Source organism: Virgisporangium aurantiacum (assembly GCF_016863635.1).
Lineage (GTDB): Bacteria > Actinomycetota > Actinomycetes > Mycobacteriales > Micromonosporaceae > Virgisporangium > Virgisporangium aurantiacum.
In genome coordinates this window covers 1-41,169 of the sequence record NZ_BOPG01000093.1, presented here as the reverse complement: position 1 = coordinate 41,169, position 41,169 = coordinate 1, and the positions used below count along the sequence as shown (strand labels likewise).

Annotated in this window: 39 protein-coding genes and 1 pseudogene; 21 read left to right on the top strand and 19 right to left on the bottom strand. The window is 70.9% G+C overall.

From position 1 onward, the window contains the following. On the bottom strand, positions 1 to 289 hold a 289-nt coding region (locus Vau01_RS54535; RefSeq protein WP_204009836.1), incomplete at its 3' end, for a LysR family transcriptional regulator. A 74-nt stretch (positions 290 to 363) separates the two neighbouring features. Here Vau01_RS54535 and Vau01_RS54530 point away from each other — a divergent pair. Further along, a complete protein-coding gene (locus tag Vau01_RS54530) occupies positions 364 to 984 on the top strand; it encodes a LysE family translocator (RefSeq protein WP_204009820.1) in 621 nt (206 codons plus the stop codon). Here Vau01_RS54530 and Vau01_RS54525 read toward each other — a convergent pair. The 4 genes from Vau01_RS54525 to Vau01_RS54510 are packed head-to-tail and all read right to left on the bottom strand — an operon-like array spanning position 968 to position 5,291. Then, on the bottom strand, positions 968 to 1,966 hold the full coding sequence (locus tag Vau01_RS54525; protein ID WP_204009817.1) for an NAD-dependent epimerase/dehydratase family protein: 999 nt from the start codon (positions 1,964 to 1,966) through the stop codon (positions 968 to 970). The genes Vau01_RS54530 and Vau01_RS54525 overlap by 17 nt on opposite strands. 10 nt (positions 1,967 to 1,976) lie before the next feature. Then, positions 1,977 to 3,419, bottom strand: a complete 1,443-nt coding sequence (locus tag Vau01_RS54520) for an APC family permease (RefSeq protein ID WP_204009814.1) — start codon at positions 3,417 to 3,419, stop codon at positions 1,977 to 1,979. Positions 3,420 to 3,463: 44 nt separating this feature from the next. Beyond that, positions 3,464 to 4,144 carry a response regulator gene (locus Vau01_RS54515; protein WP_204009811.1) on the bottom strand — a complete coding sequence of 227 codons (681 nt, stop codon included), beginning with the start codon at positions 4,142 to 4,144 and terminating at the stop codon, positions 3,464 to 3,466. Then, positions 4,137 to 5,291, bottom strand: a complete 1,155-nt coding sequence (locus Vau01_RS54510) for a sensor histidine kinase (protein WP_204009808.1) — start codon at positions 5,289 to 5,291, stop codon at positions 4,137 to 4,139. Before Vau01_RS54510 ends, Vau01_RS54515 begins: the two co-directional genes overlap by 8 nt. Positions 5,292 to 5,422: 131 nt before the next feature. Here Vau01_RS54510 and Vau01_RS54505 point away from each other — a divergent pair, with 131 nt between their 5' ends. Continuing rightward, on the top strand, positions 5,423 to 5,929 hold the full coding sequence (locus Vau01_RS54505) for a hypothetical protein (protein WP_204009806.1): 507 nt from the start codon (positions 5,423 to 5,425) through the stop codon (positions 5,927 to 5,929). On the opposite strand, the gene Vau01_RS54500 is transcribed toward Vau01_RS54505, so the two are convergent. Next, complete coding sequence (locus tag Vau01_RS54500) at positions 5,926 to 6,570, bottom strand: response regulator transcription factor (RefSeq protein WP_239152762.1); 645 nt, start codon at positions 6,568 to 6,570, stop codon at positions 5,926 to 5,928. The two genes, Vau01_RS54505 and Vau01_RS54500, sit on opposite strands and share 4 nt — an antisense overlap. A gap of 110 nt (positions 6,571 to 6,680) precedes the next feature. Between Vau01_RS54500 and Vau01_RS54495 the strand changes: the two genes are divergently transcribed. Further along, positions 6,681 to 7,205 (top strand): hypothetical protein, encoded by a 525-nt coding sequence (locus tag Vau01_RS54495; RefSeq protein ID WP_204009804.1) that lies wholly within the window; start codon positions 6,681 to 6,683, stop codon positions 7,203 to 7,205. Positions 7,206 to 7,218: 13 nt separating this feature from the next. Here Vau01_RS54495 and Vau01_RS54490 read toward each other — a convergent pair whose 3' ends face one another. Beyond that, on the bottom strand, positions 7,219 to 8,115 hold the full coding sequence (locus tag Vau01_RS54490; RefSeq protein ID WP_204009802.1) for a hypothetical protein: 897 nt from the start codon (positions 8,113 to 8,115) through the stop codon (positions 7,219 to 7,221). Then, a complete protein-coding gene (locus tag Vau01_RS54485) occupies positions 8,115 to 8,630 on the bottom strand; it encodes a SigE family RNA polymerase sigma factor (protein ID WP_204009800.1) in 516 nt (171 codons plus the stop codon). Before Vau01_RS54485 ends, Vau01_RS54490 begins: the two co-directional genes overlap by 1 nt. 85 nt (positions 8,631 to 8,715) lie before the next feature. On the opposite strand from Vau01_RS54485, the gene Vau01_RS54480 reads away from it, so the two are divergent. The 3 genes and pseudogenes from Vau01_RS54480 to Vau01_RS54470 all read left to right on the top strand — a co-directional run bounded on the left by Vau01_RS54480 (position 8,716) and on the right by Vau01_RS54470 (position 10,913). Next, positions 8,716 to 9,372, top strand: a complete 657-nt coding sequence (locus tag Vau01_RS54480) for a class I SAM-dependent methyltransferase (RefSeq protein ID WP_204009798.1) — start codon at positions 8,716 to 8,718, stop codon at positions 9,370 to 9,372. A 48-nt stretch (positions 9,373 to 9,420) separates the two neighbouring features. Beyond that, positions 9,421 to 9,720, top strand: a pseudogene (locus Vau01_RS54475) (LexA family protein); the annotation flags it as partial. Positions 9,721 to 9,767: 47 nt separating this feature from the next. Continuing rightward, entirely contained in the window at positions 9,768 to 10,913 is a 1,146-nt protein-coding gene (locus Vau01_RS54470; protein ID WP_239152764.1) for an NAD(P)/FAD-dependent oxidoreductase, read from the top strand. Here Vau01_RS54470 and Vau01_RS54465 read toward each other — a convergent pair. After that, positions 10,907 to 11,530: an aggregation-promoting factor C-terminal-like domain-containing protein gene (locus Vau01_RS54465; protein WP_204009793.1), complete on the bottom strand. Its 624-nt coding sequence runs from the start codon at positions 11,528 to 11,530 to the stop codon at positions 10,907 to 10,909. The two genes, Vau01_RS54470 and Vau01_RS54465, sit on opposite strands and share 7 nt — an antisense overlap. A gap of 74 nt (positions 11,531 to 11,604) precedes the next feature. Between Vau01_RS54465 and Vau01_RS54460 the strand changes: the two genes are divergently transcribed. Genes Vau01_RS54460 through dapB form a run of 3 tightly spaced genes read left to right on the top strand, consistent with a single transcriptional unit; the run spans position 11,605 to position 13,895 of the window. Next, positions 11,605 to 12,528: a helix-turn-helix domain-containing protein gene (locus Vau01_RS54460; protein WP_204009790.1), complete on the top strand. Its 924-nt coding sequence runs from the start codon at positions 11,605 to 11,607 to the stop codon at positions 12,526 to 12,528. After that, complete coding sequence (locus Vau01_RS54455) at positions 12,525 to 13,070, top strand: dihydrofolate reductase family protein (protein WP_204009787.1); 546 nt, start codon at positions 12,525 to 12,527, stop codon at positions 13,068 to 13,070. Before Vau01_RS54460 ends, Vau01_RS54455 begins: the two co-directional genes overlap by 4 nt. A 21-nt stretch (positions 13,071 to 13,091) precedes the next feature. Then, positions 13,092 to 13,895 (top strand): 4-hydroxy-tetrahydrodipicolinate reductase, encoded by an 804-nt coding sequence (gene dapB, locus Vau01_RS54450; RefSeq protein WP_204009784.1) that lies wholly within the window; start codon positions 13,092 to 13,094, stop codon positions 13,893 to 13,895. On the opposite strand, the gene Vau01_RS54445 is transcribed toward dapB, so the two are convergent. Next, a complete protein-coding gene (locus Vau01_RS54445; RefSeq protein WP_204009782.1) occupies positions 13,892 to 14,938 on the bottom strand; it encodes an aldo/keto reductase in 1,047 nt (348 codons plus the stop codon). The genes dapB and Vau01_RS54445 overlap by 4 nt on opposite strands. Before the next feature lie 68 nt (positions 14,939 to 15,006). On the opposite strand from Vau01_RS54445, the gene Vau01_RS54440 reads away from it, so the two are divergent. Next, positions 15,007 to 15,645 (top strand): TetR/AcrR family transcriptional regulator, encoded by a 639-nt coding sequence (locus tag Vau01_RS54440; RefSeq protein WP_204009780.1) that lies wholly within the window; start codon positions 15,007 to 15,009, stop codon positions 15,643 to 15,645. On the opposite strand, the gene Vau01_RS54435 is transcribed toward Vau01_RS54440, so the two are convergent. After that, a complete protein-coding gene (locus Vau01_RS54435; RefSeq protein ID WP_204009779.1) occupies positions 15,616 to 17,034 on the bottom strand; it encodes a DHA2 family efflux MFS transporter permease subunit in 1,419 nt (472 codons plus the stop codon). The genes Vau01_RS54440 and Vau01_RS54435 overlap by 30 nt on opposite strands. 77 nt (positions 17,035 to 17,111) lie before the next feature. On the opposite strand from Vau01_RS54435, the gene Vau01_RS54430 reads away from it, so the two are divergent. Together Vau01_RS54430 and Vau01_RS54425 are read left to right on the top strand one after the other, a co-directional pair. Then, a complete protein-coding gene (locus tag Vau01_RS54430; protein WP_204009767.1) occupies positions 17,112 to 17,675 on the top strand; it encodes a TetR/AcrR family transcriptional regulator in 564 nt (187 codons plus the stop codon). Between the two features lie 33 nt (positions 17,676 to 17,708). Next, positions 17,709 to 19,151 carry a sensor domain-containing diguanylate cyclase gene (locus Vau01_RS54425; RefSeq protein ID WP_204009765.1) on the top strand — a complete coding sequence of 481 codons (1,443 nt, stop codon included), beginning with the start codon at positions 17,709 to 17,711 and terminating at the stop codon, positions 19,149 to 19,151. Between the two features lie 7 nt (positions 19,152 to 19,158). Here Vau01_RS54425 and Vau01_RS54420 read toward each other — a convergent pair whose 3' ends face one another. After that, positions 19,159 to 20,853, bottom strand: a complete 1,695-nt coding sequence (locus tag Vau01_RS54420; RefSeq protein ID WP_204009763.1) for an ADP-ribosyltransferase domain-containing protein — start codon at positions 20,851 to 20,853, stop codon at positions 19,159 to 19,161. Positions 20,854 to 20,865: 12 nt separating this feature from the next. Between Vau01_RS54420 and Vau01_RS54415 the strand changes: the two genes are divergently transcribed. Beyond that, the gene (locus tag Vau01_RS54415) at positions 20,866 to 21,552 is read left to right on the top strand and encodes a macro domain-containing protein (protein ID WP_204009761.1); all 687 of its coding nucleotides are present in this window, start codon (positions 20,866 to 20,868) and stop codon (positions 21,550 to 21,552) included. 125 nt (positions 21,553 to 21,677) lie between these two features. Then, positions 21,678 to 22,871: a pyridoxal phosphate-dependent aminotransferase gene (locus tag Vau01_RS54410; RefSeq protein WP_204009753.1), complete on the top strand. Its 1,194-nt coding sequence runs from the start codon at positions 21,678 to 21,680 to the stop codon at positions 22,869 to 22,871. On the opposite strand, the gene Vau01_RS54405 is transcribed toward Vau01_RS54410, so the two are convergent. Continuing rightward, a complete protein-coding gene (locus Vau01_RS54405) occupies positions 22,848 to 24,140 on the bottom strand; it encodes an aminotransferase-like domain-containing protein (protein ID WP_204009751.1) in 1,293 nt (430 codons plus the stop codon). The genes Vau01_RS54410 and Vau01_RS54405 overlap by 24 nt on opposite strands. A gap of 83 nt (positions 24,141 to 24,223) precedes the next feature. Between Vau01_RS54405 and Vau01_RS54400 the strand changes: the two genes are divergently transcribed. The 3 genes from Vau01_RS54400 to Vau01_RS54390 all read left to right on the top strand — a co-directional run bounded on the left by Vau01_RS54400 (position 24,224) and on the right by Vau01_RS54390 (position 28,907). Then, positions 24,224 to 24,973, top strand: coding sequence for an alpha/beta fold hydrolase (locus Vau01_RS54400; protein ID WP_204009748.1), 750 nt, complete (start codon positions 24,224 to 24,226; stop codon positions 24,971 to 24,973). A gap of 39 nt (positions 24,974 to 25,012) precedes the next feature. Continuing rightward, entirely contained in the window at positions 25,013 to 27,784 is a 2,772-nt protein-coding gene (locus Vau01_RS54395) for an AfsR/SARP family transcriptional regulator (RefSeq protein ID WP_204009746.1), read from the top strand. 91 nt (positions 27,785 to 27,875) lie between these two features. Beyond that, positions 27,876 to 28,907, top strand: coding sequence for a hypothetical protein (locus Vau01_RS54390; protein WP_204009744.1), 1,032 nt, complete (start codon positions 27,876 to 27,878; stop codon positions 28,905 to 28,907). 48 nt (positions 28,908 to 28,955) lie between these two features. Here Vau01_RS54390 and Vau01_RS54385 read toward each other — a convergent pair whose 3' ends face one another. Further along, entirely contained in the window at positions 28,956 to 29,315 is a 360-nt protein-coding gene (locus tag Vau01_RS54385; protein WP_239152760.1) for a winged helix-turn-helix transcriptional regulator, read from the bottom strand. 64 nt (positions 29,316 to 29,379) lie between these two features. Between Vau01_RS54385 and Vau01_RS54380 the strand changes: the two genes are divergently transcribed. After that, positions 29,380 to 29,991 carry an NADPH-dependent F420 reductase gene (locus Vau01_RS54380; RefSeq protein WP_204009740.1) on the top strand — a complete coding sequence of 204 codons (612 nt, stop codon included), beginning with the start codon at positions 29,380 to 29,382 and terminating at the stop codon, positions 29,989 to 29,991. Here Vau01_RS54380 and Vau01_RS54375 read toward each other — a convergent pair. The 4 genes from Vau01_RS54375 to Vau01_RS54360 all read right to left on the bottom strand — a co-directional run bounded on the left by Vau01_RS54375 (position 29,988) and on the right by Vau01_RS54360 (position 33,903). Continuing rightward, entirely contained in the window at positions 29,988 to 30,887 is a 900-nt protein-coding gene (locus Vau01_RS54375) for an RNA polymerase sigma-70 factor (protein WP_204009738.1), read from the bottom strand. The two genes, Vau01_RS54380 and Vau01_RS54375, sit on opposite strands and share 4 nt — an antisense overlap. Beyond that, positions 30,884 to 32,038 carry an NAD(P)/FAD-dependent oxidoreductase gene (locus Vau01_RS54370; RefSeq protein ID WP_204009737.1) on the bottom strand — a complete coding sequence of 385 codons (1,155 nt, stop codon included), beginning with the start codon at positions 32,036 to 32,038 and terminating at the stop codon, positions 30,884 to 30,886. Before Vau01_RS54370 ends, Vau01_RS54375 begins: the two co-directional genes overlap by 4 nt. Positions 32,039 to 32,114: 76 nt before the next feature. Beyond that, a complete protein-coding gene (locus tag Vau01_RS54365; RefSeq protein ID WP_204009735.1) occupies positions 32,115 to 33,038 on the bottom strand; it encodes an endonuclease/exonuclease/phosphatase family protein in 924 nt (307 codons plus the stop codon). Further along, positions 33,031 to 33,903 (bottom strand): aminoglycoside phosphotransferase family protein, encoded by an 873-nt coding sequence (locus Vau01_RS54360; protein WP_204009732.1) that lies wholly within the window; start codon positions 33,901 to 33,903, stop codon positions 33,031 to 33,033. Before Vau01_RS54360 ends, Vau01_RS54365 begins: the two co-directional genes overlap by 8 nt. Positions 33,904 to 33,941: 38 nt before the next feature. Between Vau01_RS54360 and Vau01_RS54355 the strand changes: the two genes are divergently transcribed. The 3 genes from Vau01_RS54355 (at position 33,942) to fxsT (ending at position 40,395) form a co-directional block, all read left to right on the top strand. Beyond that, positions 33,942 to 34,286 carry a winged helix-turn-helix transcriptional regulator gene (locus Vau01_RS54355; RefSeq protein WP_204009730.1) on the top strand — a complete coding sequence of 115 codons (345 nt, stop codon included), beginning with the start codon at positions 33,942 to 33,944 and terminating at the stop codon, positions 34,284 to 34,286. Between the two features lie 45 nt (positions 34,287 to 34,331). After that, the gene (locus Vau01_RS54350) at positions 34,332 to 36,584 is read left to right on the top strand and encodes an LLM class flavin-dependent oxidoreductase (protein ID WP_204009727.1); all 2,253 of its coding nucleotides are present in this window, start codon (positions 34,332 to 34,334) and stop codon (positions 36,582 to 36,584) included. Positions 36,585 to 37,056: 472 nt separating this feature from the next. Further along, positions 37,057 to 40,395, top strand: a complete 3,339-nt coding sequence (gene fxsT / locus Vau01_RS54345; protein ID WP_204009724.1) for an FxSxx-COOH system tetratricopeptide repeat protein — start codon at positions 37,057 to 37,059, stop codon at positions 40,393 to 40,395. Between the two features lie 15 nt (positions 40,396 to 40,410). Here the strand turns inward: fxsT and Vau01_RS54340 are convergent. Further along, on the bottom strand, positions 40,411 to 41,169 hold a 759-nt coding region (locus tag Vau01_RS54340; RefSeq protein WP_204009721.1), incomplete at its 5' end, for a hypothetical protein.

Here is a 41,169-nt window from a genome sequence, read left to right as displayed (position 1 = left end):
CCAGCCGCACGCGTCCGGCGTTCAGCCCGACCAGCGCGGACAGTTCCGTCGTCGCGGAGTCGACCCGGCCGATGATCTCGGCGGCGCGGTCGGCCAGCAGGCGGCCCGCCGGGGTGAGCCGGATGCCCCGGCCGACCTTCTGGATCAGGCGGGTGCCGACCTCGACCTCCAACCGCGACAGGTGATGGCTGATCGACGGCTGGGTGTACTGCAGGTCCTTGCCGGCGGCGGTGACCGACCCGAGGCGGCGGACGGCGTCGATCACGCGGAGCTGGACGAGCGTCACCATCCATAGATTCTAAGCATGGGACACCACCGGTTTTGGCATTGGACCTATCGATCGCGGGCGGCCATCGTCGTCCTATGACGACTTTCGCGATTGCCGCGCTGGTGCTGATCATGCTGCCCGGCCCGGATCAGGCCCTGATCACCCGCAACGCACTGGTCAGCGGCCGGGCCGGCGGGGCGCTGACCATGATCGGCGGTGTGCTCGGCCTGGCCGTGCACGCCGCGGCCGCCGTGTTCGGGCTGTCGGCGCTGCTGCTCGCCTCGGCGACGGCGTTCACCGTATTGAAGATCGTCGGGGCGGTGTACCTGCTGTGGCTGGCGGCGCAGATGCTGTGGTCGGCGCGGCGTTCGTCCAAGAAGCCGGTGGACGACGAGGCAGGCGCGGTGCCGGCGCACCGGTGGGCGCACCTGCGGCAGGGCTTCCTGTCCAACGCGCTCAACCCGAAGGTGGCGCTGTTCTTCGTCACCTTCCTGCCGCAGTTCATCAGCGCCGACAGCGCCTCGCCGGCGGCCGAGGCGATGCTGCTGTCCGCGGTCTTCGCGGCGCTCTACCTCGCCTGGTTCGGGCTGTACCTCACGGCCGTCGACCGGCTGGGTCGCTGGCTGCGCCGGCCGCGGGTGAAGGCGCGCGTCGAGCGGGTCACCGGGCTGATCCTGGCCACGGTCGCGGTCCGGCTGGCTACGACAACCCACTGACGTGGGCCGACAGGATCCGGGACGCGTCGGGACCCAGGTCGACGTCGCCGTGCTCGGCGAGCCACGCCAGCCCGTCGGCGATCGCCTGCAGCGAGGTGTACCGGGGCGCGTAACCCAGGTGCCGGCGCGCCTTGTCGATGCTCATCGAGTGGCTGCGCACGATGTGCTCCCACGACGCGTCGGCGAGGTCGCCGTCGGTGCCGGCGCGGAACTGCTCGAACGGCATGAACCGCAGGTCGGCCTCGTGCCCGAACCAGCCGGCGACCGCGGTGGCGATGCCGCGCAACGTCATCGCCCGCTCCGACACCACGTTGTAGGCATTTCCGGCGGCCACGTCGGGCCTGTCGAGGGCGAGCTGGAACGCCTGGGCGACGTCGTCGGCGTGGACGTGGTGCACGGTCTCCAGGCCGAAGTTGGGCATGTCGACCGGCTGGCCGGTGGCGAGCCGGTGCCACACCGCCAGGTCGAGGTTGCCGACCGCGTTGATCATCGGCCAACCGGGCCCGGTGATGTGGCCGGGGCGCAGCACGACACAACGCAGGCCGTCCGACTCGGCTTCGGCGAGCAGCAGGTCTTCGATCTCGGCCTTCCACGTGCCGTAGTCGCCGAACGGGCCGCGGTGGTCGGCCTCCGTGGTCGGCACCGCGGAACTGGGACCGTGCACCCAGATCGTGCCGCAGTGCAGCAGCAGGCCGACGTGGCCGCGCAGCCCGTCGACGAGCTGTGCGGCGTCGGCCCGGGTGAAGCAGGTCATGTCGACGACGACGTCGGCCTTGAGGTCGGCGACGGCGGCCGGGAACGCGTCGGCCAGTTCGTCGCGGTCGAGCACGACGCGCCGCACGTCGGCCCACGCCTCGTCGGGACGGTAGGGCTCGCGCAGCCCGCGGCTCACCGCGATGACGTCGTGCCCCGCGCGCACGAGCCGCGGGACGAGGTACGTTCCGACATGGCCGGTGGCACCGATGACCACAACGCTCGACATGCCCCCGAGTCTAGGTCCGTCGGCCGTGACCGATGGCGGCGAACACCGTGGGGCGGTTGCGCCGCAGGTACAACGCCCAGCCGACGCCGAGCGCGGCGACCATCACGTACAACGACTGGAAGAACCACCCGAACACCGAGTCGTCCTCGATCTGGAGCAGGTCGCCGAGCCCGATCGTGGTGGCCAGGAGCACCAGCGTGAGCACCACGAACGCGATGCGCGGCGCGATCCGGGACCGCCACGGGCTTTCCAGCCCCGGCCGCTGCCCGAAGAACGCGATGACGGCGCCGCAGGTCCCCCACATCAGGATGAGCACGCCGTATCCGCCGGCGGTCGTCAACCACGCGAACAGGTGCACCAGCGGGTCGACGCCGGCGGCCGCGTAGATGGTCAGCACGACGAGGGCGACGGCGCTCTGGGTGAGCGAACCGGCGACCGGCGCCGACGTGCGCGGATGGGTGCGGGCCCAGAGCTTCGGCAGCACCCCCTCGCGGCCGAGGGCGAACTGGTAGCGGGCGATCGCGGCGTGGAACGCGAGCAGCGCGGCGAACACACTGGTCAGGAAGAACACGTAGCCGAGGCTGATGAACACGTCCGGCACGTGTGGGTCGACGAGCGTGAACACCAGATCGGTCTCCTCGGCCTTCGCCGTCGCGACGATCGAGTCGACGCCGGCGCCGACCGACATCGCCCACGCGGAGAGCCCGATGAAGATGCCGGGCAGCAGCACGGCCCAGTGGGTCGCCCGGGCGATCGTGTGCTTCGGGTCCTTCGCTTCTTCGGAAAGCACCACGGTCGCCTCGAAACCGACGAAGCCGGCGATAGCCAGAACGAGCATCGCGGCGGCCTCGCCGCTGAAGAGGCCGGCCGGGTTGAGCGTCGAGACGGTGAAGCCGTCGGCCGGGTGGGCGAGCATCACCAGGTCGTAGACGACGACGATGGCGAACTCGGCGGTCAGCAGCACGGCGAGCACCTTGCCGTTGAGGTCGACTCGCAGCAACCCGAGCACCGCGACCGCGAGCCACGCGACGAGCGCGCACACGAACCAGTTGGTGGCGACGCCCACCTCGCCGAGAATCCCTTCGGCGATGACGCCGAACAGGCCGAACAGGCCGATCTGCATCACCGAGTAGGCCACCAGCGCGATGAACGCGGCGGCCATGCCGGGCAGCCGCCCGAGCCCGTGGGTGATGTACGTGTAGAACGCGCCCGAGCTGACGATGTGCCGGCTCATCGCCACGAACCCGACGGTGAACAGCGACAGGATGGCCGCGGCCGCGAAGTACACCACAGGTACGGCGGTACTCTCGACGACCGCGTAGATCGTCGACACGGCGCCGAGGATGACGGTCAACGGTGCGGCGCCGGCGATGCCGAAGAAGACCACCGCGGGCACGCCGAGCCGGTTGCGTGCCAGCGCCTGCTGCGAGTCGGCTTTCTGCAAGAGGGCCATAGCAAAGAGTAACGTCAATGCGACTGTACGTATAGATGTCGATTTCAGTCGCCGCCCGGCACGACCAGGCCGCTCTCGTAGGCGCACACCACGAGTTGGGCCCGGTCGCGCGCCGAGAGCTTGAACAGCAGCCGGCTGACGTGGGTCTTCACCGTGTTGAGGCTGACGACGAAGTGGTCGGCGATCTCCGCGTTCGACCGGCCGGCGGCGACCTGGACGAGCATCTCGCGTTCCCGCTCGGTCAGGTCGTCGAGGCCCGTCGGCGCGGTGGCGTCGCGGGTGCGGCCGGACGTGCGGCGGACGAACTCCGCGACCAGCCGGGTCGTCACCCGCGGGGTCAGCAGCGCCTCGCCGTCGGCGACCACCCGGATCGCGCTGAGCAGGTCCTCCGGCGGGGTGTCCTTGAGGATGAACCCGCTGGCTCCGGCGCGCAGGGCGGCGAAGACGTGCTCGTCCTCGCCGAACGTCGTCACGATCAGGACGCGGGCGTCGATGCGCGGGTCGTCGGCGATGTGCCGGGTGGCTTCGAGACCGTCCATCACCGGCATGCGGATGTCCATGAGGAGGACGTCGGGTCGCAGCGCGCGGCACTGGCGGACGGCCGCGGCGCCGTCGGCGGCCTCCCCGACGACCTCAAGGCCGGGTGACGTCTCGAGGAGCACCCGGAAGCCGGCGCGCACCAGGGCCTCGTCGTCGACGACGAGGACGCGGATCGGGTCACTCATGGGGGTCCACCGGAAAGTGGACGCGCACGGCGAACCCGCCGCCGGGCCGCGGCCCCGCCTCGACCGTGCCGTCGTGCAGCGCGACCCGGTCGCGCATCCCGGCCAGCCCCAACCCCGAGCCCTCGCCGGCACCGGTTTCCCCAGCCTCGTTCACGACGGAGACGGTGAGCCCGTCCGGCTCCCGGACGACGTCGACCACCGTCGGCACCCGACCGGCGTGGCGGACCACGTTCGTCAGCGCCTCCTGAACGACCCGGTACGCCGACTCCTCGACCAGCGGCGGCACCGCGGCATCGGCCGGCATCGTCTCGGCCGGCACGGTGAGCGTGATCCGGTACCCGTCGGCGCGCAGCCCGTCGACCAACGACCGGACATCGGCGAGCGACGGACGCTCGACGGCCGGCGCACGATCGGCGGGAACGCGGATCGACTGCAGCACCGCGCGCAACTCGTCGAGCGCGCCGCGGCTGGCCGTCTCGATCGAGGAGAGCGCCAGCCGGGCCTCGTCGGGCCGCTGGTCGAGCACCATCCGCGCCACGCCCGACCGTACCGCGATCATGCTCAGCGTGTGCGACACGATGTCGTGGACGTCGGCCGACACCCGCAACCGCTCCTCGGCCCGGATCCGGCGCTCGGCCTCCCGCGCGCGTTGCTCCGTCTCCTCGCGGAGTTCTTGTTCGGCCCGTCGCCGGGCGCCGAACGCGCTGCCGATCAACCAGGCCGGTACCGCGAGCGCGAGCTGGATCGCATTCTGGTCGGAGACCAGGTGCAGCTGCATCGCGGCGAGTTCCGCGACGGTGACCAGTCCGACGGCGGCGGCGCTCACCCGCAGCGACGCGGCGCGCGGCAGCCGGTCGGCCACGGTCAGCACCGCGATCGCCAACGCCGGTCCCGCGTTGTTGCCGTACGGGGTGAACCGGACGTCGGCGAAGACCGCGATCACGAGCACGAGCGACACGATGACGAGCACGGGCACGGGCGCCGCCCGCCGGGCCAGCAGCGGCACGGTCGCCGCGGCGCCGAGCACCGCGATCGCCGCCGCCGGCCCGTGCCCGGTGCCGCGCACCAGTACGGGCAGCGTGAACAGCACGAACGACCCGAGCGCGAGGGCGACGTCGAGCAGATCGGGCTTCGGAAGGCGGCGCATGCCGATCACGCTAGCCAGGCCCCACGACGCGGGCGTCACGCTGGAGAATGACGGGGCATCCCGCGAGGGACCGCCCGGATCATTCCGTGGTGTGACGCCCGGAACCGGGTGCGGCGACGAGCGTCTTCGTCATGACGACACTCTCCCGCACCGCCGTCCTGGTCGCCGCCGCCGCCACGACCCTCGGTCTGGCCAGCGGCCTCTCGTGGTATCTCAACCGGGACGAGGAGATCAACCCGCACACACCCGGCACCGAGGCCTGGATCCCGCATCTCATCGTGCTCGCCGTGGTGGCGGTGTGGTTCTGGTTCGCGGCGCGCCGCAGCCCGCAGGGTTGGAAGGTGATCCTCGCGCCGCTCGGTCGCCCGATCGCCGCCCGCATCGCGGCGACGTACCGGGCCGGCTTCGGCCCGCTGAACCTGCTGCGCTGCCTGGTGGTCGCGGTCATCGTGACCCTGGAGGTGTTCATGGCCTGGCGCATCGGCCAGCAGGTCTTCGCCGGCCTCGACCCGAACTTCGTCCACGACGCGTGGGGCGGCCCGTCGTATCCGGGCGCGATGTTCTGCCACTACCTCGACGGCGCCCTGCTGTACGCGGTCTGCCACACCCTGCTGCGGGCCGTGACCGTCAAGGCTTAGGTCCTGCTCCATACCCAGGCGGCGATGCCCACCCGGTTCGGCGCGTCGACCTTGCGTTGGATTGTCGCCAGGTGGTTCTTGACGGTGCCGGGTGACAGAAACAACGTGGCGGCGATCTGGGCGTTGCTTTTGCCCTGGGCGACCAGGCGGGCGATCTCGGTTTCGCGGCCGGTGAGCGGTGCCAGGGGGAGGTCCGTCGGCGGGGTTGTCCGCTCAGCCCGGAACGTCCTCAGTAGACGGACGGTGACCTGCGGGCTGATCAGCGCGTCGCCCGCGGCGGCGGCGCGGACCGCCTCGGTGAGCAGCGCCGGGCCGGATCGCTTGAGGATGAAGCCGCAGGCGCCGTTGTGGAGCGCGGTGTGCACGTACTGGTCGACGTCGAACGTCGTCACCACGACCACCTGCATGGGGTTCGCCACGCCCGGGCCGGCCAGGAGGCGGGTGACCGCCAGCCCGTCGAGGCCGGGCATGCGGATGTCGGCCAGTACCACGTCGGGCCGCAGGTCGCGGGCGAGTGCCACGGCGGTGGTGCCGTCGGCGGCCTCCGCGATCACGGTGATGTCCGGCTGGGCGTCCAGGATGATGCGGTACGCGCTGCGCACGTCCTCCTGATCGTCGGCGATGAGGACCCGGATCGTCACCGCGCCACTGTATGAGGCGGCCGCCGGGTCGCGCATGTGCCGATCGGCACGGTCGAACACGGGCTCAACGGCATCTACGAACGGATCGGCGCCGCAAACAGACTCGGGGCATGAAGATTCGTCTCGTCCTGGCCGCCGTCGTCGCGTCCGTCGCGTCCGTCGGTGTCGCGGCCCCGGCCCGTGCCGACATCCCGGAGCCGCCACCGCGGCCGACCACCCCCGGAGCGTGGATCACCGGCGTCGGGCAGTTCGTCTACCACGAGGTCAACGTGGAGGGCCACCGGATCACGTTCGGCGTCGCGGCCGGGGTCACCCGTCACGGCACCGCGTACGGGGTGCTCACGTACCGCCACGCCCTGCCCGACGGAAAGCTGCTGGCCTCCGGGTGGGCCGACGTCACGTGCGTCAACGTGCACGGCGACACGGCGCTCGTCACCGCGGTGGAACCGGACGAGCGGAGCATGCTCGTCAACCACGGCTTCTACCTGAAGATCATCGGTGGTGACCGGATCGAACTGGTGCAGACCGGCGGCGACCCGACAGAACCCGCGCGGCGTCACTGCGTCGACACCGCCGACGTTCCAGGCATCAACCGGTACCCGGTCCGACCCGGTCACTACGTGTTCGGCTCGTAGAACGACCGTCAGTTCACTTGAACGGAACCACCTTCGCCGGGCGCTCGGCGGTGACCGGCAACCCGTAGTCCGAGAACTCGATCGTCATCTCGGACTCGGACTTGTCGAGGCGGCCCTTGATCGTCGACTCCCAGGTTCCGGCGATCGCCACCTTCGCGATGCGGCCGTTGCCGTCGAGGGTTATGTCGCCGTTGTACACCGATTCGCCATTGATGTACTTGAAATGCAGCGTGCCGTCGGGGTTCTCGGTGATGGTGGCGTCCGCGTCCCGGAGCGCCTTGAGCAGCGCGGTCGGGTCGGCCGCGGTGGCGCCGAGAACCGGCATCTGGTACAGGCCCCAGTCGAGCCGGTCGAACGTGCCCGGGTGCTGGCCGTAGACACTGTACGGCTCGTGGTCGCCGGTGGGCGTCTTGCCGTCGGGACGAGGTTCGGTGCCCTGGTAGCGGGTCCCGTTGATGAGCAGTTCGGTGAAGATGCCGTACTCGACGACGGTCCGCGCATATCCGGTGGTCGTCCTGGGGTCGAAGGCGCCCTCGGTGACGGTCGGGGTGCCGGGGCCGGTGCGCTTGCCGTCTTCGATCGCCCAGCCCCGGCTCGTGAACCTGATCCGGTAGCTGACGCCGTCGCTGGCGGTGGCGGCGTTGGCGAGCCGGAGGGCGGGCGTGTCGGCCCGGGCGATCGGCGGCGCCTTTTCCGCCGTGCCGCCGTTCAGGGAGTCGCCGTTCAGGGTGAGGCCGGCGACCAGCGCGCCGGCGACCCCGATCACGCCGAGGCCGTACCCGAGCCGGACCATCGCCGCCCGCCGGCGGTACCGTCGCCGGGCCCGGCCGAGGACGTCGTCGGTGAGCGTGACGGTGCGCATCTCCTGGCGCATGCCGGCCGCCAGGTGTTCCTCGAGGTTGGTCGTCATCACATTGCTCCGTTCGAGACGGGAAACGCTTCCCAGGTGGCAGTGAGGTCGCGGAGCCGGGCCAGCCCCCGCGAGGCGGTCGACTTGACGCTGCCGATCGAGCAGCCGAGCATCTCGGCGGTCTCCGCCTCGCTGCGCTGCTCCCAGTACCGCAGGACGAGCACGGCGCGTTGCCGCGGCGGCAGTTGCGCCAGCGCCGCGACGAGCGTCTGCCGCAGGGCCACGGCGCTGCCGGGGTCGGCGGGGCCGGCCCGCTCTTCGGTCCCAAATACTTCGGGACGCCGTCTGCGCCGGCGCCAGTCGTCGACGGCCAGGTTGTACATGATCCGTCGCAGGTAACCCTCGCGGTCCTCGCGGACCCGGTTCCACGACCGCATCAGCCGCTCCAACGCCGACTGGAGCAGGTCCTCGCCCGCCGCGCGGCTGCCGGTCAGCAGGACCGCGGTGGCCAGCAGTGCGTTGCCGCGCTCGGCGACCAGTGCTTCAAGCCCATCGAAGCTCCGCTTCCATAGCACAGGTTCTCCCTTCGTCGCGGTTCATGACGACGCGGCCGCGGGAAAGGTTGAGCGCCGGTCCGGGAATTCTCTAGGGTGCGCACCCATGGACGCCAAGACCGACGAACTCCGGGACGCGCACGACGTTCTCGCCCCGCTCTACGCCGAACGCCTTGCCGACGCGCTCGACCGGGATCCCGTCGACCGGGCCGTGCTCGGCCTGTTCTGCGACGTGGTGGCCGGCGCCGGCCTCGGTACGGATGTCGGTGACGTCGGCTGCGGCACCGGCCGGCTCGATCCGTTCCTGGCGGCCCGGGGGCTCGCGCCGCGCGGTGTCGACCTGTCGCCGGAGATGGTGCGGCTGGCCCGGCGCGACCATCCCGAGTTCGAGTACGACGTCGCCGACGTGCGCGACCTGCCGTTCGGCGACGCGTCGCTGGCCGGGGTCGTGTGCTGGTACTCGCTGATGTACCTCGCGCCCGGGGACCGGCCGGCGGCGTTCACCGAACTCGCGCGCGTCGTGCGGCCGGGCGGGTATCTGGTGACCGCGTTCAAGGCGGGCGACGGGCAGGTCCGGCGGGGCGCGCGCACCCTCGATCTCGGCATCGGGTTCGACGTCTACTGGTTGTCGCCCGGGGAGATGGAGCGGCGGGTGACCGACGCCGGATTCGAGCCGGTGTTCCAGGGTGGCCGCCCGGCCGCGGACGGTGAGGGGCAGCCGCAGGGTTTCCTCGTCGCCCGGCGGGTGCCGTCGAACATATGATCTAACCTGCGATATGGTGCGCGGATGTCCATGGAGGCCGACGGGGAATTAGCCCTGCCACTGACGCTCGTCGGCCACGGCACGCTGTTCGCGCTGCGCGTCCACGACGACTCGATGGTCGAGGCGGCGATCTGCGCCGGCGATGTCGTGGTCGTCCGCCAGCAGGCCGTCGCCGCCGACGGCGACATGGTCGCGGTGCGGATCGACGGCGAGGCCACCGTCAAGGTCTACCGGCACACCGCCGACGGCCACGCCGAACTCGTCCCGCGGAATCCCGCGTACCAGCCGGTGCCGGCCGACGGCGCCGTGATCCTCGGCAAGGTCGTCTCCGTGCTGCGCCGGTTGTAGATCTCTCTCCGGGCAGGTCACAGCGGGGTTAGGCTTCCGCGGTGGCGATGCGCGTGGTGGTGTTGGGCGCCGGGTTCGGCGGTCTCGAGTTGGCGACGACGGTGGCCGCGCGGTGCGGAACCGAGGTCGACCTGACGCTCGTCGACCGGTCCGAGGGGTTCGTCTTCGGGTTCTCCAAGCTCGACGTGATGTTCGACCGCACGTCGCCCGACCGGGTGCTGCACCGGTACGCCGACCTCGCCGACCGCGGTTACCGGTTCGTGCCGGCCACGGTCACCGCGATCGACCCCGAGCGGAAGCGGGTCGAGACGACCGGCGGGACGTTCGACGCCGACATCCTCGTCGTCGCGCTCGGTGCCGACCTGGACCCGGCCGCCACCCCCGGGCTCACCGCGGGCGGGCACGAGTTCTACACCGTCGCCGGCGCGTTCGCCGCGCGGGACGTCCTCAGGAACTTCGCCGGCGGCCGGGTGGTGGTCGCGGTGACCTCGACGCCGTTCAAGTGTCCGCCGGCGCCCAGCGAGACCGCGCTGCTCATGCACGAGTACCTCACCGCGCGCGGGCTCCGCGACGGCTCGGACATCTCCCTGGTGATGCCGCTGGGTACGCCGATCCCGCCGTCGCCCGAGGCGTCGGCCGCGGTGCTGGCCGCGTTCGAGGAGCGCGGGATCCACTGGTACCCGGAGCGCCTGGTGCGCGCCCTCGACCCGGCCACCAGAAAGGCCCTGCTCAGCGACGACAGCGAACTGCCCTACGACCTCTTCCTCGGCGTGCCGGCGCACCGCGTGCCCGAGGTCGTCGCCGCCGCCGGAATGACCGTCGACGGCTGGATCCCGGTCGACCCGCTGACGCTGGAGACCAGGTTTCCCGGTGTCTACGCGGTCGGCGACGTGACGAGCGTCGGAACACCCAAGGCGGGCGTGTTCGCCGAAGGCCAGGCCGCGGTGGCGGCGGAGCGGATCATCGCCACGATCCGGGGTGACGAGCCGCGGACGCACTACGACGGGCGCGGCATCTGCTACCTCGAGTTCGGCCACGACCGGGTGGCAAAGGTCGACGTCACGTTCCGGTCGGGGGAGCGCCCGGTCGGCGGGCTGGAGGGTCCGTCCACCGACCTGGCCGCCGACAAGAGCGACTTCGGCGCGGAGCGGATCGCGCGATGGTTCGGCCGCGAGTGGACGCCGGTTCAGTAGGAGCCGGTGGACTGCGACGTCGCCCACGCCCTGCACGGCGTGTTGTACTTCTGGGCGATGTAGCCGAGCCCCCACTTGATCTGGGTGACCGGGTTCGTCTCCCAGTCGGGGCCCGCCGAGGACATCTTGCTTCCGGGGTAGGCCTGCGGGATGCCCAGCGCGCCGGAACTCTTGTTGCGGGCCTTCTCGTTCCAGCCGCTTTCCTTGGTCCACAGCTTGTCGAGGCAGCCCATCTGCGCGAGATCCCAGCCCTTGGCCAGCACCATCGCGCAGCCGGTCTTCCGGTTGCCGCTGTAGACGTTGCAGGACTCGGGCGCCGGCGGCGCGGTCGCACCGGGCTTCTTCGACTGGCTCGGGCTCGCCACCTTCTTCGCCTGCTCGGCCGCGGCGACGGCGGCCTCGTCGGCCTTGCGCTGGGCGGTGTCGCGGGCGGCGCGTTCGGAATCGGCGCGTTCCTGGTCCTGGCGGGCGAGATCGGCGGCATCGACGGTTCCGGCCGGGGTGTCGGCGCCGGCCCGCTCGGCGGGACCGTCGGCGGTGACCGCCACCCCACCGGCGACGGCTCCCACGAGGAGGAGCACGCCCAGGGTTCGGTGCCAGTGCACCAGCCGGATCACCCCGAACACACTAGCCGGGGCACCTGAGCAAGAACGGTCGGGTCCGGACCGGTCCGGACGCCGATACTCGAACCATGGTCGATGTGGGTCGTGACCGGCTCCGGGAACTGCTCGACGCGGTGCTCGCCGACGGCGAGTCCCGAACGCTGGAAGACATGGCGGGCGACGCGTTCGTGTCCCCGTTCCACTTCAGCCGGCTGCTGTCGCGCCAGACCCACGAGCCGCCCGTCGCGATGCGCCGGCGGGTGCTGCTGGAGCGGGCCGCGTGGCAGTTGCGGCACGGGTCGTCGGTCGCCGACGCGGCGTGGGCGGCCGGATACGACTCGGTCGAGGGGTTCTCGCGGGCGTACTCGCGCGCGTTCGGTCACCCCCCGAGCCGACCCGCCGCGCGGCACTGGTTGCCGGCGCCCAACGGCATCCATTTCCATCCGCCGATCTCGTTGTGGGTCGACTCGACCGAACACACGACGAACCCGCTCACCGAACAGATGGTCCGGCACGACCTCGACGACACGCGCGCACTGCTCGAATACGCGAAAGGTCTGACCGACGCCGAGCTGCGCGCGGTCCGGTTGCCCGGTGCGGTGGTACTGCCATGGGACGGCGGGGAGGAGACCATCGACGACGTGCTCGCCAACCTGGTGTGGGCGAAGGAGATCTGGCTCGCGTCGATCGAGGGACGCGATACGCCGCAACGCTTTCCCGGCTCCGAGCTCCTCGACCGGCACGACGCCGTCGCCGCCTCGTGGCTCGCGATGGTGCGCGACCTCGACGCGCGCGGCGCGTGGAACGACCGGCTGATCGACGCGTTGTGCGACCCACCGGAGAGTTTCGTGATGAGCAGCGTCGTCGCGCACGTGCTGACGTACTCGGCGCACCGCCGCCAACTCGTGCGGCACATGCTGCGCGCCGCCGGTCACACCATCGGCGCGGGCGATCCGATCATGTGGCTGCGCCGGCACCGGAACGAAGAAACGACAGGAGACGATCTCGCGTGACGAAGACGACGTACTACACCGCCAGCACCCTCGACGGATTCATCGCCGACGAGCACCACTCCCTCGCGTGGCTGCTGAAGCAGGACATCGACAAGGAAGGGCCGATGAACTACGACGAGTTCTTCGCCACGGTCGGCGCGATCATCATGGGCGCGTCGACGTACGAGTGGATCGTCCGGCACCACGTCGACAAGGGCGAGGCGTGGTTCTACTCCCAGCCGTCGTGGGTGTTCACCCACCGCGACCTGAAGGGCATCGACGGTGCCGACATTCGGTTCACCCGGGCCGACGTCAAGGCCGTGCACGCGGAGGCGGTCGCGGCCGCGCAGGGCAAGGACATCTGGGTCGTCGGCGGCGGCGACCTGGCCGGCCAGTTCGCCGACGCGGGACTGCTCGACGAGGTGCTCGTCAACTACGCGCCGGTGACCCTGGGCGCGGGCGCGCCGCTGCTGCCGCGCCGCCTCGACCTGACGTTGCGCGAGACGGCGCAGAACCGCGCGTTCGTCATGGCCCGCTACGACGTCGTCGGCAAACTGTCGTAGCGAACGGCTAGTGTCGGCGGCGTGTTGAACGTGTGCTTCGCCGGCGTCACCGGATGGACGGCCGCCGCAATCGTCCCGGCCATCGGTGCCGCCACCGACCTTGCGCTCACGTCGGGTGTCTCCCGCTCCGCGGCCGGTCGCAGCCTGGCCGAGGTCACCGGCCTCGACGTCGACGGCTCGGTGTACGCCACCGTGCCGGCGGCCCTCGACGCGGCGGCGGTCGACGTCGTCGTCGACTTCACCAAGGCCGGCGTGGTGCGCGACAACGTGTGGGCGGCGGTCGCGGCCGGCAAGCACGTGGTGATCGGCACCAGCGGCCTCACCGCCGACGACTACGCCGAGATCGACAAGCACGCCCGCGAGCACGGCGTGGGCGTGCTCGCGGCGGGCAACTTCTCGGTCGGTGCGGCGGTGCTGCGGCGGGCCGCCGCGCTGGCCGCCCGGCACGTGGCGCACTGGGAGATCATCGACTACGCGAGCGCCGCAAAGGGCGACGTGCCCAGCGGCACCGCGCGCGAACTCGCCGAGACCCTCGGCCAGGTGCGGCAACCGGGCGGCGCGGTGCCGCTCGCCGACCTGCACGGCCCGGTCGAGGCCCGCGGCGCCGACGTCGCCGGGTCGCGGGTCCACTCGGTTCGGCTGCCCGGCTTCGTCGTGTCCACCGAGGTCGTCTTCGCCGGTGTCGGCGAGCGCGTGATCATGCGGCACGACCCCGGCCCGTCGGCCGACCCGTACGTGGCCGGCACCCTGCTCGCGATCCGCCGGGTGGGCGAGGCCGTCGGCGTGCGCCGGGGCATCGACTCACTGCTGTTCGACGAGTCCTAGCCGTTCGACCAGCACAGCGGGGGATTGAGGCGGGCGAAGCCCTCCTGGCGGTAGTACGGGAAATGCGGGTAGGGCGCGGTTCGCGTGCTCACGGCGTCCAATAGCTTTTGTTGTTCCGAAGAGAGCGACCACCCGATGGCGCCGAGGTTCTCGCGGAGCTGCCGCTCATCGCGGGCGCCGACGATGACCGACGCGACCGTCGGGCGGTGCAGCAGCCAGTTGAGCGCGATCTGCGGGACCGACCGGCCGGTTTCCGCGGCGATTCCGTCGAGGACGTCGACGATGTCGAAGAGCCGCTCGTCGTCGACCGGCGGGCCGAACTCGGCGGTCCGGTGCAGCCGGCTGCCGGCGGGCAACGGCTGGCCGCGGCGGATGCGGCCGGTGAGGCGACCCCAGCCGAGCGGGCTCCAGACGAGCGCACCAACGCCCTGATCCTGCGCGAGCGGAAGCAGGTCCCACTCGTAGTCGCGACCGACGAGCGAGTAGTAGACCTGGTGGGCGACGTAGCGCGGGTAGCCGTGGCGCTCGGCGATCGCGAGCGACTTCATCAGTTGCCAGCCAGCGAAGTTCGATACGCCGATGTAGCGGACCTTGCCCGCCCGCACCAGATGGTCGAGCGTCTGGAGGGTCTCCTCGATCGGCGTCCCGGCGTCGAAGGCGTGCAGTTGGAACAGGTCGATGTGGTCGGTGCCGAGACGCCGGAGCGCGGCGTCGGCCGCCGTGATGAGCCGGGCCCGGGAGGTGCCGGCGTCGCCTGGGCCGTCGCCGGTGGGCAGGCCGGTCTTGGTCGACAGGAGCACGCGGTCGCGCCGGCCCTTGATCGCCGCGCCGAGCACCTCCTCGGACGCGCCGTCGGAGTAGACGTCGGCGGTGTCGAAGAGCGTGATGCCCGCGTCGAGGCAGATGTCGATCAGCCGTCGCGCGTCCTGCACGTCGGTGCTGCCCCAGGCCCCGAACAACGGGCCGTGGCCGCCGAAGGTGCCGGCCCCGAAACTCAGTGCCGGGACGCTCAGCCCGGACGCGCCCAGCCGCCTGTACTCCATTTTCTCTCCTCTAAAGGTACTCTGGTTCCGTTAAGTTCCACCCTACTTAACGGAACTGGAGTACCGATATGGCGGAGCCCACACCTGTGGTCGGCACTGTGCGCCCCGGTGGCCGGACCGCCCGCGTGCGGGCCGACGTGCTGCGCGCCGCCGGCGACGTGCTGGCTACCGAAGGTTTCGGCCGGCTCGACCTGGCCGACCTGGCCCGCCGTGCCGGGGTCGGCAAGACCACCGTGTACCGGCGGTGGGGAACGGTGGCCAACCTCGTCGCCGACCTGCTGGCCGACATGGCCGAACAGTCGCTGCCCCGCACCGAGACCGGCACGCTCGACGGCGACCTGCGCGCCAACGCCCGGCTGGTGCAGCGCACGCTCACCGATCCCCGCCAGGGTGCGCTCTTCAAAGCGGTGATCGCGGCCGCGACCTGCGATCCGCACACGGCGGCGGCGCTGCACTCCTTCTACCGGGTCCGCATCGAGGAGTGGGTGCCGTGCGTGCGGCAGGCCATCGAGCGGGGTGAGCTTCCGGCGGACACCGACGCGCACGAGGTCATCCGGGCGGTGTCGGCGCCGCTCTACTACCGCGTGCTCGTCTCGGGCGATCCCGTCGACGAAGCCGCCGCCGACCGCGCTGCAGCAGCGGCGGTGGCGGCGGCCCGGTCGGGCTCGTTTCCGAGCTCAGCTACCGGCGGCCTTGCGTCCCGGTAGGAAGGCGGCGATCACGGCGCCGACCGCGATGATCGCGGCGCCGACCATGACCGCGGGGACGATGCCGTCGACGAACGACTCGCGGCTCGCGTAGCCGCCGTTGGAGCTGAACACCGAGGCCAGCACCGCGACGCCCACCGCCACGCCGAGTTCCCGGATGGTGTTGTTGGCGCCCGAGGCCACGCCGCGGAGGTTCTCCTCGGTGCTGGCCAGCGCCATCGTGCTGATCGGTGCGAAGGTCAGGCCCATTCCGATGCCGGCGAGCACGAACGCGATCACCAGGTCGGAGTAGTCGACGGTGGTGGTCGTGGCGGCGGCGATCCAGAAGACGCCGGCGGCGAGCGAGATCTGCCCGGCCACGATCAGGTTCCGCAGGCCGAGCCGGTCGGCGAAGATGCCGGCCAGGGGAGCCACCACCATCGGGGCCATCGTCCACGGCAGCGTGCGGATCCCCGCGTCCAGCGGGCTGAGCCCCTGCACCACCTGGAAGAACTGGGCCAGGAGGAACACCGAGCCGAACGCGCCGGCCGAGAACGTCAGGGTCACGACGTTCACCAGGCTGAAGCCCCGCGACCGGAACAGGCGCAGCGGCAGCATCGGCGCCTTGGCCCGCCACTGCCAGGCGATGAACGCGGCGATCAGCACGGCACCGCCGGTGAGCATGCTCAGCACGCGGGTGGAGGTCCAGCCGTGGTCGGGTCCGTCGATGACACCCCAGACGAGCAGCAGCATTCCGGCGGCCGACAGCACCAGGCCGAGCGGGTCGAGGCGCACCGCGCCGCCGCGCGACTCGGGCAGGACGGTGGCGGCGAGGACGACCGCGAGCACCCCGACGGGCACATTCAGCCAGAAGATCCAGGACCAGTCGAGACCCTCGACGACCGCACCGCCGACGACCGGGCCGACCGCGACACCGAGTCCGCTGATGCCGCCCCAGATCCCGACGGCCGCGCTGCGCATCCGGTCGGGGACTGCCTGTGCCAGCAGCGTCAACGACAACGGCGCGACGGCCGCACCGGCGAGGCCCTGCACCGAGCGGGCCGCGATCAGCTGCCACGGCTCGACGGCGATGGCCGCTGCGGCCGACGCCAGCGTGAAGACCGCGATGCCGGCGATGAACATGCGCCGCCGGCCGATCCGGTCGCCGAGCGCGGCGGCGGTGAGCAGGAAGGCGGCGAACGGCAGCGTGTAGGCGTTGACGAACCACTGCAGGTCGGTGATCGACGCGCCCAGCGACGTCCGGATCACCGGCAGCGCCGTGGTCACGACCAGGTTGTCGAGCGTGACCATGAAGACCGGGATCCCGACCGCGGCCAGGATCCAGCCGATGTTTCTCCGCCTCTTGTGCTCTTCGTGTTGGCCCGGCCGGTCCATGGTGAGCGTTGACATGATCATCACCTCTTGTGGTTATCCACTGATAACTAAGCTCTTCGGTGAATGTAGTTATTGACTGATAACATGTCAACATGTCGAGGACCCGCCTTACCGCCGAAGAGCGCTCCGAGCAGCTGATTGCGGCGGCCGTCACGGCGTTCAGCGTCGGCGGGTACGCCGGCACCACCACCGACCAGGTGGCCCGGCTGGCCGGCGTCTCCCAGCCGTACGTGATCCGGCTTTTCGGTACCAAGCAGGCGTTGTTCATCGCGACCGTCGAGCACGCGTCGGCCCGCATCGAGCAGGAGTTCCGGGCCGCCGGCGCGGTGCGGCCCGACCTGGAGAGCCTCGGGCAGGCGTACGACGAGATCCTGGCCGAGCGCGAGCTGGTCACCGTGCTGCTGCACGGGTTCACCGCCGGGTCCGACCCGGTGATCGGGCCGGTGGTGCGCGGGTGCTTCGGCCGCATCTACACGGCGGTCCGCGAGATCACCGGCGTCTCGACCGACGAGGCGCGCGAGTTCATGGCGATGGGCATGTTGCTGTCGGTGCTCGACGCGCTGCAGGTGATCGGGCCCGGTGCGGTTCCGGCCGAGCCGTGGATGGCGGATCTACTCGGGAGCATCAAGGGGATCGAGAAGGCACGGCCCGCTTGATTTCCCCGTGGCCGTGCCGATGGGACGGTCACCATGGCGGAACGGCGAGGTCGCACGCTCCGGCTGCTGCGGCACGGGTTCGAACCGGTGCTGGTGGCGGCCGTCGTCGCCATGCTCCACGTCGCCGGGATCGTCGAGGAGCAGGCGCTCTGGCTCGGCCTGCCGTTGCTGCTCGTCGGCATGGTCTACCAGCAGCCGGACGTGCAACGCCGGCTCGCCGGCGGTGACTACAGCCGGCGACTGGCGCCTCGGCTGTGGTTCCACATGGGGATCGTCACCGCCTTCGTCTTCATCCTCGGCTGGGGTGCGATCGGCGCCATCGCCCACCTGAACATGGTGTCGCTGCACCTCAAGCTGTCCGGCTCCCGCGCCTGGCGCCCCGCGGTCGCGGCGAGCTTCGGCACGATCGTGATCGGCGAACTGCTCGTCGTGCTGGGCGCGCTCGACACCTACCTTCCGTTGCCGCAGGGGCACCTGGTCACCGTGCTCGCCGCCATCGGTGCGGCGTCGACCGCGCGGGTCATGGGTCTCACCCAGCAACAGCAGGAGGAGAGCGAACGGGCGCTGCGGGAGAGCGAGGAGCGGTTCCGCATCCTGGTGCAGGACGGCACCGAGATCATCACGGTGTCGGACGCCGACACGGTGATCCGGTATATCAGCCCGTCGGTCGAGCAGAGTCTCGGGTACACCGTCGGGGAGATGCTCGGCCGGCGGTACCTCCGGCTGACCCATCCGGACAGCGCCGCCGAGATCGCCGCGGTGGGGGAGCGGGTGCTGGCCGACCGGAGCGGCTCCGGGCACCGCATCGAGATCCGGGTGCAGCACGCGGACGGCACCTGGCGCTGGCACGAGCTGATCCTCCGCAACATGCTCGACCATCCCGCCGTGCGCGGCGTGGTCGGTCATCACCGCGACATCACCCAGCGGCGCGCCGATCAGGACAAGGTGGCGCACGCGGCGATGCACGACGCGCTGACCGGCCTGGTCAACCCGGTGACGTTCAAGGTGCGGCTGGAACGGGCGCTGACGCGGCCCGGCCGCGACCACGCGATCGGACTGCTGTTCGTCGACCTCGACGGCTTCAAGCAGGTCAATGACGCGTACGGGCACCAGGTGGGCGACCGGCTGCTCAGCGTCATCGGCGCGGCGATCCGCGACAACACGCTGGGCCACGACATCGCCGGACGGCTCGGCGGCGACGAGTTCGGCGTGGTGCTCACCCGGATCGACGGACACACCGACGCGGTGTCGGCGGCGGTGACGGTGGCCGAACGCATCATCGCCGAGATCGACCGCGACATCATTGTCGACGGCCACCCGGTGCGGGTCGGCTGCAGCATCGGCATCGCCGTAGCCGACCCGGGAATGACCGACGCACAGGCGCTGACCCGCAGCGCCGACACGGCGATGTACGCCTCCAAACGCCGCTGCCGCAACGGGTACGAGGTGGCCCGGGCGCCCAGCTACTCGGGGTGACCCGCTCCTAGGCGACCTGGGTCTGCTCCTCGAGTTCGGTGAGGCTGACCGTGCACAGGCCGCCCCGCTCGGACTTGACGCCGGTGACCGTCAACTGGGTGCCGGGGGCGAGAATGAACTCCTCCTCGCCGGTGAACGCCGAGAAGTTGCGGATGCCGACGGCACGCTTGGGGAGGACCTCGAACAGCGTGCGCCGGCCGCGGCCGCCCATGAAGGCCTGCGCGACACCGAGCTTCGAGGTGCACGACGACACGCCCCACCACGTGATCGTTTGCCCCATCGGGTACTGGGACCGCAGGTCGAGCCGGACACCGCGCCACAGCGGCTCGGTGCGTGCGGGCAGCCGCGACACGGCGGAGAACAGCAGCCGCAGGTACGGCAGGTAGGGGACGACGCGGCTGCGGTCGGGATGCCGCAGGGTGGCGTTGATCTGGCGGTAGAACGCCGACTCGCACGTGTACAGATAGAGCGCAGCCACCTCGTCGATCGACAGGCCGGTGGCCGCTCTGGTGAGGCCGAACCGGTGCGACTGCTCGACGTGCCAGTCGAGCCCGGAGAGCAGCTTCGACACCGGGCCGACGGCTTCCCGGAAGTCCATGAGCGGGGTGTCGAAGACGCCGGTGATCGCCGGCAGGATGAGACCCTCGTCTTTGACGCTTTCGAGCCGTTCGAGGTAGAGCTTGTGCAGCTCCATCGTGGACGTGATGAACGCGCCCATGCGGTCGGCGTCGTCGCCCGAGGTGCTGTTGGCGTTCCAGCCCTTGCTGGGCAACCAGTCGATCTCGTCTTGCCCCAGCGTCTGCAACGCCATGTTGACGGTGGCGAAGTGCTCGTTGTCGCAGAAGATGTCGCCCTGCGCGGCCGGGTTCGGGTGGTCGATGTGGCGCACCTCGACCGACGGGTACTTGCGCTGCAACCGGAGCACGACATTCTTGAGGTTGCGCGCATGCGCGCCCCACCACGCGAACACGACGCCGCGATCGGCGTCGTCGGCGGCGTCTTGCTTCGCCTTGAGAATCTCCTCGACGAGCCGCTCGACCACCGGCCGCCAGAACGCGGTGTGCTGATCGGTGGCCATCGCACCGTCGCTGCTGGCGGTGAGCGACGCGTTGAGCAGCAGCACGCCCTGGGTGAGCATCGCCTGGAACCACTCCGGCGGCTGCACGGTGTCTTGCTTCTTCAGCAGCGCGCGGATGTCGGCGATCGGTGTCTTCTTCGGGATGCCGTACTTCCACATCGCCGCCGCCTTGATGATGCAGCGGATCGACACGACGCGACCGAACTGACTGTCGGCCCAGTCGTGGAACGTGTTGTCGAACATCGCGATGCCGGTGGCGCTTTCCGGCCGCGGATAAGGGTTCTGGCCGAAGACGACGACCTTCCACTTGTGCGGCGGGTTCGGCTTCAACGCCTGGAAGGTGAGTTCCCGAACGGGCACCACCTTCGGGCCGCGACCCGTGCCGATGAACGTGGGCGCGGCCGGCTGCGCCTCGATGACCGGCTTCAGTAGCGGCAGCCACGGCTCGCCGCCGCCGGTGAACAGTTCGCCGAGTGCGAGCGGGTCGTTGGGATCGGGCGTGGTGTCGCTCATGATGGGCCTCCCCGAGGTCGCGGTTGCGGTGGCGATATTAGAGGGCGGGTGCGACAGGAAACTGTCGTACCCGACCGCTATGTTCGTGGCGTTCGAGAAGCCGTCGTCCACATTGGAGCGAGCATGACCGTCGATCACACGCAGCCCCAGAGCAAGGTGGCCCAGCTCAAGGTGGTCCTGCGTGACATCAACCCCAAGGTCGTCGAGGCGTGGCTGGCGGCGTTCGCCGATACGCCCGGCATCGAGATCCACAAAGGGTCACTCGTCGATCAGCACGCCGACGCCTGGGTCAGCCCCACCAACTCGATGGGCAGCATGAACGGCGGGGTCGACGCGGTCATCAAGCGACACCTCGGCGCCGGCATCCAGCTCAAGGTGCAGCGCGCCATCAAGGCGCAGTTCGGCGGCTCGATGCCGGTCGGCAGCGCGGTGTGCGTCCCCTCCGGCGCCACCAACCCCCGCTTCCTGATCTCGACCCCCACGATGGTCCAGCAGGCGCAAGACGTCAGCGAGACGCTCAACGTCGCCATGGCGTGTGCCGCCGCGTTCCAGGCCATCCACGTCCAGAACGAGAAGGAGCCGGGCAGCATCGGGTCGGTGGCCCTGGTCGGCATGGGCGCCGCCACCGGTCGCGTCCCCCCACGCGTGTGCGCCAACCTGATGTGGACCGGCTACACCCTGTTCCAGGACTCGTACTTCCGCGACTACAACGACCTGCGCCTTACGCTCCGCGAACAACTCGGTGACATCGACAGTCGCCCGCACGACGAGCGCGTGCGCATCACACCCCCGCCCGGCTCGCGCCGCTGAGACCAGCCCGCGACGCTGAGACCAGACCCGCGACGTGATGGCGAAGGCGGTGGATTCGGCGCACCGCCTTCGCCACGAGGGGAAACCGTGGCGCGCACCTGCGCGCCTCTGTGAGGATCAACCGCATGTCACGTCTGTCCCGTCGGGTTTCCGCGATCTCCGAGTCGGCCACGCTTGCCGTTGATGCCAGGGCTCGCGCCATGCGGGCGGCCGGTGCGTCCGTCATCGGGTTCGGGGTGGGGGAGCCCGACTTTCCGACGCCCGACCACATCGTCGAGGCGGCGCGTCGGGCCTGCGGCGAACTGCCCATGCAGAAGTACACCCCGGTCGGTGGGTTGCCGGCACTGCGCGACGCCGTCGCGGCGAAGACGGTGCGCGACTCGGGGTATGCCGTCGACGCGTCGCGGGTTCTCATCACCAACGGCGGGAAGCAGGCGGTGTACCAGGCGTTCGCCACGCTGCTCGATCCGGGCGACGAGGTGATCGTGCCGGCGCCTTACTGGACAACCTATCCGGAGGCCATCGGGCTCGCCGGTGGCGTGCAGGTCACGGTGCCCACCGACGAGACCACCGGCTATCTGGCCGCGGTGGAACACCTGGAGGCGGCCCGCACGCCGCGCACGAAGGCGCTGCTGTTCGCGTCGCCGTCGAACCCCACCGGTGCCGTGTACCCGCCGGATCAGGTCGAGGCGATCGGGCGGTGGGCGGCCGGGCACGGGCTGTGGGTGGTCACCGACGAGATCTACGAGCACCTGGTCTACGGCGACGCGACGGTCCGCAGCATCGCCGCCGCGGTTCCCGAACTCGACGACCGGGTCGTCATCGTCAACGGTGTGGCCAAGACGTACGCGATGACGGGGTGGCGGGTGGGCTGGATGGTCGGGCCGGCCGACGTCATCACGGGCGCCGCCAACCTGCAGTCGCACCTGACGTCGAACGTGTGCAACGTCGCGCAGGCCGCAACGATCGCGGCGCTCCGGGGCGACCTGTCCGACGTCGAGGCGATGCGGGCGGCGTTCGACCGGCGGCGGCGCACGATGGTGCGGATGCTCAACGAGATTCCGGGGGTCGAGTGTCCGGAACCGCACGGCGCCTTCTACGCGTTTCCGTCGGTGAAGGCGTTGCTGCACACCGACATCCGTGGGCGGCGGCCGGCCACCAGCGCGGAGTTCGCCGAACTCGCGCTGGCCGAGGTGGGGGTGGCGGTCGTGCCCGGAGAGGCGTTCGGCACACCGGGCTACGTCCGGCTGTCGTACGCGTTGAGCGACGAGCAACTCGTCGACGGGTTGACGCGCCTACGAGAACTCGTCGTCGGGTGAGCCTTCGGCCAGCGTCCGCAGGGTGTGCAGCGCCGCGGTGAGGGTGTCGAGCGGGGGAGCCGAGAGCGCCAGCCGCACCGCGTTCGGCGTGCTGTTCGGCTGCACCGCGTAGGCCGCTCCCGGCGTGACGGCGATCCCGTGCCGCGCGGCCGCGGCCACGAACGTCTCGGCGCGCCACCGGGCCGGCAGCCGCCACCAGCAGTGGTACGAGCGGGGGTCACCGATCACGTCGAAGCCGGCCAGCACGGAACGCACGAGCTCGTGCCGGCGCACCGCGTCGGCCCGCTTCTCGGCGACGATGGCCGCCACCGTGCCGTCGCGCACCCAGTGCGCGCCGACCTCCGCGGCGAAGGCCGACGGCGTCCACGCGCCCGACCGCACGGCGGCCGCGACCCGCCGCTCCATGGCCGCGGAACAGCCGATCAGCCCCACCGCCAGCCCCGGCGCGACGCGCTTCGACAGGCTGTCGACCACCAGGCTCCGGTCGCAGAGCGGCGCCGCCGCGTCGGTGAGGAACGAGTAGACGGCGTCCTCGATCACGGTCACGCCGCACGCGTCGAGTGCCCCGGCGAGGGCGGCGCGCCGGTCGGGCGGAACGGAGATGCCGAGCGGGTTGTGCAGGTCCGGCTGCAGGTACACCGCCTTGAGCGGCGTCCGGCGGTGTACGGCGCGCAGCCGCTCCGGAACGATTCCCTCGTCGTCCATGTCCAGGGGGACGAGCGTGAGGCCGAGCCGGGCCGCGATCGCCTTCACCACCGGGTAGGTCAGCGGCTCGACGCCCAGCCGGTCGCCGGGCCGGGCGCAGGTGGCCAGCGCGGCCGCGATCGCCTGGCGCCCGCTGCCCGTGAGCACCACGCGGTCGGGCCGCCACCCGGGCCGCACGAGCAGCGTCGCCAGGTCGGCCACAGCGGATGAAGGCCCGGCGCCGAGCGCGTTCGCCGCGCCGCCCGCGCGGATGAACGTCGCCATCGACGAGGCCAGCCGGGCCCGCTGCTCCGGCTGGACGGGGAAGTTCAGCTCCAGGTCGACGCGCAGGCCGGTCGGCTCGGCGAGCACGGGGTCGGTGGCCGGGCGCATCGCCCGCACGAACGTGCCGCGGCCGACCTCGCCCACGATCAGCCCGCGCCGGGTCAACTCCTGGTAGACGCGCGTGGCGGTGGACGCGGCGACGCCGTGCTGCCGCGCGAACGCGCGATGGGTCGGCAGCCGGGTGCCGGGTGCCAGGTCACCGGCGACGATCCGACGGGCGACCGCGTCGGCAAGCGTCACGAAATCCATTGCACCGAGATCAAAGTAATCATTGCACCGAGATATTGCGCCGATTAGCGTCGGTTGTCAAAGGAGGTCACCCGATGCCGACGATTCTCTTCATCCACGGCCACCCGTTCGACCGGTCGATGTGGCAGCCCCAGGTCGACCGGTTCACCGCCGACGGCTGGCAGGTGCTGGCCCCCGACCTGCGCGGCTACGGCGCCAGCCCGGTGACCGAGGGCACCGTGACGCTGCCGGAGTTCGCCGCCGACCTGGTCGCCCTGCTCGACCGGGAAGGGGTCGACCGCGCGGTGGTCTGCGGCCTCTCGATGGGCGGGCAGATCGCGATGGAACTGGTCCACACGTACCCGGAGCGAGTCGCCGCGCTGGTGCTCGCCGACACGTCACCCGCCGCCGAGACGGCCGAGGGACGGGCCAACCGCCGCCGCATCGCCGACGACATCACCGCGAACGGCATGGCCGGCTACGCCCGTGACCTGCTGCCCGGCATGCTCGCCGCGTCGACCATCGCGCAGCGGCCCGACCTCGCCCGGTACGTGCTGGAGATGATGACGGCCGCACCGGCACGCGGCGCGGCGGCGGCCCTGCGCGGCCGGGCCGAGCGGCGCGACTACGGGGCCACCCTGCTCACCCTGGAGCTTCCGGCGCTCGTCGTGGTCGGCACCGAAGACGCGTTCACCCCGGTCGACGAGGCCGAGGCGACCGTGAAGATGCTCCGCAACGGACGCCTGGTGGTGCTGGACGGCGCGGGACACATGCCCAACCTCGAGGCGACCGACGCATTCAACGCGGCACTGGAACATTGGCTCAGGTCTACGGGAATCCGATAATCTTCCTGTTTCCTCCCGGCGGGAGGGCAGGAGGCGGACATGCGGATGCAGGTCCTGGGCCCGGTGCGGGTCTGGCACGGCGACGACGCCGTCGATCTCGGCTCATCCGGCGAGCGGGCGGTGCTCGGTCTGCTGGCGCTCGCCAACGGTCAGTCGCTGTCGCGGGCGGAACTCGTCGACGCGCTGTGGGGTCCGGAGCCGCCGCCGACGGCCCGGAACATCATCCAGACCCGCATCAAGCGGCTGCGGCAGGCGCTGGAGCCGGGGCGGCAGTCGTACTCGCCGAGCGGTGTCCTGCCCACGGTCGGCGACGGGTACGCGCTCGTCACGTCCACCATTGATCTTGATCTTGAGCGGTTCCGGCAGTTGACCTCCGACGCGGCGACGGCCCAGCAGGACGGCGACTTCCACGCGGCGGCGGCGCTGCTGGCCGCCGCCCTGGAGCTGTGGCGGGGCGACCCGCTGGCCGACGTGCCGGTGCTGGCGACCCACCTGAAGGTCACCACGCTGGCCGAGCAGCGGCGGACCGCGCTGGTGCGGTACGGCGAAGCGTTGCTGGCCACCGGAGAGGACGCGACCGCCGCGCTGGAGACGGCGGTCGCCGACCAGCCGCTCGACGAGGCGGCCGTCGCCCTGCTGGTCCGCGCGTACCGGGCGGCCGGCCAGCGGGCGCGGGCGTTCGCGACCTACCACGCGATCCGGCGGCGGCTGGCCGACGACCTCGGCATCGATCCCGGCCCGGACCTCGCGGCCGCGCACGCCGCGCTCCTCACCGACGAGCCGGCGGCGGCGGCCGACGTCCCGGCGCAGCTTCCGATCGACCTCGCGACGTTCGTGGGCCGGGTCGACGACCTGCGCCGGCTCGACAAGCAGGTGCGCACCGAAAGCCCGGTCGTGGTGTGCGTCTGCGGCACCGCGGGCGTCGGCAAGACGACGCTCGTCACGCACTGGGCGCACCGGATGACCGATCATTTTCCGGACGGGCAGCTGTTCGCCGATCTGCACGGCTTCGACGAGCACGGCGCCGGCACCGATCCCGCCGAGGTGCTGCGGGGGTTCCTGGAGGCGTTGCGGATCCGGCCCGCGCGCATACCGTCCACATTGGACGGACGGATGAACCTGTACCGCAGCCAGCTGGCCGGCCGCCGCATGCTCATCGTGCTCGACAACGCCCGCGACGCCGGCCAGGTGCGCCCGCTGCTGCCCGGCAGCCTCGGGTGTCTCGTGCTGGTGACCAGCCGCACCCAACTCACCGGCCTGGTCGCCGCGAACAACGCGTACCCGTTGCGGCTCGACCTGCTGCCCGACGCGGAGGCCCGCCACGTGCTGGAGCGCCGGCTGGGCACGGAGCGCATCGCGGGTGAGCCGGCCGCCGTCGCCGAGATCGTCGAGCGGTGCGCGGGGCTGCCGCTGGCGCTGGCGGTGGTCGCGGCCCGCGCGGCCACCTACCCGGACTTCCGGCTCGCCGAGATCGCCGCGGAACTACGGGCGGGGCTGGGCGGCTTCGCCAGCGGCGACGGCGCGACCGACCTGTGGACGGTGTTCTCCGCGTCGTACCGCGCGCTGGCGCCGCCGGAGCAGCGGCTGTTCCGGTTGCTCTCGCTGCATCCCGGGCACGGCGTCACGGCACCGGTGGCCGCGGCCCTCGTCGACGAACCGCTGCCGGCCACGCGGCGGCATCTCGCCGAGCTGACCCGCACCCACCTGCTCACCGAGCACCGGCCGGGCCGGTACACCGTCCACGACCTGCTCCGCGCGTACGCGGAGCAGATCGACGCGGAGCAGATCGCCGCCGAGCAGGTCGACCTGGCGGAGAACGCCGACGACGACCGGGCGGCCGCCCGGCACCGGATGCTCACCCACTACCGCACCGCGGCCCGGGCGGCCGCCGTGCTGATCGACCCGCACCGGTCGCCGGTCGGGCCCGACACCGATCCGGTGCCGGTCGACGGGATCGCCGACACCGAACAGGCGATGGCATGGTTCGCCGCGGAGCGGTCGGTGCTGTTGGCCGTCATCGCCGCCGCCGAGCGGGTCGGCCTGCACGAAGACGTGTACGACCTGGCCCAGTTGTTCGCGGTCTTCCTGCAGCGTCGCGGCCACTACCAGGATCTCGCCGACACCCAGCACGCGGCGCTGCGTGCGGCGGGCCGGATCGGCGGCCCGACCGTGCAGGCCCGTTCGCACCGGGGAATCGCGACGGCGTACTTCCGGCTCTGCCGCTACGACGAGTCGGAGACGCACCTCCAGCACGCCCTCGACCTCAGCCGGGAGTGCGGCGACGCCAAGGGCACCGCCTACACCCATCTCGCGTTCAGCACGCTGTTCCAGGAGCAGGGCGGGCGCGACGAACCCGCGCTCGGCCACGCGCGGCACGCGCTGGACCTGTTCCAGGAGATCGGTGACGCCACCGGGCAGGCCCGGTCGCTGAACATCCTCGGCTGGCTGCACACCCGGCTCGGCGACCGCGACGCCGCGATCGCCGCCTGCGAAAAGGCGCTCGCCCGGCTGGAGGAACTCGGCGACCGGCACGGGCAGGGCATGACGTGGGACAGCATCGGCTACGCCCACCACGAGTCCGGCGACCTCGACCGCGCGATCGCCTGCTACCGGCGCGCGATCGACCTCCTCGCCGACGCCGGCGACCGGTACATCGGCGCCGAGTCGCTCGACCGGCTCGGCGACTGTCACGCCGCTCAGGGCGACCTCCGCGCCGCGCTCGACGCGTGGCGCACCGCGGTGACCGTCCTCGACGATCTGGGCCATCCGCGCGCCGACGCCGTGCGGAAAAAGCTGCGGCAACGCCGCTGACCCGCCCCTGACCTGCCCGGACAGAATTCGTCCAGTCGGTGTTCAGTGCCGTCCTCCAGACTTCGGCTCACCTCGAGGACGGAGGATCGGCATGGACGATCAGCGGGTCGCCCTCCTCCCCGCGCGCCACCGGCCGGTGCTCGGGCCGTTCCCGGCCGTGCCGGCACGGGTCATGCCGGTCAAGTACCACCCCGGCCACTACGTCCGCACGCCCGGTTTCCACTGGACCCCGGACCGGCAGGACGCGGACTTCCGGCTCATCGACTCGATCGCGCACAACCCGAACGTCACCGGGTTCGTCCTCCACCTCAACTGGGCCTACTTCGAGCGGGCGCCCGGCGACCACACGGCCGGCTTCCGGATCGTCGACGCGTACCTCGACCGGTTGGCGCCGGGGAAGCACCTGATCCTCCACGTGGCCGACCGCTCCTTCGGCAACCCGACCGCGAACGTGTACCCGCCGTACGTCATCAACAACGGCTGGGTGTCGGTGAAACCGGCCGACCAGACCTGGCCCGACGGGCTGGTGTCGGTGGCGAAGACGCGGCAGGCCACCGTCATCGACCGGCTGATCGCGATGAGCCGCGCGTACGCCGTCCGCTATGACGGGCACCCACGGCTGGCGATGTACGGCCTCGGCGGGCCGGTGCCCCACCCGCAACTCAAGCGCTGGCTCACCGAGAGCAGGAAGGCGTGGACGACGACGCCGCTGCGGCTGTGCCCCGGCGAGACCGACCTGCCCGACCTGTTCGCCCACGCGACGTCGACGGTGGTGCCCGGCGGGATCGCGATCGGCGGCCCGGACCCGGAACTGCCGCTGCCCGACGTGATCCGCGCCGTACCGGCGAACCGGCTGTTCCGGGGCGAGGGCGGCCCCGACCTCCGCGGCGTGGTGCCGTTCGTGGGCGAGGTGCGCGAACTCGGGCTGGGCAACCGGTACACCGAGACGCCGGGCGAGATCTTCGACTACTTCTCCCGCCGGATGCGGTGCAACTACATGATCTGGCTGGCGAACACCCACGTCGGCGGCGAGGCGCAGCAGTGGCCGGCGATCCTCGCGTACATCGACTCGATTCGGGGCCGGATCACCACGAGCCGGCCCACGCTGGGTATGTGGGAGTAACCAGCGACTCCGGGCCCGGGTGGTAGGGGTACCGCCCGGGCCCGGTGCTCAGGCCGATCTCTCCTGGGCCTCGAACAGCTCGTCGCCGTGCTCGGTGACCCACACCGCCAGCGCCCGCAGCGGACCCGCGGCGAAGCTCCGGCCCAGCGCGGTCAACGCGTAGTCGACCCGGGGCGGCGCCTCGGCGAAGGACCGCCGTTCGATCAGACCGTTGCCCAGCAACCGGTTCAGCGCCTCGGTGAGCGCCTTGTCGCTGATGCCGCCGATGCCCACCCGCAGCGTCCGGCGGCGCCTCGGGCCGTCGTTCAGCGCGGCGATGACGACCGGGTCCCAGGTGTGCGCGAACAGGTCGCTGGCTAGGCGCACCCGGCAGTCGGCCACCAGTTCCTCGCAGCTCTCGGACCCCATGCCCACCATCGTGGCACGCCGACACGCACCGTCCGGTGCGCGTCGGGCTTTCTACGGTGACGGCATGCGAATCGGAATTCTCGGTACCGGCACCTTTGCCGGAGCACTCGCCACCGGCTGGGCCCGGGCCGGCCACGACATCGTCATCGGCGGCCGCTCGCCGGCGAAGGCGGAAGCGTTGGCGGAGAAGGTCGGCGGCGTCGCCCGTCCGCTCGCCGACATGCCCGACGGCGCCGACGCGGTGCTGCTCGCGGTCACCTGGACCGGCGTCGACGAGGTCCTGGCCGCCGTCGGTGCGAAACTGGCCGGCATCCCGCTGATCGATCCGACCAACCCGGTGGACCACGGCGTCGGCGAACTCCGGGTGGAGCCGGGCCGGTCGTTCGCCGGTCACGTCGCCGAGCGCGCGCCCGGCGCCCACGTGGTCAAGGCGTTCCACCTCTTCCCGGCCGCCCTGTGGACCGCGCCCGGCACCGGCAAGGCCACCGTCGCCATGTGCGGCGACGACTCCGGGGCGCTCGACGTCGTCGGCTCGCTGGTCCGTGACGTCGGCGGCACGCCGGCCGTGCTCGGCGGCCTCGACCGGGCGCGCCAACTCGAGGAGGCCGCCGGCTTCGTCATCGGGCTGGCGTTCGCCGGGGTCGATCCGCGGTCGGCGGTTCCGGCCGTCCCCTAGATCTCGTGGACCGTCTTCGCGGTGACGGCCCCCAGCTTGTCGGGGTTCGCGACGTTGAGGATGCCGGCGATCCGGCCGTGGTCGTCGAGGTCGACGGAGAGCGTCCCGATGACCCGGCCGGCGCCGCTGATCACGATGCCGAAACTGCCGTTGAGCTCGACCACCTCGAACACCCAGGCGGACGGTTCGACACCCTCGTAGGGGCGCTTGCTCACGCCCGCCATCCAGGTGGCCACCTTCTCCGCGCCGACGACCGGACGCATCGCCTGGCGCACCTTGCCGCCACCGTCCGTCCACAGGGTCACGTCGGGGGCGAGCAACTGCATCAGCGTGTTGATGTCACCGCCGGACGCGGCCGCGAAGAACCGTTCGGTGACCTCGCGGTGCTGCGCGCGGGTGGGCCGGAACTTCGGCCGGCGCGCCTGCACGTGGCCGCGGGCGCGGTGACCGGCCTGGCGCACGGCGTCGGGCGTGCGCTGGACGGCGTCGGCGATCTCGGCGTAGGAGAACCCGAAGGCCTCCTTGAGGACGAATACCGCCCGCTCCAACGGGCTCAGATTCTCCAGGACCATCAGCAGCGCCATGGAGACGTCGTCGGCCGTGCCGGCGTCGGTGGTGGGATCGGCGGTGGTCAGGATCGGCTCGGGCAGCCACGGGCCGATGTACGTCTCGCGCCTGGCCTTGGCCGACCGCAGCCGGTCCATGGCCAGGTTCGTGACGATGCGCACCAGGTACGCCTTGGGATCGGCCACCTGCGACCGGTCGGCCGACGACCACCGCACCCACGCGTCCTGCACCGCATCCTCGGCGTCGGCCGCGCTGCCGAGGATGCGGTAGGCCACCGTGAACAACAGGTTCCGGTTGCCGTCGAAAACGGTGGGGTCGACGACGGTCATCGGGTGTACCGGCCGCCGCGCCGCCAGCTGACCATGCCCACGGCCGGTGCCTTCATCAGTTGGCGGAACGTCTTCCACGGCGACGCGCTCACCGTCTCCTTGTACCAGATCGCCCGCCGGCCGGTCAGGAACAACCGTTTCGCCGAGTCGTCCGGGTGCGTGAACTGGATGACGGCGTCGTTGCGGCCCAGGCTCACCGGCATGTGAATGTAGCCGAACCGGAACGGCTTCGGCTCGGCGCCGGCCAGTTCCCGGGCGATCGAGGCGGCGGCGTGCACGCCGGTCGGGATGCCACCCTGGCACGTGCCGTGCATCGTCCCGTAGCCCTGCCGGATCGCCGCCGCGTCACCGATCGCGTAGACCGACGGATGCGACACCGACCGCAGCGCCGCATCGGTGACGATGCGGCCGTGCCCGTCGACCTCGAACCCGGCCGCGGCGGCGAGCGGCGACACGCGGACTCCGCCGGTCCACAGCACGGCCTCGACCTCGACGCTGTCGCCACCGGCGAGCGCGACGCCGCCCGGCAGGATCTTCACGATCTCGACGCCGCTGCGCACCTCCACGTTGAGCCGCCGCAACGCGGCGCCGAGGTACGCCTTGGCCTTCGGCGTCATGGTGGCGCCGGGTTCGCTCCGGCCGATCAGCACCACCCGCAGGTGCGGGTGCCGCTCGGCGATCTCGGCGGCCGCCTCCACACCGGTGAACCCGGTGCCGCAGACCGCGATCGACTCCAGGTCGGCCAGCCGGCGCGCGAGGGCGTCGGCGTGCTCGGCGCTGTCGAGCGTGTACGCGTGCTCGTCGGCGCCGGGAACGGCACCCGTGTCGGCCGTGCCGCCGAGCGCGTAGACGAGCGTGTCGTACGGGAGCACGCGCTCGTCGTCCACCCGGATCTGCCGTGCGTCGGCGTCGATGTTGGTGACCCAGCCGGTCTCCAACGTCACGCCCGTGCCGGCCAGCATGGTGGGAATCCGCAGATCCGCCAGGTCCTGGCCCGAGGCGAGCTGGTGCAACCGCAGCCGCTCGGTGAACCGGTCACTGCCGTTGACGAGCGTGATCTGCACGTCCGTGCGCCGCCGCAGGCGCCCGGCGAGGCTCATCGTCGCCGCCATCCCGGTGTAGCCCGCTCCCAGTACCACGATGCTTGTCATGTCCCTGCTCCTTTCCGGTAGCTGACAAGCACGAGACGGCCGCCCCACCGCCACCTGTGAACCGGCGTGGCGCGCGTCACACTTTGACGTGGGCGGCGATCGGGAGGTGGTCGCTGGTGGTCCGGGGCAGGGTGCGCACCGAGATGACCTTGGCGCCGCGGGCCATGACCTGGTCGATCCGGGCCACCGGCGCCCCCGCCGGCCAGCTCAGGGCGTAGTCGGCCGCCGGCCAGGTCAGTTGGGACGAGACCGGGCGCAGGCCGCGGTCGTCGACGGTGCTGTTCAGGTCGCCGATCAGGATCAGCCGGCTCAGGGGTTCGGCCTTGAGGACGGCGCCCAGCTTGCGGGCGCTGTCGTCGCGGCGGGTGGTGTTGAAGCCGGCCGTCGGGCCGAGGCGTACCGACGGGAGGTGGACCACGTAGATCGCCACGTCGCCGAACGGCGTACGGGCGACCGCCCGCAGGCCACGGTTCCAGTCGGCGGCCAGGCCGGCGGGCTTGATGTCGAGGTGGCGGGCGTCCACGAGCGGATACCTCGACCAGAGACCCACCGTTCCCTGCACCGTCGAGTACGGATACTGCTCGGCCAGCGCTTCTCCGTACGCGGGAACCGTGACCTCGACGAGGCCGATCAGGTCGGGCCGCAGCGCGGCGAGAGCGCGCGCCGTTCCGGCGGGATCGGGGTTGACGTCGTTGACGTTGTGCTGCACCACCGTCACGTCGAATTGTCCGGACGCGGGGAGCAGGCCGCCGCCGAACACACCGAACCAGGCCACCACCGGCAGCAGCGAAGCGACCAACGCCAGCAGCGAGCGCCGCAGCACGGCCACCTCGACCAGCACCGGCACCGCCAGAATCAGCCACACGAGCACGGTCTCCAGCAGGCTGCCGAGATGTAGCAGGGTGTTGGGGACGACGCCGTGGAACGTCAGCAGGGCCGCCACCGCCACCGCGAGGCCCGCCGTCGGGCGACCCCGGCGCCAGCTCCAGGAACTACCCATCCCGCAGGATCCGCTCCAGCGTGCGGCGGCCGGTGCGGCTCATCGGCGGATTGCTCTCGACGTAGTACCAGACCAGCCCCATCGCCTGCTGGAACGCCCACGCCTTGCCGCGTTCCCACTCGGCGTCGTCGCAACCGAGGTCGGCCCGGAACGCCGCGCGCGGGCCCTCGTCGAGGAGGTGCCAGGCCGCGACGAGGTCGAGCGCGGGGTCGGCCGCCGTCAGCCCGCCGACGTCGAGCACGCCGGTGAGCCGCCCGTCGGCGACGAGCACGTTGCCGGGGATGAGGTCGCCATGGTTCATGACAGCTAGACGGTTCGGGGGAAGCTCCCGGTAGCGCGCCCACGATCGGCGCAGCTCACGTGCGTCCAATAGATCTTCGCTCTTTTCGATGCAGGTGGCCATCCAGGCGTCGTGCGAACGGAGCGTGCCGCCGCGGCCGGTGCCGGTGAACGTGCGGCCGCGGGGGTCGATCGCGCGGACGCCGCGGATGAACTCGGCCAGGTCGAGCGCGAACGGTACCGACGCGGCATCGACGTCGGTGGCGGGCGTTCCGGGTAGCCACGTCTGCACCGACCACGGCATCGGGTAGCCGTGGCCGGGCCGGCCCAGCGCGACGGGCTCCGGCGTCGGGAACCGGGTGCGGCCGAGAATCTCCTTCGCCGCGCGGGCCTCCCGCGCGACGGCGCCGGGATCGCCCGGCTGCAGCGGGAATCGCGCCACGAGCGAATCGCCGATGCGGAAGATCGCGTTGACCGTTCCGCTCGCGGCGATCCGGCGCACGGACAGGTTCCGCCACTGCGGAAACTGCTCGGTGACGAGCGTGCGCGCCGTCGCCTCGGTGACGTCCACCTGATCTGGGTGCATGAGCTTCGATCCTCGTAGCGGCTAGTAGTGTCGTAGACATGGCTGCGACCCGGAAGGTACCGAAGGTCTCGGAGGCCTGCCTGCGCGGAGACGAGTCGTTGGCGCGCGCGTTCACGTTTCTCGGCAAGCGGTGGAACGCGGTGATCCTGGCCGTGCTCGGTGCCGGGCCCACCGGTTTCCGCGACCTGTCCCGCACGATCGGCCGCATCTCCGACTCGGTGCTCAGCGACCGGCTCGCCGAACTCGCCGGGGCCGGGCTGATCACCCGGGCGGTCGAGCAGGGTCCGCCGGTGTCGGTCTCGTACGAGCTGACATCGACGGGGCAGGCGCTGATGCCGGCGCTGGAGCAGATCGCCCAGTGGTCCGGAAAACATCTTTCGTAGTTGCTACGCTTGGCGTAGTCACTTCGAAAATGGGAGTAGGATGTCATGGCGGATTACGGACACGAGCTGACGTTCGGCACGTTCCTCACGCCGCAGAACCAGCGTCCCGACCAGGTCGTCGCCCTGGCGCGGCACACCGAAGACGTCGGCCTCGACCTCGTGACGTTCCAGGATCATCCGTACCAGCCCGCGCACCTCGACACCTGGACGCTGCTCACCTGGGTCGCCGCTCAGACGTCGCGGGTGAAGGTCTCCGGGAACGTGCTCAACCTGCCGCTGCGGCAGCCGGCGGTGCTGGCCCGAGCCGCGGCGTCGCTCGACCTCCTCTCCGGCGGCCGGTTCGAACTCGGGCTCGGCGCGGGCGGCTTCTGGGATCCGGTGGCCGCCATGGGCGGGCCGCGGCGCACGCCCGGCGAGGCCGTCGAGGCACTGAGCGAAGCGATCGACGTGATAAGAGCAATATGGGACGCCGATGAGCGCGGCGGGGTGCGCGTCGCCGGGAACCACTACCGGGTGCAGGGTGCCAAGCGCGGCCCCGCGCCCGCGCACGACGTGCAGATCTGGCTCGGTGCGCTGAAGCCGAAGATGCTGCGCCTGATCGGCGCGAAGGCCGACGGGTGGCTGCCCAGCCTGTTCTACCTTCAGGATGGCGACCTGGCGCGCGGCAACGCCGTCATCGACGAGTCCGCGTCCGCCGCCGGCCGCGATCCCCGGGAGATCCGGCGGCTGCTGAACGTGAGCCCCGACACTCCGCAGGAGCAGCTGGTGGAGTTGGCCCTGGAGAACGGGGTGAGCACGTTCATTCTCGCCAGCGACGATCCGGCGGAGATCTCGCGGTGGGGTGCCGAGGTGGCGCCGGCGCTGCGCGAAGCGGTGGCCCGGGAGCGGGGTGCCTTGCCGTCGTCGCCGTCGGAGGTGGTGCGCGGCCCAAAAGTGCTGGCGGCCCGGCGTGAGCGCATCGACTACGACGCCGTTCCGTCGTCGCTGCGGGCGTCGGCGGTCGAGCCGGGTGACAAGGCGTACCCCCGCTTCCGTTCGACGTACATGCGTACCGGGTCGCCGGGGCTGATCCTGCGGCCGAACGGTGCCGAGGAGGTCGCGGAGGCGCTGGCGTTCGCCCGGAAGCAGGACGTCCCGCTGGCGATCCGCAGTGGCGGGCACGGGATCAGCGGCCGGTCGACGAACGACGGTGGGATCGTCATCGACCTGGGGAAGCTGAACCGGGTCGAGGTGCTCGACCCGTCGACCGGGCTGTTCCGGGTCGGGCCGGGCGCGCGGTGGGGCGACGTCGCCGCCGCCCTGCATCCGCACGGGCTGGCGATGAGCTCCGGCGACTACGGCGACGTCGGCGTCGGCGGCCTGGCCACGGCGGGCGGGATCGGCTTCCTGGGCCGGCGGTACGGCCTGACGCTCGACCACATCACCGCCGCCGAGGTGGTGCTCGCCGACGGCGGCATCGTCCCCGCCGACATGGATGCCGCCGCCGACCTGTTGTGGGCGGTGCGTGGCGCCGGCGCGAACATGGGGATCGCGACCGCGCTGGAGTTGACCGCGTATCCGCTGCGTGAGGTCGTCTACGCCACGATGGTCTTCGACGCCACCGACACGGCCGGCCTGGTGACCCGCTGGGGTTCGCTGGTGGCGGCGGCAGAGCGGGAACTGACCAGCTTCCTGTACCTGTTCGCCCAGCCCGGCGGCGCCGCCCCGATCGCGCGGGCGATCATCGTCTACGCCGGCGCCGACACGGACGCCGCCGCCACCGCGCTGACGCCGTTCCTGCAGATCGGCCCGGTGCTCGACCAGCAGGCCCAACTGGTTCCGTACGCGGCGATCGTGGCGCCGCAGGACAGCCCGCACACCGGTGGGCAGACGAACCCGCTGATCAGCAACGGCTTCGCCGCTTCGCTCTCGTCGGAGGTGGGTGAGCTCCTCGGCGCGGGCCTGTTCTCCGGCGTGGCGCCGTGGGTGGCGATCCGGGCCGTGGGCGGTGCGGTGAACGACGTCGATCCGTCGGCAACCGCCTTCGCCCACCGCGCGGCCAACTTCAACGTCAGCTCGGTGGGCGGCCGGAAGGCCGCGTTCAACGCCCATTGGGACGAGTTGCGCCCGCACCTCGATGGTCTATACCTGAGCTTCGAGACCGATACCCGACCGGAGCGCATTCACGACGCCTTCCCCGGCGAGACGCTGGCCCGGCTGCGGAGGCTCAAGCGGAAGTACGACCCGGACAACGTGTTCGACCAGAACTTTCCGATCGAACCGGCCCCGCCGGCGGCGCCCGCGACCAGGGAGCGGTAGCCCGATGCGTCAGTGATTCGTGGTCGAGTGGACGGTCCGTGCGGGCCGTCTGCCCACGAACTGTTGCCAAACCGTTTTGAACCCGGTGGTCTGTGAATCCGCTGGTTACTCGATCGAGATCCGGACGGGACTGATTGGAAATAGCTCTTATTTGTCCATTGACCTGGGGATTTTGTGATCGCCTAACGGAGCTGTTCGCGATCGCGGCGCGGGGTGAGATTGCAATATCGGAGTGTTAAGGTGCTCCGGTTGCCCCGGCGCCGTGATCCGGCGAGGGTGCACGGGGGTCGTCACCCGGCCGGATAATAGCTTGCTGCCTCGCATCCACGCGGAGCGGCTATGTGTCCGCATCTATGTTGGAGCGCGAAGTTACGGTTGAATGGATAGGCCGGGTGGCCGGTCGGCATGCCGTGCACCTTGATTCGAGCATCGACAGTTCTGGACGTGCGATGACGGGAGTACCCCAGTGACAGTGGCCGGAGGAGTAAAGGGTCCGGCCACCGAGTTGAGCCAGGGTTTGATCGACGCGCTGGTGCGGATTCCGATCACGAGTACCACCCAGAATCGGCGGCTGCTGATCAGTCTGGTCCGGCGTGACTTCTCGCGGTACCCCGATGTGCAGGAACTTCCCGAGTCCCGGCTGCACATCATCAACATCGTCGTCGCGTGTCTGGAGCATCCGGCGGCGTTGTGGGCGTTGCGCGACGCATTGACGACGATGGCCCCCGACGAGGCCGGTACCCGGCGCGCCTGTCAGTTGATCGACTCGGCCGGGCTGAGCAGTCTGGTTCCCGAAGACGAACTACGGCAGTGCCGCGAACTGATACGTCAGGCCGGCAACGGCCATGACCGGGTCGACTGGCAGGAACTGGTCGAGAACGTGGCGCCCCATGTGCTGGGTAAGTCGTCGGATCTCGTCTCGGCCTTCGATCAGCTGGCGGTGATCGGGCCCGGGCAGGGCCGGAGCCTACCGGCGCTCACTTTTGTCGCCGGGGTGACCACGTCGGTCGGCGAACCGGTGGCCGGCCACCTGCGTACCTGGCTCCAGGAACAGATCGAGCGGTTCGGTGTTTCGGGCGACGAGCTGCTGTTGCCGTCCGACCCTCTACCCGATGCCGCCAACGGCCTTCCACCCGAGGGTGACGGACGTGATCGGATCAACATGGGCGCGGGTGCGGCTCATGACGTACCAATAGCAGGTATTCTAGGCGAATCGGACAAGCCGGGCATATCTGACGGTCAGCCAGACGACGAGCAAACGGGAGATACGGGAGACAACATGGTTTCCGCCGCCCCAACGAAACCTCCAGCCAGGAGGTTGCCACGTGTATGGGGCGATGTCCCGCCGCGTAATCCCAACTTTACCGGTAGGGAAGAGCTGCTTTCGCGCCTGCACAAGGAACTGCTCACGGTCCGAGAGGCGGCAGTCCTGCCGCAGGCGCTGCACGGGATGGGCGGAGTCGGGAAGTCCCAACTCGCCATCGAGTACGTCCACCGCCACAGCAGCGAGTACGACCTGGTCTGGTGGATCTCGGCCGAGCAGAACATCCTGGTGCTCTCGTCGCTGGTGAAGCTGGCCCAGCGGCTCGGGCTCGACGTCAGCCCCGAGGCCAACAGCGCCGTTCCGGCCGTCCAGGACGCGTTGAACACCGGAAAGATCGAGTACGAGCGATGGCTGCTGGTCTTCGACAACGCCGAGTCCATCGAAGAGGTCCGGCCCTATTTCCCGACCGGTGGCGCCGGAAAGATTCTCGTGACCTCCCGTAACCCGGAGTGGGCCGGCGTCGCGCGGGCCCTCGAGGTCGACGTCTTCACCCGTGAGGAAAGCAAGGCGTTCCTCACCAACCGCACGCCGGAACTGACCGACAACGATGCCGACCGGCTCGCGGAGGCACTCGGCGACCTTCCCCTCGCGGTCGAGCAGGCGGCGTCCTGGCGGGCCGCCACCGGGATGCCGGTCGACGAGTACCTGGGCCTTCTCGACGAGAAGCGGATCGAACTGCTCGACGACACGTCGGCGCCCGACTACCAGAAGAACTCCGTGGCGGCGGCCTGGAACGTGTCGCTCGACCGGCTCGACAAGGTGAACCGGTCGGCGCTGCATCTCCTGCAAGTATGTTCGTTCTTCTCGCCCGAACCCATCTCCCGCGAGTTCTTCCGCGGCTCGGCGGTCTCACCGATCACCGATCCGCTCGACCAGACGCTACGCGACTCGGTGAAGCTGGGCCGCGCGATCCGCGACATCCAACGGTTCGCCCTCGCCAAGCTGAATCACCAGAACAACACCCTGCAGATCCACCGCCTCATCCAGACGGTGATCGTCGGCCGGATGGACGAGTCGCAGCGCGAACTCATGCGCGCCGGCGCACACGCGCTGCTGGCCAGCGCGAACCCGCACAGCCCCGGGCGGCACAGCCGATGGGGTGTGTACCAGTCGCTGCTTCCGCACGTGCAGGCCTCCGGCGCGGTCGAGTCGACCGACCCCAACGTGATGGACCTGGTGTTCGAGACCGTCCAGTTCCTTTTCCACTGGGGCGACCACCCGGGCTGCCTGGAGTTCGCCGAGAACGCATACAAGAACTGGCTCGCGAAGCTTGGCGAGAGCCACGCGGAAGTGTTGAAGCTCGCGAAGTATCTCGGCTGGATCCGGTCGGTCGTCGGCCGGTACAAGGCCGCGGTCGAGATCTTCGAGCGGTCGCTCGACCTGTACATGGACCAGTTCGGCGAGGAAGACGAGAACACGCTCGACGCGATGCTCATGGTTGCCTATGCCCGCCGGATCCAGGGTGACTTCGCCGGAGCGAAAGAGGTCGACGAGCGCGCCCACCCGATCTGTCACCGTCTCTTCGGCGAAGACGATCCGGTAACGCTGCGCGCCGCGAACAGCCTCGGGGTCAGCCTGCGGTTGACCGGTGAGTTCAAGCGGGCGGCCGAGTTGGACCAGAAGACGCACAGCCGCCGCCAGGAGGTGCTCGGAAGCGACGACTCCGACACCCTGCTGACGCTGAACAATCTCATCATCGACACCCGTGAGTCCGGCGAATTCGTGAAGGCCAGCCGGCAGCAGGGAGAGGCGCTCGAGCGCAGCCTCACCGCGTTCCAGTATCCGGACAACCCGACGGTGATGCGGGCGAGCCGGAACCTGGCGGTGGCCCGGCGCAAGGCCGGTGACCACACCGGGGCGCTCGAGCTGTCGCTGGACACGGTCGAGCGGTACCGGCGGCGTTACGGCGACGACTATCCCGACACGATGTCGGCGAGCCTCAACCTGGCGATCGACCAGCGCCATGCCGGAAACCTCGACGAGGCACGGACGCTCGGCGAGGAAACGCTGCAGCGGTACCGATCCACCTTGGGCGAGCAGCATCCGCACACGGTTGCCGCCCAGGTGAACCTCGCGATCGTCGTCCGTCAGCTCGGTGACGCGCAGCGCGCCTACCGGTCTGACCGGGAGTCGCTCGACGCGCTGAACGAGCAGTTGGGTGCCGATCACCCGTCCACGCTGACCTGCGCGACGAACCTGGCCAGCGACCTGTTCGCGATGGGCGACGCGCAGGCGGCGTTCGACCACGACACCGACACGCTCGCCCGGTCGGAGCGGATCCTCGGGGTCGAGCACCCGTCGACGCTGGCCGTCGGCGTCAACTTGGCGCTCGATCTGCGGGCGCTCGGTCGAGAGCAGGAAGCCGACCTGCTGCACGCCGACAACATGGCGCGCTTCCGGCGGTCGCTCGGCGACCAGCACCCGGCAACGCTGAACGCGCTGAAGAGCCTGCGCGCCGACTGCGACATCGACCCGATGCCGCTGTAACAGCGGTTACGACGATTACGACGTGGCCGGACGGGTGGCGATGCCGCCCGCGTGGCGAAGCCATTCGGCGACGTCTATCGGTGATGCGGCCGACCGGCGGTGTCGCCGGGCGTGGAGGTAGATGGCCCGCACCAGCTCGGGTCGTCGCACGAGCGTCCGCCACGCCGGGGTCGAGCGGTTCGCCGCCGCGCACAGGACCAACCCGCTCCAGGCGTGGATGTTGACGGGGTCGCTCGTGATCATCGCGCGGAATGCCGCTTCCGCCCGGACGCTGTCACCGACCGCGAAGGCGACGTCGGCGCGTGTCACGCCCCAATTCGGCGGTACCGGCAATGCGCCGGCGGCCACCGCGCGAAGCCGTTGCGGAGCCAACTGCCCGATCCGGTGCAGGGCGAGGCGGCCGTGGTACCAGTGGCGGTCCTCGTCGGCCGCGATGGTGTAGCTCACCGCGCGGACCGTCCGGGCCGCGGCCCGGACGACGAAGGCCTCGGCGAGGCGGCCGACCGCGTCGCCGTCGGGGTGCAGATGCCGGATCCGCCAGGTCGACTGGTGGTCCATCGCGATCGCCCACGCCGCGTGGGCGGCTGCGGCCGGGACGGGGTCCGCCTGGAGGGCATAGACCTTGCGGGCGAGCTCTTCGGCGAACGTGTGGCCGTGCGGCGTCAGGAACGGTGACCGGGCCAGCGTGCGCATGCCGATCCGGGTCTGCCTGCGGGCGTAGGCGAACTCGAAGTCCGCGACGGCTCGCGCGGTTCCGTCGGTGCAGGCCCGGTA

Coding starts and splice junctions, on each gene's coding strand:
- Vau01_RS54395 (WP_204009746.1), top strand. CDS start 25,013: ATGCGGATGCAGGTCCTGGGCCCGGTGCGGGTCTGGCACGGCGACGAC.
- Vau01_RS54370 (WP_204009737.1), bottom strand. CDS start 32,038: ATGACAAGCATCGTGGTACTGGGAGCGGGCTACACCGGGATGGCGGCG.
- Vau01_RS54390 (WP_204009744.1), top strand. CDS start 27,876: ATGGACGATCAGCGGGTCGCCCTCCTCCCCGCGCGCCACCGGCCGGTG.
- Vau01_RS54355 (WP_204009730.1), top strand. CDS start 33,942: ATGGCTGCGACCCGGAAGGTACCGAAGGTCTCGGAGGCCTGCCTGCGC.
- Vau01_RS54410 (WP_204009753.1), top strand. CDS start 21,678: ATGTCACGTCTGTCCCGTCGGGTTTCCGCGATCTCCGAGTCGGCCACG.
- Vau01_RS54375 (WP_204009738.1), bottom strand. CDS start 30,887: ATGACCGTCGTCGACCCCACCGTTTTCGACGGCAACCGGAACCTGTTG.
- Vau01_RS54520 (WP_204009814.1), bottom strand. CDS start 3,419: ATGGCCCTCTTGCAGAAAGCCGACTCGCAGCAGGCGCTGGCACGCAAC.
- Vau01_RS54530 (WP_204009820.1), top strand. CDS start 364: ATGACGACTTTCGCGATTGCCGCGCTGGTGCTGATCATGCTGCCCGGC.
- Vau01_RS54505 (WP_204009806.1), top strand. CDS start 5,423: ATGACGACACTCTCCCGCACCGCCGTCCTGGTCGCCGCCGCCGCCACG.
- Vau01_RS54360 (WP_204009732.1), bottom strand. CDS start 33,903: ATGCACCCAGATCAGGTGGACGTCACCGAGGCGACGGCGCGCACGCTC.
- Vau01_RS54495 (WP_204009804.1), top strand. CDS start 6,681: ATGAAGATTCGTCTCGTCCTGGCCGCCGTCGTCGCGTCCGTCGCGTCC.
- Vau01_RS54385 (WP_239152760.1), bottom strand. CDS start 29,315: ATGGGGTCCGAGAGCTGCGAGGAACTGGTGGCCGACTGCCGGGTGCGC.
- Vau01_RS54435 (WP_204009779.1), bottom strand. CDS start 17,034: ATGTCAACGCTCACCATGGACCGGCCGGGCCAACACGAAGAGCACAAG.
- Vau01_RS54480 (WP_204009798.1), top strand. CDS start 8,716: ATGGACGCCAAGACCGACGAACTCCGGGACGCGCACGACGTTCTCGCC.
- Vau01_RS54440 (WP_204009780.1), top strand. CDS start 15,007: ATGGCGGAGCCCACACCTGTGGTCGGCACTGTGCGCCCCGGTGGCCGG.
- Vau01_RS54445 (WP_204009782.1), bottom strand. CDS start 14,938: ATGGAGTACAGGCGGCTGGGCGCGTCCGGGCTGAGCGTCCCGGCACTG.
- Vau01_RS54425 (WP_204009765.1), top strand. CDS start 17,709: ATGGCGGAACGGCGAGGTCGCACGCTCCGGCTGCTGCGGCACGGGTTC.
- Vau01_RS54510 (WP_204009808.1), bottom strand. CDS start 5,291: ATGCGCCGCCTTCCGAAGCCCGATCTGCTCGACGTCGCCCTCGCGCTC.
- Vau01_RS54350 (WP_204009727.1), top strand. CDS start 34,332: ATGGCGGATTACGGACACGAGCTGACGTTCGGCACGTTCCTCACGCCG.
- Vau01_RS54415 (WP_204009761.1), top strand. CDS start 20,866: ATGACCGTCGATCACACGCAGCCCCAGAGCAAGGTGGCCCAGCTCAAG.
- Vau01_RS54430 (WP_204009767.1), top strand. CDS start 17,112: ATGTCGAGGACCCGCCTTACCGCCGAAGAGCGCTCCGAGCAGCTGATT.
- Vau01_RS54490 (WP_204009802.1), bottom strand. CDS start 8,115: ATGACGACCAACCTCGAGGAACACCTGGCGGCCGGCATGCGCCAGGAG.
- Vau01_RS54400 (WP_204009748.1), top strand. CDS start 24,224: ATGCCGACGATTCTCTTCATCCACGGCCACCCGTTCGACCGGTCGATG.
- Vau01_RS54515 (WP_204009811.1), bottom strand. CDS start 4,144: ATGAGTGACCCGATCCGCGTCCTCGTCGTCGACGACGAGGCCCTGGTG.
- Vau01_RS54365 (WP_204009735.1), bottom strand. CDS start 33,038: ATGGGTAGTTCCTGGAGCTGGCGCCGGGGTCGCCCGACGGCGGGCCTC.
- Vau01_RS54380 (WP_204009740.1), top strand. CDS start 29,380: ATGCGAATCGGAATTCTCGGTACCGGCACCTTTGCCGGAGCACTCGCC.
- Vau01_RS54460 (WP_204009790.1), top strand. CDS start 11,605: ATGGTCGATGTGGGTCGTGACCGGCTCCGGGAACTGCTCGACGCGGTG.
- Vau01_RS54470 (WP_239152764.1), top strand. CDS start 9,768: ATGCGCGTGGTGGTGTTGGGCGCCGGGTTCGGCGGTCTCGAGTTGGCG.
- Vau01_RS54525 (WP_204009817.1), bottom strand. CDS start 1,966: ATGTCGAGCGTTGTGGTCATCGGTGCCACCGGCCATGTCGGAACGTAC.